This window comes from Methanothermobacter sp., from assembly GCF_049720995.1.
Classification (GTDB): domain Archaea; phylum Methanobacteriota; class Methanobacteria; order Methanobacteriales; family Methanothermobacteraceae; genus Methanothermobacter.
The window spans coordinates 1-54,424 of the sequence record NZ_JBNASF010000002.1 but is presented as its reverse complement, the minus strand read 5'-3'; the positions used below and the strand labels follow the sequence as shown (position 1 = coordinate 54,424).

69 protein-coding genes and 7 tRNA genes (1 of these 76 cut by a window edge) are annotated in these 54,424 nt (G+C 48.3%); 56 read left to right on the top strand and 20 right to left on the bottom strand.

The features are described 5' to 3' along the window. Window positions 1-535, bottom strand: the 5' end (the start) of a protein-coding gene (gene hypF, locus ACPLJI_RS01140; protein ID WP_424730557.1) for a carbamoyltransferase HypF. Its footprint begins 1,766 nt before the window's first position; 535 of the gene's 2,301 nt are visible here — the first part of the coding sequence; the start codon lies at window positions 533-535; the stop codon falls past the left edge of the window. 138 nt (window positions 536-673) lie between these two features. Between hypF and larB the strand changes: the two genes are divergently transcribed. Further along, on the top strand, window positions 674-1,423 hold the full coding sequence (larB, locus tag ACPLJI_RS01135) for a nickel pincer cofactor biosynthesis protein LarB (RefSeq protein WP_424730608.1): 750 nt from the start codon (window positions 674-676) through the stop codon (window positions 1,421-1,423). Here the strand turns inward: larB and ACPLJI_RS01130 are convergent, their stop codons facing one another. After that, complete coding sequence (locus ACPLJI_RS01130; RefSeq protein ID WP_424730558.1) at window positions 1,424-1,744, bottom strand: winged helix-turn-helix transcriptional regulator; 321 nt, start codon at window positions 1,742-1,744, stop codon at window positions 1,424-1,426. A gap of 318 nt (window positions 1,745-2,062) precedes the next feature. Here ACPLJI_RS01130 and ACPLJI_RS01125 point away from each other — a divergent pair, with 318 nt between their 5' ends. Continuing rightward, complete coding sequence (locus tag ACPLJI_RS01125; protein WP_424730559.1) at window positions 2,063-2,632, top strand: GNAT family N-acetyltransferase; 570 nt, start codon at window positions 2,063-2,065, stop codon at window positions 2,630-2,632. 18 nt (window positions 2,633-2,650) lie between these two features. Here ACPLJI_RS01125 and hisE read toward each other — a convergent pair whose 3' ends face one another. The 5 genes from hisE to ACPLJI_RS01100 form a co-directional block, all read right to left on the bottom strand. Further along, window positions 2,651-2,941 carry a phosphoribosyl-ATP diphosphatase gene (hisE, locus tag ACPLJI_RS01120; RefSeq protein WP_424730560.1) on the bottom strand — a complete coding sequence of 97 codons (291 nt, stop codon included), beginning with the start codon at window positions 2,939-2,941 and terminating at the stop codon, window positions 2,651-2,653. After that, complete coding sequence (locus ACPLJI_RS01115; RefSeq protein WP_424730561.1) at window positions 2,931-3,740, bottom strand: CBS domain-containing ParB/RepB/Spo0J family partition protein; 810 nt, start codon at window positions 3,738-3,740, stop codon at window positions 2,931-2,933. Before ACPLJI_RS01115 ends, hisE begins: the two co-directional genes overlap by 11 nt. A gap of 1 nt (window position 3,741) precedes the next feature. Beyond that, complete coding sequence (locus tag ACPLJI_RS01110) at window positions 3,742-3,981, bottom strand: DUF504 domain-containing protein (RefSeq protein ID WP_013296449.1); 240 nt, start codon at window positions 3,979-3,981, stop codon at window positions 3,742-3,744. Between the two features lie 5 nt (window positions 3,982-3,986). Continuing rightward, window positions 3,987-5,336: an Asp-tRNA(Asn)/Glu-tRNA(Gln) amidotransferase subunit GatB gene (gene gatB, locus ACPLJI_RS01105; RefSeq protein ID WP_424730562.1), complete on the bottom strand. Its 1,350-nt coding sequence runs from the start codon at window positions 5,334-5,336 to the stop codon at window positions 3,987-3,989. An 80-nt stretch (window positions 5,337-5,416) separates the two neighbouring features. After that, entirely contained in the window at window positions 5,417-6,418 is a 1,002-nt protein-coding gene (locus tag ACPLJI_RS01100) for a radical SAM protein (protein ID WP_424730563.1), read from the bottom strand. Window positions 6,419-6,496: 78 nt separating this feature from the next. Here ACPLJI_RS01100 and ACPLJI_RS01095 point away from each other — a divergent pair, with 78 nt between their 5' ends. The 11 genes from ACPLJI_RS01095 to ACPLJI_RS01045 all read left to right on the top strand — a co-directional run bounded on the left by ACPLJI_RS01095 (window position 6,497) and on the right by ACPLJI_RS01045 (window position 9,407). Next, on the top strand, window positions 6,497-6,895 hold the full coding sequence (locus ACPLJI_RS01095) for a zinc ribbon domain-containing protein (protein ID WP_424730609.1): 399 nt from the start codon (window positions 6,497-6,499) through the stop codon (window positions 6,893-6,895). 141 nt (window positions 6,896-7,036) lie between these two features. Further along, window positions 7,037-7,109 (top strand) — tRNA-Asn (locus ACPLJI_RS01090). Between the two features lie 4 nt (window positions 7,110-7,113). Beyond that, window positions 7,114-7,187 (top strand) — tRNA-Ile (locus ACPLJI_RS01085). Between the two features lie 18 nt (window positions 7,188-7,205). Continuing rightward, window positions 7,206-7,280, top strand: a tRNA-Glu gene (locus tag ACPLJI_RS01080). Between the two features lie 44 nt (window positions 7,281-7,324). Then, window positions 7,325-7,408, top strand: a tRNA-Leu gene (locus ACPLJI_RS01075). An 18-nt stretch (window positions 7,409-7,426) separates the two neighbouring features. Further along, window positions 7,427-7,502: transfer RNA gene (locus ACPLJI_RS01070), tRNA-His, on the top strand. Between the two features lie 216 nt (window positions 7,503-7,718). Beyond that, on the top strand, window positions 7,719-8,015 hold the full coding sequence (locus ACPLJI_RS01065) for a hypothetical protein (protein WP_424730564.1): 297 nt from the start codon (window positions 7,719-7,721) through the stop codon (window positions 8,013-8,015). A gap of 56 nt (window positions 8,016-8,071) precedes the next feature. Beyond that, the gene (gene hjc, locus ACPLJI_RS01060) at window positions 8,072-8,482 is read left to right on the top strand and encodes a Holliday junction resolvase Hjc (RefSeq protein ID WP_424730565.1); all 411 of its coding nucleotides are present in this window, start codon (window positions 8,072-8,074) and stop codon (window positions 8,480-8,482) included. A 46-nt stretch (window positions 8,483-8,528) separates the two neighbouring features. Continuing rightward, a tRNA-Cys gene (locus tag ACPLJI_RS01055) sits at window positions 8,529-8,600 on the top strand. Between the two features lie 18 nt (window positions 8,601-8,618). Next, window positions 8,619-8,760 (top strand) — tRNA-Trp (locus ACPLJI_RS01050). Window positions 8,761-8,786: 26 nt separating this feature from the next. Next, the gene (locus ACPLJI_RS01045) at window positions 8,787-9,407 is read left to right on the top strand and encodes an MBL fold metallo-hydrolase (RefSeq protein WP_424730566.1); all 621 of its coding nucleotides are present in this window, start codon (window positions 8,787-8,789) and stop codon (window positions 9,405-9,407) included. Window positions 9,408-9,772: 365 nt separating this feature from the next. On the opposite strand, the gene ACPLJI_RS01040 is transcribed toward ACPLJI_RS01045, so the two are convergent. From ACPLJI_RS01040 to ACPLJI_RS01025, 4 genes are all read right to left on the bottom strand, one after another. After that, window positions 9,773-9,904 (bottom strand): hypothetical protein, encoded by a 132-nt coding sequence (locus tag ACPLJI_RS01040; protein ID WP_424730567.1) that lies wholly within the window; start codon window positions 9,902-9,904, stop codon window positions 9,773-9,775. Window positions 9,905-10,014: 110 nt separating this feature from the next. After that, window positions 10,015-10,665: a potassium channel family protein gene (locus ACPLJI_RS01035; protein WP_013296441.1), complete on the bottom strand. Its 651-nt coding sequence runs from the start codon at window positions 10,663-10,665 to the stop codon at window positions 10,015-10,017. 121 nt (window positions 10,666-10,786) lie between these two features. After that, window positions 10,787-12,217, bottom strand: a complete 1,431-nt coding sequence (locus tag ACPLJI_RS01030; protein ID WP_424730568.1) for a TrkH family potassium uptake protein — start codon at window positions 12,215-12,217, stop codon at window positions 10,787-10,789. A gap of 143 nt (window positions 12,218-12,360) precedes the next feature. Next, complete coding sequence (locus tag ACPLJI_RS01025) at window positions 12,361-12,582, bottom strand: TRAM domain-containing protein (RefSeq protein ID WP_010876887.1); 222 nt, start codon at window positions 12,580-12,582, stop codon at window positions 12,361-12,363. A 152-nt stretch (window positions 12,583-12,734) separates the two neighbouring features. Here ACPLJI_RS01025 and ACPLJI_RS01020 point away from each other — a divergent pair, with 152 nt between their 5' ends. The 4 genes from ACPLJI_RS01020 to fhcD all read left to right on the top strand — a co-directional run bounded on the left by ACPLJI_RS01020 (window position 12,735) and on the right by fhcD (window position 16,696). Beyond that, window positions 12,735-13,226 carry a metallophosphoesterase gene (locus ACPLJI_RS01020; protein ID WP_424730569.1) on the top strand — a complete coding sequence of 164 codons (492 nt, stop codon included), beginning with the start codon at window positions 12,735-12,737 and terminating at the stop codon, window positions 13,224-13,226. A gap of 67 nt (window positions 13,227-13,293) precedes the next feature. Next, window positions 13,294-14,310, top strand: a complete 1,017-nt coding sequence (locus ACPLJI_RS01015; RefSeq protein WP_424730570.1) for a UPF0104 family protein — start codon at window positions 13,294-13,296, stop codon at window positions 14,308-14,310. A 148-nt stretch (window positions 14,311-14,458) separates the two neighbouring features. After that, window positions 14,459-15,520, top strand: a complete 1,062-nt coding sequence (locus ACPLJI_RS01010; RefSeq protein WP_424730571.1) for a sensor histidine kinase — start codon at window positions 14,459-14,461, stop codon at window positions 15,518-15,520. 282 nt (window positions 15,521-15,802) lie between these two features. Further along, complete coding sequence (gene fhcD / locus ACPLJI_RS01005; RefSeq protein WP_424730572.1) at window positions 15,803-16,696, top strand: formylmethanofuran--tetrahydromethanopterin N-formyltransferase; 894 nt, start codon at window positions 15,803-15,805, stop codon at window positions 16,694-16,696. 37 nt (window positions 16,697-16,733) lie between these two features. Here the strand turns inward: fhcD and ACPLJI_RS01000 are convergent, their stop codons facing one another. Beyond that, window positions 16,734-18,662, bottom strand: a complete 1,929-nt coding sequence (locus tag ACPLJI_RS01000) for a 3H domain-containing protein (protein ID WP_424730573.1) — start codon at window positions 18,660-18,662, stop codon at window positions 16,734-16,736. A 114-nt stretch (window positions 18,663-18,776) separates the two neighbouring features. On the opposite strand from ACPLJI_RS01000, the gene ACPLJI_RS00995 reads away from it, so the two are divergent. Beyond that, the gene (locus ACPLJI_RS00995) at window positions 18,777-20,279 is read left to right on the top strand and encodes an NAD(P)H-hydrate dehydratase (RefSeq protein WP_424730574.1); all 1,503 of its coding nucleotides are present in this window, start codon (window positions 18,777-18,779) and stop codon (window positions 20,277-20,279) included. Window positions 20,280-20,320: 41 nt separating this feature from the next. Here ACPLJI_RS00995 and ACPLJI_RS00990 read toward each other — a convergent pair whose 3' ends face one another. Then, complete coding sequence (locus ACPLJI_RS00990) at window positions 20,321-20,590, bottom strand: pro-sigmaK processing inhibitor BofA family protein (RefSeq protein WP_424730575.1); 270 nt, start codon at window positions 20,588-20,590, stop codon at window positions 20,321-20,323. Further along, a complete protein-coding gene (locus ACPLJI_RS00985) occupies window positions 20,590-21,774 on the bottom strand; it encodes an argininosuccinate synthase (protein ID WP_424730576.1) in 1,185 nt (394 codons plus the stop codon). Before ACPLJI_RS00985 ends, ACPLJI_RS00990 begins: the two co-directional genes overlap by 1 nt. 212 nt (window positions 21,775-21,986) lie before the next feature. Here ACPLJI_RS00985 and ACPLJI_RS00980 point away from each other — a divergent pair, with 212 nt between their 5' ends. From ACPLJI_RS00980 to ACPLJI_RS00890, 19 genes are all read left to right on the top strand, one after another. Next, a complete protein-coding gene (locus ACPLJI_RS00980; protein ID WP_424730577.1) occupies window positions 21,987-22,718 on the top strand; it encodes a succinylglutamate desuccinylase/aspartoacylase family protein in 732 nt (243 codons plus the stop codon). A gap of 43 nt (window positions 22,719-22,761) precedes the next feature. Then, the gene (locus ACPLJI_RS00975) at window positions 22,762-23,427 is read left to right on the top strand and encodes a metal-dependent hydrolase (RefSeq protein WP_424730578.1); all 666 of its coding nucleotides are present in this window, start codon (window positions 22,762-22,764) and stop codon (window positions 23,425-23,427) included. Between the two features lie 103 nt (window positions 23,428-23,530). After that, window positions 23,531-23,842, top strand: a complete 312-nt coding sequence (locus tag ACPLJI_RS00970; RefSeq protein ID WP_424730579.1) for a monovalent cation/H+ antiporter subunit E — start codon at window positions 23,531-23,533, stop codon at window positions 23,840-23,842. 10 nt (window positions 23,843-23,852) lie between these two features. Continuing rightward, a complete protein-coding gene (locus ACPLJI_RS00965; protein WP_424730580.1) occupies window positions 23,853-24,110 on the top strand; it encodes a monovalent cation/H+ antiporter complex subunit F in 258 nt (85 codons plus the stop codon). Window positions 24,111-24,124: 14 nt separating this feature from the next. Next, complete coding sequence (locus ACPLJI_RS00960) at window positions 24,125-24,379, top strand: DUF2109 family protein (protein WP_321211183.1); 255 nt, start codon at window positions 24,125-24,127, stop codon at window positions 24,377-24,379. Next, window positions 24,380-24,619 (top strand): DUF4040 domain-containing protein, encoded by a 240-nt coding sequence (locus tag ACPLJI_RS00955; protein WP_321211182.1) that lies wholly within the window; start codon window positions 24,380-24,382, stop codon window positions 24,617-24,619. Continuing rightward, complete coding sequence (locus ACPLJI_RS00950) at window positions 24,616-24,975, top strand: cation:proton antiporter subunit C (RefSeq protein ID WP_171770416.1); 360 nt, start codon at window positions 24,616-24,618, stop codon at window positions 24,973-24,975. The genes ACPLJI_RS00955 and ACPLJI_RS00950 overlap by 4 nt, the downstream gene beginning before the upstream one ends. Before the next feature lie 29 nt (window positions 24,976-25,004). Then, entirely contained in the window at window positions 25,005-26,501 is a 1,497-nt protein-coding gene (gene ehbF, locus ACPLJI_RS00945) for an energy conserving hydrogenase EhbF (RefSeq protein ID WP_424730581.1), read from the top strand. A gap of 11 nt (window positions 26,502-26,512) precedes the next feature. After that, the gene (locus ACPLJI_RS00940; protein WP_321211180.1) at window positions 26,513-26,848 is read left to right on the top strand and encodes an energy-converting hydrogenase B subunit G, EhbG; all 336 of its coding nucleotides are present in this window, start codon (window positions 26,513-26,515) and stop codon (window positions 26,846-26,848) included. Then, window positions 26,841-27,137 carry an EhbH gene (locus ACPLJI_RS00935; protein WP_321211179.1) on the top strand — a complete coding sequence of 99 codons (297 nt, stop codon included), beginning with the start codon at window positions 26,841-26,843 and terminating at the stop codon, window positions 27,135-27,137. Before ACPLJI_RS00940 ends, ACPLJI_RS00935 begins: the two co-directional genes overlap by 8 nt. Then, window positions 27,134-27,595 (top strand): MnhB domain-containing protein, encoded by a 462-nt coding sequence (locus ACPLJI_RS00930; protein ID WP_424730582.1) that lies wholly within the window; start codon window positions 27,134-27,136, stop codon window positions 27,593-27,595. The genes ACPLJI_RS00935 and ACPLJI_RS00930 overlap by 4 nt, the downstream gene beginning before the upstream one ends. A 13-nt stretch (window positions 27,596-27,608) precedes the next feature. Then, window positions 27,609-27,836, top strand: coding sequence for an energy-converting hydrogenase B subunit J (locus ACPLJI_RS00925; RefSeq protein ID WP_424730583.1), 228 nt, complete (start codon window positions 27,609-27,611; stop codon window positions 27,834-27,836). 21 nt (window positions 27,837-27,857) lie between these two features. After that, on the top strand, window positions 27,858-29,201 hold the full coding sequence (locus ACPLJI_RS00920) for a 4Fe-4S binding protein (RefSeq protein WP_424730584.1): 1,344 nt from the start codon (window positions 27,858-27,860) through the stop codon (window positions 29,199-29,201). Window positions 29,202-29,216: 15 nt separating this feature from the next. Beyond that, window positions 29,217-29,726 carry a 4Fe-4S dicluster domain-containing protein gene (locus ACPLJI_RS00915; protein WP_424730585.1) on the top strand — a complete coding sequence of 170 codons (510 nt, stop codon included), beginning with the start codon at window positions 29,217-29,219 and terminating at the stop codon, window positions 29,724-29,726. A gap of 10 nt (window positions 29,727-29,736) precedes the next feature. Beyond that, a complete protein-coding gene (locus ACPLJI_RS00910; protein ID WP_424730586.1) occupies window positions 29,737-30,183 on the top strand; it encodes an NADH-quinone oxidoreductase subunit B family protein in 447 nt (148 codons plus the stop codon). A gap of 19 nt (window positions 30,184-30,202) precedes the next feature. Then, on the top strand, window positions 30,203-31,333 hold the full coding sequence (locus ACPLJI_RS00905; RefSeq protein ID WP_321211175.1) for a nickel-dependent hydrogenase large subunit: 1,131 nt from the start codon (window positions 30,203-30,205) through the stop codon (window positions 31,331-31,333). 5 nt (window positions 31,334-31,338) lie between these two features. Beyond that, on the top strand, window positions 31,339-32,328 hold the full coding sequence (locus tag ACPLJI_RS00900; RefSeq protein ID WP_424730587.1) for a respiratory chain complex I subunit 1 family protein: 990 nt from the start codon (window positions 31,339-31,341) through the stop codon (window positions 32,326-32,328). Window positions 32,329-32,338: 10 nt separating this feature from the next. Continuing rightward, window positions 32,339-32,590, top strand: coding sequence for an energy-converting hydrogenase B subunit P (locus ACPLJI_RS00895; protein WP_321211173.1), 252 nt, complete (start codon window positions 32,339-32,341; stop codon window positions 32,588-32,590). A gap of 17 nt (window positions 32,591-32,607) precedes the next feature. Continuing rightward, on the top strand, window positions 32,608-33,264 hold the full coding sequence (locus ACPLJI_RS00890; RefSeq protein ID WP_424730588.1) for a DUF5612 domain-containing protein: 657 nt from the start codon (window positions 32,608-32,610) through the stop codon (window positions 33,262-33,264). 35 nt (window positions 33,265-33,299) lie between these two features. Here the strand turns inward: ACPLJI_RS00890 and ACPLJI_RS00885 are convergent, their stop codons facing one another. The 3 genes from ACPLJI_RS00885 to ACPLJI_RS00875 form a co-directional block, all read right to left on the bottom strand. Beyond that, complete coding sequence (locus ACPLJI_RS00885) at window positions 33,300-33,569, bottom strand: hypothetical protein (protein ID WP_321211171.1); 270 nt, start codon at window positions 33,567-33,569, stop codon at window positions 33,300-33,302. A 152-nt stretch (window positions 33,570-33,721) separates the two neighbouring features. Further along, the gene (locus ACPLJI_RS00880; protein WP_424730589.1) at window positions 33,722-34,492 is read right to left on the bottom strand and encodes a CRISPR-associated protein Cas4; all 771 of its coding nucleotides are present in this window, start codon (window positions 34,490-34,492) and stop codon (window positions 33,722-33,724) included. Between the two features lie 192 nt (window positions 34,493-34,684). Next, a complete protein-coding gene (locus tag ACPLJI_RS00875) occupies window positions 34,685-35,956 on the bottom strand; it encodes a homoserine dehydrogenase (protein ID WP_424730590.1) in 1,272 nt (423 codons plus the stop codon). A 245-nt stretch (window positions 35,957-36,201) separates the two neighbouring features. Between ACPLJI_RS00875 and ACPLJI_RS00870 the strand changes: the two genes are divergently transcribed. Then, window positions 36,202-36,525: an Ig-like domain-containing protein gene (locus tag ACPLJI_RS00870; protein ID WP_424730591.1), complete on the top strand. Its 324-nt coding sequence runs from the start codon at window positions 36,202-36,204 to the stop codon at window positions 36,523-36,525. A 65-nt stretch (window positions 36,526-36,590) separates the two neighbouring features. On the opposite strand, the gene ACPLJI_RS00865 is transcribed toward ACPLJI_RS00870, so the two are convergent. After that, the gene (locus tag ACPLJI_RS00865; protein WP_424730592.1) at window positions 36,591-37,610 is read right to left on the bottom strand and encodes a DNA polymerase subunit beta; all 1,020 of its coding nucleotides are present in this window, start codon (window positions 37,608-37,610) and stop codon (window positions 36,591-36,593) included. Window positions 37,611-37,720: 110 nt separating this feature from the next. On the opposite strand from ACPLJI_RS00865, the gene ACPLJI_RS00860 reads away from it, so the two are divergent. The 15 genes from ACPLJI_RS00860 to coaBC all read left to right on the top strand — a co-directional run bounded on the left by ACPLJI_RS00860 (window position 37,721) and on the right by coaBC (window position 49,407). Continuing rightward, window positions 37,721-38,107, top strand: a complete 387-nt coding sequence (locus tag ACPLJI_RS00860) for a PPC domain-containing DNA-binding protein (protein ID WP_424741088.1) — start codon at window positions 37,721-37,723, stop codon at window positions 38,105-38,107. A gap of 110 nt (window positions 38,108-38,217) precedes the next feature. Further along, complete coding sequence (locus ACPLJI_RS00855; RefSeq protein WP_424730594.1) at window positions 38,218-38,784, top strand: DUF366 family protein; 567 nt, start codon at window positions 38,218-38,220, stop codon at window positions 38,782-38,784. Window positions 38,785-38,823: 39 nt separating this feature from the next. Then, window positions 38,824-39,300: a 6-carboxytetrahydropterin synthase gene (locus ACPLJI_RS00850; protein ID WP_424730595.1), complete on the top strand. Its 477-nt coding sequence runs from the start codon at window positions 38,824-38,826 to the stop codon at window positions 39,298-39,300. A 5-nt stretch (window positions 39,301-39,305) separates the two neighbouring features. Beyond that, a complete protein-coding gene (locus ACPLJI_RS00845) occupies window positions 39,306-40,040 on the top strand; it encodes a 7-carboxy-7-deazaguanine synthase QueE (protein ID WP_424730596.1) in 735 nt (244 codons plus the stop codon). A gap of 11 nt (window positions 40,041-40,051) precedes the next feature. After that, a complete protein-coding gene (locus ACPLJI_RS00840) occupies window positions 40,052-40,615 on the top strand; it encodes a CBS domain-containing protein (RefSeq protein ID WP_424730597.1) in 564 nt (187 codons plus the stop codon). After that, complete coding sequence (locus ACPLJI_RS00835; RefSeq protein WP_321211161.1) at window positions 40,608-41,426, top strand: CBS domain-containing protein; 819 nt, start codon at window positions 40,608-40,610, stop codon at window positions 41,424-41,426. Before ACPLJI_RS00840 ends, ACPLJI_RS00835 begins: the two co-directional genes overlap by 8 nt. A 121-nt stretch (window positions 41,427-41,547) precedes the next feature. Further along, a complete protein-coding gene (locus ACPLJI_RS00830; RefSeq protein WP_424730598.1) occupies window positions 41,548-42,489 on the top strand; it encodes a CBS domain-containing protein in 942 nt (313 codons plus the stop codon). An 8-nt stretch (window positions 42,490-42,497) separates the two neighbouring features. After that, a complete protein-coding gene (locus ACPLJI_RS00825; protein ID WP_321211159.1) occupies window positions 42,498-43,334 on the top strand; it encodes a CBS domain-containing protein in 837 nt (278 codons plus the stop codon). A gap of 9 nt (window positions 43,335-43,343) precedes the next feature. Then, a complete protein-coding gene (locus ACPLJI_RS00820; RefSeq protein ID WP_424730599.1) occupies window positions 43,344-44,162 on the top strand; it encodes a CBS domain-containing protein in 819 nt (272 codons plus the stop codon). Window positions 44,163-44,225: 63 nt separating this feature from the next. Beyond that, complete coding sequence (locus ACPLJI_RS00815; RefSeq protein WP_424730600.1) at window positions 44,226-45,362, top strand: RNA ligase; 1,137 nt, start codon at window positions 44,226-44,228, stop codon at window positions 45,360-45,362. After that, the gene (pheA, locus tag ACPLJI_RS00810) at window positions 45,362-46,183 is read left to right on the top strand and encodes a prephenate dehydratase (protein WP_424730601.1); all 822 of its coding nucleotides are present in this window, start codon (window positions 45,362-45,364) and stop codon (window positions 46,181-46,183) included. The genes ACPLJI_RS00815 and pheA overlap by 1 nt, the downstream gene beginning before the upstream one ends. Before the next feature lie 199 nt (window positions 46,184-46,382). Next, entirely contained in the window at window positions 46,383-46,985 is a 603-nt protein-coding gene (locus ACPLJI_RS00805; RefSeq protein WP_424730602.1) for a hypothetical protein, read from the top strand. Between the two features lie 15 nt (window positions 46,986-47,000). Then, on the top strand, window positions 47,001-47,525 hold the full coding sequence (locus ACPLJI_RS00800) for a PsbP-related protein (protein ID WP_321211154.1): 525 nt from the start codon (window positions 47,001-47,003) through the stop codon (window positions 47,523-47,525). 216 nt (window positions 47,526-47,741) lie between these two features. Continuing rightward, the gene (locus ACPLJI_RS00795) at window positions 47,742-48,239 is read left to right on the top strand and encodes a transcription elongation factor NusA (RefSeq protein ID WP_321212177.1); all 498 of its coding nucleotides are present in this window, start codon (window positions 47,742-47,744) and stop codon (window positions 48,237-48,239) included. Window positions 48,240-48,249: 10 nt separating this feature from the next. Continuing rightward, window positions 48,250-49,407, top strand: a complete 1,158-nt coding sequence (gene coaBC / locus ACPLJI_RS00790) for a bifunctional phosphopantothenoylcysteine decarboxylase/phosphopantothenate--cysteine ligase CoaBC (protein WP_424730603.1) — start codon at window positions 48,250-48,252, stop codon at window positions 49,405-49,407. A 196-nt stretch (window positions 49,408-49,603) separates the two neighbouring features. Here coaBC and ACPLJI_RS00785 read toward each other — a convergent pair whose 3' ends face one another. Then, a complete protein-coding gene (locus ACPLJI_RS00785) occupies window positions 49,604-50,269 on the bottom strand; it encodes a fibrillarin-like rRNA/tRNA 2'-O-methyltransferase (protein ID WP_424730604.1) in 666 nt (221 codons plus the stop codon). Between the two features lie 21 nt (window positions 50,270-50,290). Continuing rightward, window positions 50,291-51,400 carry an NOP5/NOP56 family protein gene (locus tag ACPLJI_RS00780; RefSeq protein WP_424730605.1) on the bottom strand — a complete coding sequence of 370 codons (1,110 nt, stop codon included), beginning with the start codon at window positions 51,398-51,400 and terminating at the stop codon, window positions 50,291-50,293. A 51-nt stretch (window positions 51,401-51,451) separates the two neighbouring features. Here ACPLJI_RS00780 and ACPLJI_RS00775 point away from each other — a divergent pair, with 51 nt between their 5' ends. The 3 genes from ACPLJI_RS00775 to ACPLJI_RS00765 are packed head-to-tail and all read left to right on the top strand — an operon-like array spanning window position 51,452 to window position 54,180. After that, a complete protein-coding gene (locus ACPLJI_RS00775) occupies window positions 51,452-52,360 on the top strand; it encodes a dihydroorotate dehydrogenase (protein ID WP_424730606.1) in 909 nt (302 codons plus the stop codon). A gap of 5 nt (window positions 52,361-52,365) precedes the next feature. Continuing rightward, window positions 52,366-53,160, top strand: a complete 795-nt coding sequence (locus tag ACPLJI_RS00770; protein WP_370004578.1) for a dihydroorotate dehydrogenase electron transfer subunit — start codon at window positions 52,366-52,368, stop codon at window positions 53,158-53,160. A gap of 12 nt (window positions 53,161-53,172) precedes the next feature. Further along, window positions 53,173-54,180, top strand: a complete 1,008-nt coding sequence (locus ACPLJI_RS00765) for an AI-2E family transporter (protein WP_424730607.1) — start codon at window positions 53,173-53,175, stop codon at window positions 54,178-54,180. Window positions 54,181-54,424: the final 244 nt, after the last annotated feature.

The following is a 54,424-nucleotide window of genomic DNA, read 5'->3' as shown; positions in this document are numbered from 1 at the left end:
TTGCCTCTGCGTGGTACCTCCTGTCAAGGGGGTTGAGGTACTCCTCCATGCAGGAGCTGCAGAGGGGAAATTCACGCATACTTGTCCTCTCACGGTCATAGGGGATGGATTCAATCACGGTGAACCTGGGCCCGCAGTCTGTGCATGCGGTGAATGGGTAGAGGTAACGCCTGTTATCCTTATCCATTATCTCCTCAAGGCACCTGCTGCAGGTTGCAACGTCTGCGGGTATCACAGACGTCCCTGATGACTCTGATGAGCTCTCCCTTATAGTGAAATCGCTGAATGAAGGACTGTCAATGGAGGTCATCTCATTCTTTATCCGGTTTATCCTTGAAATGGGAGGTTTTTCTGCCTTGAGCCTCTCGATGAATTTTTTTATTCTATCTTCACCTCCTTCAAGGACAATTTCAACCTGGTTTCCCATGTTCCTGACGTATCCTGTAAGTCCAAGTTCATGTGCAAGCCTGTATACAGCTGGCCTGAAGCCAACACCCTGCACTATTCCCTCAACAGTGAGCTGGGCACGGTACATTCTATCTCCTTTAAGGATTTTCACAGATGATGGTGGTGCATCATGCTAAGATTATATTCATGAAGGATTTTCACAGATGATGGTGGTGCATCATGCTAAGATTATATTCATGAACTTATAAATTAGATAGTGATGTCAGTGAGATCGATTTTAAGGGAACTCCTCAGGGGTGAAATCTCGGTTGAAGAGGCAGAAAGGGCGATTGAATCGGCCCAGATTAAACTGGGTGATAGGGTAAGGTTTGATATACTGCGTGAGAGAAGGACAGGGTTCCCTGAGGCTGTATTTGCACCTGGTAAGAGTGATGAGGATATAATTAACATTATAAGAACTGTCGGGGACGTTATTGTAACAAGGCTCCCACCTGAAAGGGCTGAAAGGGTCATGGATGGACTGGATCTTGGAGATGACTACACAGCTTATTACCATGAATCGGCAGGTGTGCTTGCTGTCAGGTCAGGGGAACCTGAAAGGCTGGGGATGATCGGCGTACTTTCTGCAGGGACATCAGACATACCCGTTGCAGAGGAGGCGAGGGTGGTTGCAGAGGAATCTGGCTGTGAGGTTCTCACTGCATATGATGTTGGGGTTGCCGGCATCCACCGGCTTCTGGAACCACTGCAGGAAATGCTGGAATCAGGTGTTAAGGTGCTCATAGTGGTGGCTGGCATGGAGGGGGCACTTCCCTCTGTGGTTGCGGGACTTGTTGATGTCCCGGTTATAGGTGTTCCAGCATCAGTTGGTTATGGGGTGGGTGAGGGCGGTTTTGCAGCACTCAATTCCATGCTACAGTCGTGTTCCCCGGGGATAGGGGTTGTCAATATAGATAACGGCTTCGGGGCCGCTGTACTTGCGGTTAAAATACTGAGGGCCTTTGAAGGTGATTGATCATTTTTCGTGTGTACCGTACCTTTTACCCCATTCACATAGTTCGTCCAGGATAGGTATGACTGACTTCCCCTTTTCAGTGAGACAGTACTCAACCCTTGGGGGCACCTCCGGGTAGACCACCCTCCTTATGAGGCCGTTTGCCTCAAGTTCACGGAGGGTCTTGGTGAGCATCCTCTGGGTTATCCTGGGTATCTTCCTGTTTATCTCACTGAAGCGGAGCTTACCATCCTTGAGGGAACAGAGGACAAGGGACTTCCATTTACCCCCTATCTCGTTAATGGCGGCCTCAACAGAGCATATGTACTCGTCATCATTCATGGTATCAACCATGTGATCCAGTATACTTTATGTGTGTATATGTATTTTATGTAAGTACATAATTTAAATACTTTAAGTTACTTTATTATAGTAAAGAAGTTTGAGAGGTGAAATCATGCTTGTGAACTTTGATCTTCAGCACTTCTGCTGTGGCCCCAAGGGCTGCCAGATAGAGATTGAATACGGCGAAATGCTCGACGCAGAGCAGTAATTAATTTTTTAACCACCCCCATTTTTTCACAAAAACCATGTTTTTATTATTTCATAAATATGGAGTACCCTGTCGAGGTCAATAAACGATTCAATGAAGATGGCACCATGGATATTGTCAGATTCGAACCCCGCTTCCTGGAGACTGCAGGGAGGCTGATCTATGAGACTGACAGGCAACTCTTTGACCTCTTTTTCAAAAATCCTGAGGTGGCCCTGGAAAAACTTCTAAGGAATGGTGTCTGCTGGGATCCTGAGAGAATAATAGTAGCATCCAGTGAAGGAGAGATCCTCGGTGTGCTGGCCTATGAAATTGATAACAGTAAATCTGGAGTTCTTGATTTAATCAGGAAGCTGGGACCCGGTGATTCCCTGAGGGTCATCATGATGGACCTCATTGACTCCCTGAGCACCCAGAGGGTTGAGGATGGTGACCTCTACATAGCATCCCTTGCAGTTGCACCTGAAGCAAGGGGGCAGGGTGTTGGTTTCAGGCTCCTGCAGGAGGCTCAGATGATTGCAGAGGACAGAGGTCTTGATAGACTTACACTGGATGTTTCACCCACAAATACTCCTGCCCTGAATCTTTACAGCAGGTTTGGATTCAGATTGAAAGGTGAAAAGGAGATAAGAATTTTGAAAAGAAGATTCCAGCAGATGGAACTACCACTTCACTGAGTTACCTGCAGTTATCAGCTATTTTCTTCTTGCAGCGAACTCCTCAAGCAGGCTTTCAAATGGAATCCCCTTGTATACAAGGAGTACAAGTGTGTGGAATATCAGGTCAGCAGACTCCTCCACGAGGCCCTCATTGTTCTTTGAGGCTATGATCACCTCCGCAGCCTCCTCACCGATTTTCTCAAGTATCTTATCCTCTGCCCGTTTCTCATCATCCCTCATGAGTCTGGACGTGTAGGAGTCCACCGGCTTATCGCGCCGCTCCTCAAGTACAGCGTAGATTTCCCTTAAAATTCCCTCATCCACCATTCTTCTTACCTGCCATAGCCTTTCTCATGCTGGTTGTTATCGCAATCAGGGGGTGCTGGGCGTCGTCTATAACCTCAATGTCTTCCAGGGTATAAACACCGTTGAGGTCCGCGGTCTTCTCCATACCCAGCTTCATGTCCTTCTTAATATCGATGACATATGAGTCTATCTCATGGTAGCCCAGCCGGTAGGATGCAAGGGTCCTGTGGTGACCGTCGACCAGTACGTATCTGTCACCCGTCTTTACAACGATGGTGGGCTCCGCAAGGCCCCTTTTAATTTCATAGGTTCTGCCCTGGAGTTCATCAGCGTATACCTTGCTCTGGGTGGGCCGCAGCTTTTCGATGGGTACCTTCATCCGTTTAACCTCAGGTTTAACATCATAGAGCTGTTCAAGGGTCTTCTTGAAGTAGTTAACCTTCATGGGGGTGGAACGTTCGATATGGGATCTCACGATGTCGGTGTTTGTTATTATACCCACAAGTTTACCTTCCTTATCTATGACAGGCAGTCTTGAGATCCCCATCCTGAACATGACCCTTGCAGCGTCATTGAGGGACATATCCTGGTCTGCAACCACCACATCCCTTGACATGATCTCTGATACCTTTTTGACCCATGGCTTTATGAGGAGGTCAAAGGCGGTCACCATCCCGATCACGGTACCGTTATCCTTGACCGGAAAACCATCATGACCTGTTTCCTTCATGAGCTTGATGATCTCAGCGGTTGATGTGTCTGAGGAGACCGTTATAACGTCCCGGGTCATGTAGTCCTTTACAAGTGCCTTGTTGCTCATTCTATCCCTTCTTCTGTTTTTTCCAGATGAAACTGTTATCGCAGACTATTTTAACCACACGGTGGTAGGGTATCGACGCACCGTTACTCAGCACAAGGAAGCCCCTTTCGAGTCTTTCAATATCTGATCCCTGAACTGTTTTGAGGTTCCTCTGGGCCCCCCTGTGGATGTAACTTATCCTGCACCTTTTAATATCCCATTTAGGATGCCACATAAGAAGATCCAGGACGTTCTTGGCCATGCACCTCAGATCCTTTCCTTTATCAGTTCAACTGTGCGTTCAGGCTCTGCCTTTCCGCGGGTAATTTTCATCACCTGCCCCACCAGGAAGTTTATGGCAGCCTCCTTGCCATCATGGTAATCCTGAACTGCCCCGGGGTTTTCCCTTATGGCCTGCTCAACCGCCTCTATAACCCGGGCTTCATCTATGATTCCTATGAGCCCCATTTCGGCGGCTATCTCCCGGGGGCTCCTGGTGTTGAATGGCATCTCCTCTATGATCTTTTTGGCGGCCTTGGTGGTTACCTCCTTCTTCTGTATCATCTCAAGGAGTTCCACAATATTCTGGGGGGTTATACCGCTTTCTGCAAAGCTCACCTTGTTGTAGTAGAGCACCCTCTTGAGTTCGTCCCTCATCCAGAGAGCCGCGAACTCAGGGTCTATTGATGCTGCAACATCCTCAAAGGCATCTGCAAGTTCCAGTTCTGAGGTCAGCACCCTTGCATCCTCCTCCCTTAAACCATATTCCTCCATGAAGCGCTTCACCTTGAGGTGAGGTGCCTCCGGTATTCCGTCCCGGATACCATCCACCAGTCCATCCCCAAAGTGCATTGGGGGGAGATCGGGATCAGGTATGTATCTGTAGTCCTCTGCCTCCTCCTTGAGCCTCATGGAGACGGTTATCATCTGGGATTCAAGAAATGCACGTGTTTCCTGTTTAACCTCAACACCCCTCTTGAGGAGGTTCTTTTGCCTCACCATCTCAAACTTAAGGGCCCTGTAGGCTCCCTTTATTGAGTTTATGTTCTTTATCTCAACCCTACGGCCCCCCTCAAGGGATATGTTGACGTCGGCCCTCATCGTGCCCTCCCCACGGGCACAGCCGCTGTACTCCAGCACCCTTATGAGTTCCCTGAGGAAGTTCCTGGCCTCCTCAGGTGACCTCATGTCTGGCTCTGTAACAATTTCGATTAGGGGGATGCCTGACCTGTTGAAGTCAACCACACCGTGGTCAGGTTTATACTGGCCGGGGTCCTCCTCTATGTGCACCTCCCTTATCCTGACGCCGTTGAGCTCCCCTTCGAGCCCAACGGGTATGGATGTCCTCTGGTAACCTGATGGAAGGTCTGGGTAGTTGTAGTGCTTACGCATGAAATATGTGATCTCAGGGTTTATCCTGCAGTCAAGCATCAGGGCGATCTTCAGAGCCCCCTCAAGGGCGCTTCTGTTTGGTGGATGTGGTTTGGCCCCTGGCTGGTTGAGGCACACCGGGCATATATTTGTGTTTGGGGGGGCGTCCTGGTAGTCTGTAGGGCATCTGCAGAATAGCTTTGATCTGGTGTCAAGCTGAACATGAATTTCAAGACCACATTTCATCTTAATGGTTATTCCTCCTTTTTCATGGTAACATGATTCAACGTGATGGAAGCATATTGGATTATATTATTATCATCAACTTAAAGCAATTTAAGATTTTTCAGACATCCGTTAACATACCTCTCTATGAAGGGATCAATTTCAGGGTAGGACCGGCCCCTTCTTAGCCTATCCACATCTGTGAATGTACCTGCAAGTCTCCTCCCGGCCCACTTAACCTCCTCTTCAACACGCTTTCCGTAGGAGGTTCCGAACATCTTGAAAAGGGGGAATTTGGTTATGCCATTGGCCCCGCTGAGGACAAGGGGACCTATGCTTCCAAGGTTATCCATCCAGGTCCCTGTGATGATCTCCAGGTCAGGGAACTCTATCCTTGTGGCGGCAACTGTTCCCGCATAATAAAGGGTGGCGGGCTGGGGTTGATTCTCAAATACTGTCCCCTCATGGGGGTTGAGGGCATAGAAGGTTACACGGTCTATTTCAAGATCCCCTATAAATTCGAAGAGGTATCTGAGGTCATCGGGTGTCTCACCGAGTCCCAGTATTATGGTGATGCCCGTTCTGAATCCCAGGTCCCTGGCTGCCTCAAGCATCTCAGCTATGTCCTCCCGGGGTTTGCTGGGGCACAGTTTCCTCTGAAGGTCAGGGTTTGCAACCTCAAGGGCCCCTGTTACACCCGCCACCTCATCACCGTATATTTCAAGATCGGTGGTTATCCCTGTGTTCAGCCATACCGGGGATCCCGTTATATCCATTATCCTCTCTGCGATCCCCTTTATCTCCTGGGGCGAGAATGAACCATAGCCACCTGAGAGGAACTCTATGTTCCACCCCAGCCTCCTGCATATTTCGGCCTCTGCCAGTATGGCGTTGATGTTTCTCCTGGCCTTTGATGGTTCCCTTATACGCGGCTTCTGTGTGCTCATATAGCAGAAGGCACAGTCCCCCCTTTCACACCACCACGATAGAAAAACTGCCCTTTCCAGTGTTATGACATCACCATGATGTTTAAGGGTAATTTCGCTGGCCTTGTTCATCAATTTGAGTATATCCATTTCCTTCAGTGATTCTATGACATTCATATCTGACACTCTCTGCTCTGCAGAATACCTTTATAAACTTTCGTTGAGATAAGCTTTGATGTTGATACATTGAGGCTGATGGATATGGTTTACTGCCCAAGCTGTGGTGAAAGAAACAGGGAGGGCTCAAGGTTCTGCAGGAACTGCGGAACCCTCCTTGAGGAAAAACCACTTAAATCCAGGTTCATATCTGGAGATTTCAGGGAAACCCCAGTTAAAAGGGATCTTCAGAGGAAAGAATTCAGTGATGCAAGAGAGGATGGGTTTGAGTGGGATACCGCCCTGCGCGGTGCACTGGTGCTTGTGATCCTCATGGTGATCCTTGGCAGAATATTTGGATTCATGGGTTCTATGGCAGCCCTCATTGTATCTGTAATCTATGTGCTTTCATCCTCCAGGAGAAAGTCCCAGTCACTGATGATTGTGTTGGTGGCCTTTGTGATGGCAGCTGCCACATCAGCACTGTTCAGCATATGATCACCATCCTCGTGGGCTGTCTGCAGAACCACAGCTAAACCGAAAACTTTATATATGATGGGTATAAATCTAATTGTACGCCTTGGGATGTGCACCACAAACCACTGGTTTGTTGCAAGCAAGGACTTGTACTTGGCAGGTGCCGCCGTAGCTCAGTAGGTAGAGCGTTCGGCTGTTAACCGATTGGTCACAGGTTCGAGCCCTGTCGGCGGCGTCAGGGGCCCATAGCTTAGCCAGGTAGAGCGCCCGGCTCATAACCGGGCGGCCATGGGTTCGAATCCCATTGGGCCCACTTAATCGGTAATCAGAGGCTCCGGTAGTGTAGTCCGGCCAATCATTTCGGCCTTTCGAGCCGAAGACTCGGGTTCAAATCCCGGCCGGAGCATCAAAAACCCATTAATTGTTTCATCTTTTTCCTCTTTTAGGATTGCGGGGGTGCCCGAGCTGGCCAAAGGGGACAGGCTTAGGACCTGTTGGCGTAGGCCTACCAGGGTTCGAATCCCTGCCCCCGCACTGTGATAGAATTCAACTGCCGGGGTGGGGTAGGTGGTTATCCTTCGGGACTGTGGATCCCGCGACTCGGGTTCAAATCTCGGCCCCGGCCCCATTCTCATCAATCACCTTTTCATCATCTGAAAATTATCAACTTCTGGAGAAATCTATAAAATTCGGGCACCCGGGGCACGGTTTATTGGACCACCAGCTCAGACCACTGAAAAATCACTGATCCCTTCATGGAAAATTATTTATTGGGTTATGATGAAGATTTTCAGTACCGGCTGAGGATACCGGTAAAGCACCTCAGAAAACCACGGCTGATTGCATGATACGTATTGAAAGGACCTGCACCTCCTTCAGGGCTACTGTGATTCAGGAGGGCGAGGAAATAGGAACCATGGAGGGCATCTACCTGACACAGTGGTTCCTTAAAACAAGGTACCACTTTACCGGGACGTTCATACGGTTCATGCCATCTGATGAGAGGTTCAACAGGTCGGGTTTGACAGTTGACATTTATCTCCATGACCAGAATGTAATTGTAAAGGATGCTCTCATTGACTGGCTCAGTGACAGTGGAAATGGGACCTTCAGGGCAAGGAGAATAGAGAGTGTTATTTAGTATTTTGTTATTCAGTGTCTCTGGAAAGGGAGAATCGAGGGTCTTGGGGTGTCTTCATGGTTAGGGATGGATCGCGGGGAGAGAGGGACCTTGTGAAACTCCTCTGGGAAAAGGATTTTGCGGCCATGAGGGCACCTGCATCTGGTGGGGCCACAAAGAAACCCCTCCCGGATATCATTGCAGGGAACGGAGAGATATACCTTGCAATTGAGGTTAAGATGACATCAGGTGAGCGCATATACATTGATTCCAGGAAGATAAACGGACTTCTGGAGTTTTCGGAGATATTCGGCGCAGAACCATATATCGGGGTGAAATTCAGGTACAGGGACTGGATCTTCCTTTCACCAGACGACCTTGAGATGACACCATCGGAAAATTACAGGCTTGACCTTGATATTGCCCTTGAGAGGGGCAGAGATATACATGAGATAACCGGCCGTGAAAGGCAGACCCGACTCAGGTGAGGGGACCGCAAACTTTAAATACTAATTCTGATATTAGTTACTCTATGCCAAGGTAGCTTAGTGGCGAAGCGGTGGACTGCAGATCCATTACACGTGAGTTCAAATCTCACCCTTGGCTTCAAAATTTCTATCAAATGGGGTCATGGTGTAACCAGGCTATCATCTGGGACTCCAGTTGTCTTTGAAGAAAATGCGCGCTCTGACTACAGTATGATGACCGATTGGAGTACTGAGACAAGAGAAATCCTAGGATCTGGGTTCAAATCCCAGTGACCCCATCACTCCCTTTTTCTGAGGCGCTTTCATGATACAGAAATTCGATAATCTAATAGCGATTGAAGGAACACTCTTTGATTCTAACATATACATCCTTGGAGACACGGTGGTTGATGCAGGGACAGGAATGAACCCCGATAACCTCATGAAGAGGATAAGGGGGGCCGGTGTTGAGCCCAACAGCATAAAACATATAGTGAACACCCACTGCCACTTTGACCATACCGGTGGAAACAGGCTCTTCGATGCAGATATAGCAATTCATAGTCTTGATGCAGAAGCACTCAGGGAGGGGGACGACACTAAAACGGTTGCCTACATGTTCTCGGCATCCATGGAGCCAATGGAAGTGACTGTTGAACTAGGGGATGGGGACTTCATAGGCGACTTTGAGGTTATCCACACACCCGGCCACACACCTGGATGCATATGCCTGTATGATGGCAGATCCCTCATCTCGGGGGACACGGTTTTCGCTGATGGGGGATTCGGTCGGGTTGATGTTGGTGGGGACATCAATGAACTCGAAGGGTCCATTAAAAAACTGATGAAACTCGACATTGAGCAACTGTTCCCTGGCCACGGCCCATGGGTTGATAACGGTTCAATGCATGTGGAACTGGCAGCCACCTTCCTGGGAATAGGGTAAAAATGGTCTGGATCCAGGGATTCAGGCTAAATGTTATTTCCATTTCTGCATGTAAACGGCTTTTTTCCTGGCAAATTTCTGGTTCTGATTCAGTGATTCTATCCATTGCAGGATAGAAATGACTCCCGTAAACTCTCACATGATCCCCTCCTTTTAAGGGGCTTTCCGCACCATATCTAACAAGCAAATAACCGGGCCCTGGAGATACACTGAGTACGGGGTACTGTTCTGTTTCAAATTCATTTCCTGAATATTGCTCCATCAACCCATACTCTTCTCGCCTTTAGAAAGAATAATGGGTTTTCCTCCAAATCTGATAGTTTGGGCTGAGAACAGCTTTTTGCCTGATATAATGGCCGTTCCATTCAACGGCTCAGGGTAATCTTCACCTTCACCACGGGTGTCTGGGTGTCATATGAAATCCAGCTCTCAGGGTACGTACCAATACCTGTGAGCAGTCCAGTTATGAAGCCAGCCATGAAGTAACATTTAACCATTCATTCACCCCTCATATCACACTTCTCTACTGGCTATACTGGATCGGGCTTTAGAGATCTGTGGGAAATGAAATTTCAGTAAGCGATGAAATTAAAAATAGTGAGAGTGGTTATCCTGTGAATTTTTTTGTAACCTCATTCACAGCTTCTGTCTTCACAAGCACAGATATCTTGGCTCCCCTCTCAAGGACCATGTCTGGCTGGGGTATGATCAGGTCCCCGTTGCTGTATATGGCCACAATGATGTACTTTTCAGTTGGAGAAACATCCTTGACCTTCTTCCCAACAATTTTGCTGCTCTTTATCTCCATATCAAGGATCTCGGCATCCCCATGTCCAAGGACGATGAGGTCAGCCACCTTTGGCCTTGTTATCAGCTTCTCAAGGTAACCTGCAGCGGTCCTCTCCGGGCTTATAACGTGATCTATGCCAACCTTCTTGAAGGCATCCTCATGGTCCGGGTTGCTGACCCTTGCTATGATCTTTGGTATATTGTACTCCCTCACAAGTATGCAGCTTAGGAGGTTGGCCTCATCATTTCCAGTGGCCGCAACAAAGACATCTGCGTTGTTTATGTTGGCCTCCTCGAGGGTCTTTATGTCTGTACCGTTACCGCAGATCACAAGGGCGTCCAGTTCAACTGCAGCATTGGCACAGAGCGTTTCATCATTTTCTATGAGAGTTACATCATTTCCATCTGATATAAGGAGGTTTGCAAGTGTTAAACCAACTCTACCCCCGCCCATTATAACAACATACATATCCACACCTTTCAGACTTCAGGCAGAATAAAGTAACCATTACTTCGTGTTTACTTGTGTTAAACGTCATCATTAATAAGGTTTTTCAGTGAAGATGATGATCATGTGCCTATTCCCGGGATCAGCTAACCTTGAAGGCCTCCACAAAACCACGTATAAGTACAAGAACAGGGATTATCTCGAGTCTTCCAAGCCACATGCTAATTATAAGGGCCATTTTTGGTATTAGTGGGAGATTGAAACTGGTTATCCCCATACTGAGCCCCACATTTCCCTGTGCAGAGGCAGCCTCGAAAAGGGAGTTTAGGGGGTCATATCCATAGGTTACAAGAATTGACCATGTGAAAAATAGGAGCACGAAGTAAAGGCTTATGTATGACCCGGCCTCCCTTATCTCAGCGTCACTCACAGACTTGCATGATATCTTTCTCGGTATAACCGAACCCTCAGGTGCCAGTATTCTCATGATGTCCCAGTAAACACCCTTCAGCACAGTTATGACACGGATTATCTTCACAGCCCCCGTGGTTGAACCTGCAGCCATACCTGTGAGCATGCATATTATGAGAACTATCTTGAAGTACCCTGGCCAGGCAACCATCTGAGCGGTTGAACTTATACTTGAACCTGTGCAGCTGAGGGCTGATATCACATGGTAGGCTGATTCAAGGGGAGCCACACCCCCAATGTGGACCGAAAGAACCGTGAAAAGGATTATAAAGGCAAAGGTTGCCTGTAGCTGTATATCACGCATAACATTTGAGAGTCTCCCCTTTATTGCCTGGTAGTGTACAAGGAAGCTTGTTCCCCCAAGTATCATGAGAAACATGGTTACAAGGTACACGGCATCGCTATGGTAGTAGCCTATGTTGAGATTCTTTATGGACATTCCCCCTGTTGAGAGGTTCGTGAGGGTGTTGTTGATGGCATCAAAGAGGGGCATACCTGTCAGCCCATAGAGCACGATCCCGAGGACCGTGTAGGTGAGGTAGATCCACCAGATCGTCCTGACGGTATTTGCTATGCTGGGTTTTATCCTCTCCTCCCGCGCCTCAGACTTGTATAAACGTGCAGCGGCTGTGCCTGGCCTTATGAGAACTCCTATAACAACTATAACAACTCCAAGCCCACCAATCCACTGTTCAAGGCTTCTTAAGAACAGAATTGATTTTGGGAGCGCTTCAACGTTGGAGAAAACAGTGAGTCCACTGCCCGTCCATGCAGACATGTTCTCAAAGAAGGCATTTGCAAAATCGATGTTAAGGGCTGACATCATTATGAGGCTACCTATGAATCCAGCCCAGAGCCAGGCAAGACATGCAACCATCATACCATGTTTCAGGCGTATGGTGCATTCTTCAGGGGAATATCTCTTGAGCACAGCTCCAACGCCGAGTGAGATAATTGAGGGCACAATAAAACTTAAAAAATCGCCTTCACCGTAGATCAGTGCAACAATGAGGGGTAATGCAACAACGAAGCCTATTCCCTCCATTATATTGCCAAGATACTTTCCAACGGTAAAAAGGTCCCTCTTTCCAACGTATCTCATGTTACCATATAAAGAATGGGAATGTTCCAATATAAATTTTTAGAATAAAGGACAGAGGTGGTAATACTTCTAATGTGATAGGCAAAAAATAAAGTTCGTTGAGTAGAATGTATCTACTCCAGTTTATATAAAATTCAATCCATTTATTCTACAACTTCAGCGAAAGCAAACTTGCGCCTGGTTGCACTTATCCTTATTTTAACTTCGTCTCCGACACCTGCACCAGGTACAAAAACAACAAAACCTTCAACACGGGCTATTCCATCGCCATCTCTGCCAAGGTCTTCAATTTTAACTTCATACTCCTCACCAACATTAACGGGTGTGGAGTAGGTTTCCTTCCTGTAGTAGTTATCTCCAAACAATTCATCACATCCTTAAGTAGGGACACACAAAATCATATAATTACTTCTGACCAGAAACAGTAAGAAATAATCAAATGACCTCACCGCATCCCATACATAAACTTAAACATCATAGTATATAAATGTATGTAGGATCACTGTATCTTTTGCGGGTGGTTTGTTTGATAGGACTGGTGGCTGATTCACATGATAACCTTGATTCAGTAAGAAAGGCGGTCAATTTGCTCAACAGGGAATCCGTGGATCTTGTTATACATGCAGGTGATTTAATATCCCCATTCACTGCACAGGAATTCGGAAGGCTTGAGATGAGATTTGAGGCCATATTTGGAAACAATGATGGTGAAAGGGATGGGCTGCGTGCCGCGTACTCTGAAATCACAGAACTATCTGAATTTAAGGAACTGGAATTTGATGACCTGAAAATAGCTGTTATACATGGTCATAACAGGCAGATCCTTGACTGTGTTGCTGGATGTGGTAGATATGACCTTGTGGTAACCGGCCACACCCATGAGAAGAGCATTGTGAGCGCAGAAACCATAACGGTTAATCCGGGTGAACTCTGCGGTTACCTTTCAGGAGAGAGTACACTGGCGCTCTTTGACACAGACAGGCTTTCGTGTGAATTTGTAAGGCTTTGATTTACTCTGACACAGACAGGTTTTGCGGTAAGGCTGTGATACCTTAGAAATGATTTCGATGGTTTAAATGAAACACAAAGGCGTAATTCTTATTGCAATAGGGGTACTGGCCCTTGCGGTTATGATATCTGTCATAGGGCCTGGGGAGATTGAGGAGGCCCTGCGGAAGGCGGATCCACTCTATCTAATCATGGCAGTTGCCCTGGAATTCATAATTCTCGGCCTCTTCACCGTTAGGTGGGCCATCACGACGGGGGCTGTTTCAATAAAAATAAGAAAAAGGCACCTATTTCCAATGTTACTTGTGGGGATGGCCATAAATAACCTCACTCCAAGTGCAAGGGGTGGAGGTGAACCTGTAAGGGCATACATACTTGGAAAATACTCCAGGGCATCAATGGAGGCTGCCTTTGCAACTGTGATAGCAGACAGGGGTCTTGACACGTTTCCATTTATCTTTCTCGCCATACTCACCATAGTTGCAATGGTCCTCTACTTTGAACTTTCGCCATGGATAGTGGCTGCGCTTATAGTTTCGGTTATAATAATAACCGCGGCTTTCTTCATAGCCCTCTACATATCCATTGACAGGGATTCCGGTGAGAGGATACTTGGCTGGATCCTTGGCATTGTAAGGAGATTCTACAGAAAGAACTATGAAAAACTTGAAAAAAGGCTAACGAATGCTCTCAGGGAATTTCAGAGCGCCATGAGGATAATGCTGGCTGATAGGAGAGTGCTGCTCTATGGGATACCACTTTCATTCCTGCTCTGGATCCTTGAGATCATAAGGGTATACCTGGTATTCGAGGCATTTGGCACAAGCATTTCACTTATTGTGATAGCAGAGGTCTTCATACTGGCAACACTCATTGGCATGATACCACTCCTTCCCGGCGGCCTTGGCGCCGTTGATGGGGTTATGATAGTCTTCTATTCAGCAGCAGGAGTATCACCATCTGTAAGTGCAGCTGTAACTGTGGTTGAGAGACTCATATCCTTCTGGATGATCTCAGCGATGGGCGTGGCATCTCTACCATATTTCGGGGCTTCTGTATCTGAGAAACTGATGGGGAAACTTTAGGGAAGTCGGCATGTTGGTTCCTTGACTTATCTGATAAGTATCTGGGAAACTTGGGCTATGTGAAATCTGGCACAACACTGGAAAAAGATTTATGGGGCGATAATCAGATCTATAGATGGACTGCTGCAGCAGGTTAGGGGGATTAATCATGCTTGAAAGGGTTTTCTTAACCGATAAGTTACATGACAAAAAAATGTATGAGGACCTCGTTGAGGAGATACGCTCATCACCGGATTACCTCAACCTCCTTCTTGAATCTTCTGAACCATGGATATTACAGGACATAAATGGTTTCATACTTGACCTGAGCAATTCCTTCGCTGATAAGCTGGGCTATGATCCCGATAATCTGAGGGGAAGGTATCTTACAACGTTGAGGGCGATTCCCCTTATTCAGAAGTCCAGGCTAAGGATAATACTTGAACGTCTGGCTGAGGACCCCCACCCATGTACCACCATCATGGAGTTTATGGGCGCAGATGGCCAGGATGTGCCCCTTGAGTTGAGCTTCAGGCCCCTGGAACTATCAGGCCAGCATTTTGTCCTTGTAACTGCAAGGGATGCTTCAGATAAACTTCATGAGGTGTCTGAGCTCCGGGAAAAGATAGCTGAACTCGAGAAGACAATAAAGGGTCTCTACAGGCAGATCGACAGGAACCTTCAGCTTATCACAAGCATAGTTAACCTTCAATTCCCATATATAAAGGATGAAGATGATTATGAGCTCCTCAGAGATACCCAGAATCGTTTAAGGTCCATAAGAAAAGCTTATGAGAAGTTTATCCATGAGAGGTCCTTTGAGACAATAAACTTTGCAGGTTATGCTAGAAGCATTGTTTCGGGGATTTTAAGCACGTACTCCCCTGAACCGGGAAATGTAAGACTTGAGATGTACTTTGAGGATGCTGAAATGGGCCTTGACCTTGCGGTGCCCCTTGGAATGATACTTTCAGAGCTTCTATCCAACAGCTTCAGGCACGCCTTCGCCGATGGACAGGATGGAAAAATAAGGGCTGTTTTCAGGAATAAGGATGAACATTACATGCTTGAGGTCATGGACAATGGTCGCGGTTTTCCTGAGGACTTGGACTTTGAAAATGCAGATTCACTGGGTCTGCAGCTTGTAAAAAGCCTGCTGAACCAGATAGAGGCAAAGGTGGATTACAGGCTTTCACCTGGAACATGTTTCAGGATAAAGGTACTGAAATGAAGCAGATCCTGGATCAATCCCTCAGGGCAATTCATTACTCCGATCCAGTTCAACTGAATTGGTAAGCCTTCTTATCTTAAAAGTCACTTTAATCTGAAGATCCTGCAGATTCATTTTAAGTGCCTCTTCAGCACTCTTAATTCTGTAAAAGATCCTGCAGATTCATTTTAAGTGCCCCTTGAGCGCTGAGAAGATAACCGATTTTGGAACGGGCTTTAACACTTAAACAAAATTAGAAAAATATATTAGCAGTTCTTCCACTAAATCAACTAGGTGATAATTATGGAGATAAATGGTGTTGAAATAGAGGATACATTTGCGGAGGCCTTTGGTATAAAGGTTTCAAGGGTTCTTGTAACTGCAGCAACCAGAAAACTTGCAAAGATAGCTGCAACCGAGGCAACAGGTTACGGTACATCTGTTATAGGGTGCCCTGCAGAGGCGGGTATAGACTGCTACGTTCCACCGGAGGAGACACCCGATGGAAGGCCTGGGTACATAATAATGATCTGCAACCCATCAAAGAAGAACCTGGACCATGAACTCCTTGAAAGGATAGGGATGGGTATACTCACAGCACCAACAACCGCAGTATTCGATGCTCTCGATGATGAGGACGAGAAACTAAACGTAGGATTCAAACTCAAGTTCTTCGGGGATGGATATGAGAAGGAACTTGAAATCGGTGGAAGAAAGATTCACTCAATCCCGATAATGTCAGGTGACTTCCTCATTGAAAGTGAATTCGGAATAAAGGACGGGGTTGCAGGCGGAAACTTCTTTATAATGGGTGACAGCCAGGCATCAGCCCTACTTGCAGCCCAGGCTGCAGTGGATGCAATAGCCGCAGTTGAAGGCACTGTAACACCATTCCCTGGCGGTGTGGTGGCTTCAGGTTCAAAGGTTGGATCAAACAAGTACAAGTTTCTCAACGCCTCAACCAATGAGAAGATGTGCGTGACACTCAAGGATGAGGTGGAGGGCAGCGAAATACCTGAAAACGTCAATGGCGTGTATGAGATAGTTATAGACGGTGTTAACGAAGAGGCTGTAAGGGAAGCAATGAAGGAAGGTATAAATGCTGCATGTACTGTTCCAGGCATAATTAAGATAAGTGCAGGGAACTACGGCGGCAACCTTGGAGCATACCAGATAAGGCTCCATGACCTCTTCTAAATTATTCTATTTTTTATCTTAATAATCAGGTCATCTTTTATTCTATGCAGAACTTCTCCATCATTTCACTTTCAACTATTTTCCAGATTTCATCTTCAGAGAGGTTAACACCAAGGAGGACACCCCTCTTTTCGAGGTCCCTTTCAATCCTCTTTATAACCTTAACGTCACTTGCAGCGACGGTATGGGAGTGTATATTCTTTGATATGCTGTACAGCGCCTTCAGGGATCGCCTGGCGTCTGGTTTTTCAAGTTCCTCCTGGCACCTTCGGAGGTCATCCATGTTCCTTATGTTGAGGTTCCTTGTGACAACCTGCCTCACCCCTGGAAGGTAATGCTTTGAGTCAAGGATTCGACCGCCCCTCCTTATAATTGTCTCCTTGTCGTCCATGTTACCCAGGTCATGTTTGAGGAGCATCTCAACAACCCTTCCTGATTTCTGTATTATGGATTTGATCTCAGCAAGATCCAGATTAACCCCTATGAGGAAACCCTCCTTCCTGAGTTCCTCCTCCACTCTATCCAGGCTCCTGGATTCCGGACCTGATATCCTGTGCGTATGTATACCCCCACCTGAGAGGGTGTAGAGTCTGTCAAGGGATTCCAGTTTACGTGAGTCACTCTGGAGGGTCCTTATGAAACGGTCCACGTCCTCCATTGAATCAACACCCACCTTTCTTCTGAGGGGCTCTGAGAAACCTGGAAGGTAGTACTCTATGTCCTCGATTGTGCAGCCATTCTTTATTATAATCTCCGCTTCCCTTCTTATGTCATCCACGCCGTGGTTTTCAACAATACTCATCTCAGGCTTAATTATTATCTCAACGAGCCTACCATGCTTCCTTGCAACCTCCTTTATTTCACTGTCATCAAGGTTAACCCCGAGAAGGATACCCTCCTCTCTGAGTTCATCGATGACCTTATCTATACTCTCCCTGCCCGGTCCGGATATCCAGTGGGAGTGTATTCCGCTCACAGACTCATAGATCCTTGTAAGGGAGCTCTTCCTGGCGGGGTCCTCCTCAAGGGCATTTAAAAACCTTTCAAGCTCCTTCCTCTCGGACACACCGATCTTCCTGACCAGGGGCTCCTTGAACTCAGGGAGGTGATACTCTATATCCTCCAGGGTGCAGCCATATTTGAGTATTATCTCCGCCTCCCTTCCAATATCCTCAACGTCATGCTTAACGGTTATCTTCACCATTGTGGGTTCCATGGCTGCAAAGTATATGTCCTCACCCCCGCTGATTTCAGGGGATATTACACGGTTGGCCCCTGCACGGTAGAGCCTCTTTATGTTTTCCCTCTTACTGGACCTTGTCACGATCCATATGTCCGGATTCAGCTCCCGGCAGGTGAGGGTTATGAAGAGATTGTCAACATCATCTCCAGTTGTTATTATAACTCCACGGGCCCTATTTATGCCAGCTGCCCTGAGTGTATCCTCATCTGTGGCGCTTTCAGGTATTGCAAGGACGTTGGGGTCCTCCCAGAGTTCTTTCTCCACTATTTCCCGGTCCTTCTCAATTATTATGGTCTTCTGATTCCTTTTCTGTAATTCATTAAAAACGGCGGATCCAACACGGCCAAACCCACAGAGAATGAAGTGGTTGTTCATTGACTGCATTAACCTCCGTATCCTGGCACCTGATATGGTCTCCTGCAGTGTCATCGTGATCACCGAAACGGTTAAGCTTAGAACATAGGCTATGAGTCCCACCCCACCCAGGGCAAGGGTAACAGAGAATATCTTCTGGTATACAGTTACGGGTGTTATGTCGCCGTAACCCACAGTGGCGATGGTGATCACCGTGAAGTAGATGGCATTGTAGAGGTCAAGGCCCATTATGTACATCGAGCCAGCTATACCATAAATTATGAGAGCCGCCAGAGCTGCCAGGGCATAGTATATGACTGATAGGGGAACGTATGGGATATTCTCCACCAGATTCCTTTTGGGTGGCATGGGAAACCTCGCCTGTTTATATGTTAAATATCTGTCAGTCAATAATATAAATTCAGAGCATCTGGATTGGGGCTCTGGAATTAATCCTTAAATTCCATGGATGGTGAAACAGTTATGAAGCCGCTTGATATGGCAGCAGCTGATATTAATGCGGAGTACCTTGGTGTTCCAAGACTTTCGCTTATGGAGACCGCTGGAAGGGCTGTTGCGGAGGAGATAGGTAATTCTGCAGATGGGGGAAGGGTCGTATTATTTTGTGGATCAGGAGGAAATGGCGGCGATGGCTTTGTTGCTGCACGGCACCTCATTAACATGGGATTCAAGGTTGAGGTTCTCCTACTCGCCCACCCCGAAAGGATAGGGTCAGGGGAGGCACGGCGTAACTGGGATGTTCTCATGGCCATGCAGCCAGAGCCAGGCCTTCTCAGTGTAAGGGCAGTCAGTGATTCATCTGAGCTTTCCTCTGTTGATGCAGATGTGGTTGTTGATGCAGTACTTGGCACGGGTGTCAGGGGGCTTATAAGGGAACCATCAAGGTCAGCCATTGAACTCATAAACCGTGCAGACGCATTTAAGGTTTCTGTGGATATACCTAGCGGACTCAACCCGGAGACAGGGACTGTGGATGATGTGGCTGTATCTGCAGATCTCACGGTGACATTTCACAGGATGAAGGAGGGACTTGAAAAGGCGGACCCTGCCATCACAGGGGAAATCGTGGTGAGGGACATAGGGATACCAAGGTCAGCCGAGGTATTCGTGGGTCCTGGGGATCTTCTCAGAATACCCTCCAGGAGCTCTGGGAGTCATAAGGGGGAAAATGGAAGGGTTCTGGTTGTTGGGGGAAGCCATCACTACTCAGGGGCCCCTGCACTCGCAGCAATCTCCGCCCTGAGGGCAGGTGCAGACGTTGTAACCGTGGCAGCCCCGGGTAGCGCAGCCAGCGCCATCAAATCCATCTCGCCTGATCTCATAGTCAGAAAACTTGAGGGTAAATATATAGGCCCGGGGGCCCTGGGGAAAATCATGGAACTTGCAGAAAACGCCGATTCGGTTCTTGTGGGCTGCGGAGCTGGCAGACACCAATCAACATCAGAAACTTTCAGAAAACTAGTTTCAGATCTCCAGGAAATGGGAAAACCTCTGGTACTCGATGCTGATGCACTCAGGCTGATTGATTACTCTCATGTCACTGACTATCCGAATTTAACTGTAACTCCACATATGGGTGAATTCAGGGAATTCTTTAAACTCAGATCTGAGATATACGCTGATTTCAATGAACAGGTGGCTGCCTTCAGCTCTGTTTCATCCAGGATAAGTGGAACGGTCCTTCTGAAGGGCCATGTGGACATGATATTTCAGGGTGACAGATTCCGCCTCAACAGGACTGGTTGCCCGGGAATGACTGTGGGCGGTACAGGGGATTGTCTTGCCGGTTTAACTGCCGGTCTATACGCAATGGGCCTCTCATCATTTGATTCCGCCTCACTTGCAGCGTTCATAAATGGTAAGGCAGGTGAATTGGCAATGGAAAAATATGGAACAGGATTTTTAGCATCGGATATCCACGATTTTATTCCATGGGCAATGGATATGCGTACCTATGGTTTCTGAGCCACAAAGAAGTAATAATTGAATTGATTGGGGGCGCATACCTAGACAAGCCCCAGGATGTTTCCAATGATAAGTATCCCGACTCCTGTCACCCCACCAAAACCAGCCACAAGGACTGTAAGGGGGTTGATGGGGATGTTTACGAATGGCAGTATATTAACACCAAAAAGAAGAAAAATTCCAAGCACTATGTTCCCTGCAAGTGCAAGGATCTTCCTCCCAACACCAAGGAGTATCCTGATGGATGCAAGACCCCCTGCGATTATGAATGTGGCAACCACAATGAGAACAAGGAATGAGAACCCGTCCATCAGTTCTCCTTCCTGCACACCCTGTTATATATCCCGGCCTGGAGGGCGTAGTTTTTGACCATTCCAGCCATCTCCCTCTGGTCAAGGGTTTTGTCCTCAAAGGATACTATCTCCTCACTGTAGAGGCTGTAGGGTGACTTTCTGCCTATGACTCGCATACTGCCCCTGTGGAGCTTGACCCTCACCACTCCGGTTACACGCCTCTGCATGTGATTTATTGCCATGTCAAGGTCCTCACGGAGGGGGTCATGCCAGAGTCCACTGTAGACGAGTTCAGCGTAGGTGCCGCTGATTGTATCTGCAAATCGAAGTTCGCTCCTTGTAAGTGTCAGCTGCTCAAGGGCGCGGTGGGCCTCCAGTAGGAGGAAGGCTGCGGGTGTTTCATAGACCTCACGGCTTTTCATACCTATGATACGGTCCTCCATGATGTCAACCCTCCCAATCCCGTGTTTACCTGCGATTTCATTTGCAAGGCCTATGAGTTCAAGGGGCTTCAGCTCATCACCATTAAGTGCAACAGGAACACCCTTTCTGAATTCAATCTCAACCACCTCTGGTTCTTCAGGGGTTTTATCGATGGGCCTTGTCCACTGGAATGCGTCCTCGGGTGGTTCCACCATGGGGTCCTCCAGGATGTCGCCCTCTATTGCACGCCCCCAGAGGTTTTCGTCTATACTGTAGAGCTTATCGGAGGGGAGTGGTATGCCACAGGATCTTGCATATTCCATCTCCTCTGTCCTTGTGAGGTTCAGGTCCCTTATGGGTGCGATGACATCAAGGTCAGTCCTTGACCTTATAACAGCCTCAAAACGGAACTGGTCGTTCCCCTTGCCTGTGCATCCATGGGCTATTGCAGACGCACCCTCGGATTCAGCAACCTCAACTATCTTTTCTGCTATCAGGGGCCTTGCAAGGGCCGTGCTGAGGGGGTAGCCCTCGTACACCGCATTTGCCTTTATGGCGGGGAATATGTAATTCTCTGCAAACTCCTCCCTTGCATCAACTGTGTGATGTTTATAGTTTCCGAGTTCCTCTGCAACCCTTGCTGGTCTTTCAACCTCCTCTCGCGGCTGGCCCACATCAACGCAGGCTGTTATGACTTCCATACCGTATTTTTCCTCAAGGAGCTTGATACATACAGATGTGTCAAGACCTCCACTGAAAGCAAGAACCACCTTATCCATAACAATCACCTTATAAGAATCAAATACTCATGTTTTTATTAACAGCATTATAGATATAATGGCTGTGGTGTTATTAAGTTGTCCCCAATGTAGTCAGCCCCCATGTGGATGGGGTGGCCCGGGTGTATCACCATTCCGGTTAACTGAGAGATCTGCATGGGGGACCTGATACCCCATTGGGTTTATCATTCTATGGTGCGGCGGTGACCTTGATGTTTGTGAGGGAGGAGTCGGTTAAAATTTCAACTCTACATGATGGGTCGGGTGGTGATGTTACTCTCAATGATGCTGTACGGCCACATCTGGGCTCACCACTTTCCATTGAACTGGCAGGGTACTCCCGTGGGGGCACGGTGATGCTCACCCTTGGAGGGGGAAGGCCAGTGGTAATGATTGTGGCGGGTGTCCATGGGAATGAGATACCCCCACAGGTAGCGGCTGTAAGACTTTCAGAACAGCTTTTATCCATGGATATCAGGGGAACCGTTCATGTGATACCATTTGCCGCCCCATGGGCAACCATGAAGAACAGCAGGTGGTTCATGGGCTATGATCTGAACCGCTCAGCCAGCATTCAGGGTTCTGTAACGAATTCCATATTCAGAAGGGCATGTGAGCTTGGGGTGGATGCCCTTGCAGATTTCCACTCCACCGCGCCCGGGAGCAAACCCGGTGTTGAGGGTGTTTTCTGTTCAGAGGAACCTGAACGTGAAAGCATGGAGATAGCCCGTTACATAACTTCAAGGACTTCATCTGAACTTCTATGCTATGAGAGGGCGTCTTCACATTACAGGGGGGCTCTTGAGGATGAATGCAATCTTGCCGGCATCCCTTCTGTAACCTGTGAGGTTTTATCTGAGAATGGAGTGATCAGGAAGGGCAGTGACGGCAGATCTCTCCTGCAGATGAGGCTTTTCCTGAAGTACATGGGTATTCTATCATGATGAGGTGTCTGGATGTGTTCCTTCAGTAGAGTGGGGTGGGTTGGTGTCTTCATATAAGAAACATGCTGCCTTTTCAATCATAATGGCGTCCCCAATTTTCCAGGCAGTTTTTCCGGTTGCGCTGGCACTTCTGGGGGCCATGATTCCTGACATGGACCATGAAGTTAAATCGGAGAATGTGTCAACGGTGTTTCTTTTTGGGCTTGTGATATTCCTTGTATTTTATATCCTGGGTCTTCCCTACCTTGCAGGGATTGCCCTTATGGATCTTGCCCTCATATTCTATCTTTCAAGGCACAGGGGATTCACACATTCAATCCTCGGGGCCCTCATAATCTCTGCCTGCCTGACGGTATTTGTTCTATCGGTGTTCTTCCTTCTGAGATCACTGGGCCTTGATGGGAAGGCATCAATCATGGTCATACTCACGGTTCTGGGGTTCATGTTCCTTAACAGGGTGATGATATTACCATTCGTACTTCTGACGCTTCTTGGGGTGTTCCTCACGGATTTTCCCACAATGAATCTCTACACAATAATGGGACCACTCCTCATTGGCTTCATCAGCCATGATGTCCTTGATTCATTCACACCCTCGGGGGTCAGGTTCATGAGGCCCTTTTCAGGAAGAACCTTCAGAAAGGGTTTTGGAGTTCTTATGCTGGTTTTATGGGCCATTGCGGTGCTCTACGTGTTCCTGCCCCTGTAATCAAGGAGTATCATATTTTTATTACGATTTATATAGAAAACTTTATATTATCATAAATAATCATGTTAATTAGAACTGGTACTAAAGAGAAGGGAGCTATAAAATGTTTATCACAAGGATTCTGTATGGTATCGCCTACTTCCTGGTCCTGATATATGAGATACTTAAGGCAACAGCTGACGTGGCAGTGAGAACACTGAATGGAAACATTGAGCCTGTAATAGTGGAAATAGAGACTGCACTCACAAGGCCAGTGTCCCAGACGATACTTGCAAACAGCATAACCCTCACACCCGGAACACTTTCGGTTGACCTTGATTCTGAGAACAGAATCCTGAAGGTCGCCGCAATATGTCCACGCAGCAGGGAGGACATAATACCATTTGAGCCCTACATAAGGGGGATGCTTGAATAGGGGGTTTTTCATGGATCTGCTGATGATATCAGAATACGTTCTAATGGCTTCACTGGCGATATTCTCCGTTGCAGCGGTTAGGATCGCAACAAGGAAGAGCATAGGGATGGGCCTTGTTGGTATATCGGCGCTAAGCATAGCCATCGCAACGATACTCATACTCATAAACAGGATCTATGGGGTTGGTTTCTGCCGTGATATAGCCTATGCCCTTGTTCTTCTGGGGCCAGTTGGCACCATAGCATTTGCGAGGGTTCTGAGGGGTTGATAGAAGTGTACATCATGATTTTAAGGTCTGCTATCCTTATCGTATCAGCCATACTCGTGATACTTGCAGCCATAGGTATACTCAGATTCAGGGATGACATAGAGAGGGTACTCTATGCAAGGATCCACGTCCTTGGCATTGCCGATGTTGCATGCATACTGGCACTACTTGCCCTTGGGGAACCACTACTGGCCGCAACCTACTTCATACTGGCACCATTCGTCTCACATGCAATAGCAAACGCCCACTACCATGGGGAGGGGGATTAGATGATCGAATACGTGATAATGATTATAGCCATACTTGGAGCGGTACTTGCACTGGTCCAGAGGGACCTGCTGAAGGCAGCCATACTCACAGGCGTTCCCGGGGCTGCAATAGCAGCCCTTTACCAGCTGCTACTGGCACCTGATGTGGCACTGACACAGGCGATAGTTGGATCCGCAATTATACCGGTCTTCTTTGCACTTGCTGCTTACAGGACAATGAGAATGGAGGAAGAATCATGATCTCTCTACAGCTGGCATCCCTACTGACAGCAGGAAGCCTCATGGTCATAGGTGCTGTGGCCGTGATATTCATAGACAACCTCATAAAGAAGGTTATAGCCCTTTCATTCATAGCCGACGGCGTTAACCTCTTCCTTGTGACACTGGGCTATAGGCCCGGGGGTATAGTCTACATTTACCTTCCAGGAATGTCAGGGACTTGGTTCGCACAGAACGCATCCTACCCCCTGCCCTTTGCACTTGTACTCACAAGCATAGTTATAGGGGCCAGCACCCTTGCTGTGATGCTCGGCATAATAATAATCCTTTACCATAAACACGGCACCATAAGCGCATCCAAGGTGCTGGAAGAGTAAAAAAATCAGGAGTTTACAGGTGAGAAATTATGAATCCACTTATACCGGTCATGGTGGTTTTACCGATTCTCTGCGCTCTTCTACTCAACCTCCTTCATGGAAGGGACAGAACCGTGAAGGCACTGGCTGTTGCAGTGGCAGTTGTACTTCCAGCCATACCCCTCCTTGCAGGGTACGGTGCACATTACTTTGGTGGCTACGCCCCCCTATCAGAGAATCCTGCCATTGCATCAGGGTTGCCTGAGTCCATAAAGTCATCGTACCTCTACTCGTTTCACCCGGGGATAACATACCTCTTTGGAAGTGCCCAGAGGATATTCCTCATTATACTATCAATCGTGACTTTCCTGGCGGTTTTAACATCCCTCAATGAGGTCAGGAAACCTTCAGGTGTATATGCATTTCTCATGTTCATGGGGACAGCTGCTGTTACAGCCATAGTCCTCACAGATGACATATTCAACCTCTATGTCTTCTTTGAGATAGCTGCACTTGCACAGGTTGGTGTGATACTCTGCTCGGGGGTGGAGCGCAGCTATGAAACCGCACTCAAATACATGATGATAGGTGGGGTGGCAGCCCCAATGCTCCTTCTGGGGGTGGCAATACTCCTTGCACTGACAGGAAACGTTAACATATCAGATATAGTGCTTTCAATGAGAAGTGGTCTTGTCAACCCTGGCAGCCCCCTGTTCCTGCTTGCATCATCACTGATACTCTTCGGGTGGCTTTACGGTACAGGGCTCCCACCATTCCACACCATCAAATCAGCAGTCTACAGCAGGGCCCTGCCCCATGGGGCGGCACTTCTTCAGGCCTTCTCTGTATTCACCTTCACAGCCCTGGCACTGGTCATACTGAGAATGTTCTACCATATGCCGCTTGTGAGGTGGGCGATGGTGTTCTTCTCACTGGCAGGGATGGTTCTGGGTATAAGCATGGCCCTCATGCAGACTGATCTAAGGAGGATGATAGGTTTCCTTGCGGTGGGTGAACTGGGGTACATTGGAATAGGCCTTGGCCTTGGAACCGCAGCCAGCATATCAGCGGGTCTCTTTCAGGCTGTCAACGAGGCCCTCATAACAGCATGCATATTCCTGGGCTTTGGAACAATCTTCTACATGACTGGAAGATCCGACCCTCAAAGGATAGGGGGCCTCATAGCATATAAACCAGGTCTTGCAGGGCTCGTGATGCTTTCAGGATTCATAATGGCGGGTGTACCACCATTCAATGTATTCCAGAGCAAGCTGATGCTCATACAGGCGTCCATACAGGCCGGATTCCCTGAGCTGGGTGTTGTGATGATACTCCTCAGCATAGTCACCTTCATGACCTTCCTAAGGGCATTCTATTCGGTTTACCTCAGACCAGAACCTGAGGGAATGGAACTGGAATCCGAATCGGTCCCCAGGTCAACGGTATTCTCACTTGTGGTGCTGATTCTCATATGCACGGCACTGGGACTGGCGCCCTGGATTGCAACATCCCAGTTCACATCACTGATACAGGGTCTTATAATATGAGAGGGGATGAGATGAGCTTCTATGATACGGTAATAGACAGGATAAGGGAATTGACAGAAAAAGATGGTGAGAAGGGAGTAAGCAACATTTCGGCCTCAGCAGCACTCACAGCAGAGATAACCGTAACTGCAGCTGTCCTGATAGCTGCGGTGATGCTGAGGAAGATAAATTTCATCCTCATGGTTTTCACGGTTCTCCTGCTGGCAGTCTTCCTCCTGACCTCGTTCCCCATCTCTGTGAGACTCAGAAGTGAACAGGGGGACGAGTTCAGCAGGATGATATTCTATGTGCTCATGACACTCGGAATACTGGCTTCAATATTCTACTGGGGTGGTTCAGGTGTCTGAATCCATCAGGGGCCTCATGGCAACGGTGGCACTGGGCCTCTTTGGGGTGACACTCTTTGATGCCATCATTGACCTTAGCCATGTGATAAACCCCGGGATAAGCATTGTCTACAATTACCTGGGAACAAAGATAGCCCCAAACATGGTGACGGTTGTTGTGTTTGACTGGAGGGCATACGATACACTTGGAGAGGCCCTCATACTTGTCACAGCTGTACTTGTAACCCTTCTGGTATTTGGAAGGGGTAAGGTCCAGATAGGGAGAGATGATGGAGGGAAAGAGAGATGAGTACAATACTTAAGATATTCGCATTCCCCGCAGCAATATTCATAATGTGCCTGGGAATCCTGACGGTGCTCGGGGGCCACATAACCCCCGGAGGAGGCTTTCAGGGGGGTGCGATGGTTGCAGCCGGGTTCATATTCTGTGCAGTTGTATACGGAATCGAAAAGAGCCCCTTCCAGTTTTCACACGAATTCATGTCTGCAATGGAAAGCATAGGGGCACTGGGATACGTTGCCATGGGACTCTGCGGTCTATTATTCTCAGGTTTCTTCCTTTACAACCTGGGAGTTGACCTTTATGGCATATCACAGAGTGTCAGTGGCTTCTTCAACTACCCGGATCCGACACATGCAGGTATAATACCCTACCTCAACATAGTCGTGGGCCTCAAGGTCCTCGTGGGGCTCAGCGCAATCGTGATAACATTCATGGAGTTCAGGGGTGAAGAGGTCACTGAATAGAGGGGAATCAGGAATGTTTACAGGTCCAATAATCTTCGGGTTTCTACTTGGATTCATACTTGGAAGCAGAATAAGGGATGATGAGTTTCCCGCATCCACCTACATTGCGCTGCTGCTGGTCCTCATCCTCGTGGCATGGAACATTGGCCCATTCCCGTACTATACGGATATACCAGTCGCCACAGGATTCGCAGCGGCAGCAGGAGGTATAGTGGTGGGCAAACTCCTACTTGGGCGCTGATAATATCATGGGGTTAGTATCATGTTCATATCAACAGGAAAATGTGAGGGACTTGGAGAATGCATCAGGGCATGCCCGACGGAAGCGATAAGGATGATCGATGGAAGGGCCTTCAGCTGCATAACCTGCGGTGCATGCATGGAGGCCTGTCCAAACAAGGCAATACGCAGAAACAGGTACGGGGGATACGTGGTTGACAGGGCAAAATGCAACGCCTGCGGTGTCTGTGAGATGACATGCCCCGTAAATAGCATAAAGATAGAGGACGGTGTAGTTAAGGGCATATGTGCAAGGTGCGGTCTCTGCGTCGATAAATGCCCCCTGGGGGCAAGGGTGGATGCATTTGACCTCATAGAGGACAGACAGATCCGTTTCCTGGAATCACTCAACCTGGCGGTGAAGCCACCTGTGAGGAGGACGCCCCGGAGCCATGAGGCCACCAGGGTCAATGTGATCACTGACCCTGATAAATGCACCCTCTGCAGGAGATGCCAGTATTACTGTCCAACGGGCGCCATAATCGTTGATACAGATGATGGGGTATGCACAGAGTGCCGTGTCTGCGAGGATGTCTGTCCTGTGGGGGCGATAGAGGACCTTAAGATAGACCCTGAGAAGTGCACAATGTGCCTCAAATGTCTCAGAGAATGCCCGAGCAGAGCAATATACGTGGATGACTTCGAGGTGAAGATAAGGAGACTGGAAACAGAGCGTGAGGGCAGCATAGTATCCTGCCTCAACTGCGGGCTCTGTGCAGGGGCCTGTGAAAGGGGTGCCATCAGGATGGTTGACGGCAAGCTGAGATACGACCCATCCCTCTGCAGGGACTGCGATGAAACCCCCTGCATAGATGCATGTCCTGTCGGAACCCTGAGGATGGTTGACGGGGAACTGAGGGGCTACTGTGTATCCTGTGGACGCTGCGTTAAGGCTTGTGATGTGAGCAGGGCCCGTGACTTCAAGACTGTGAGATGGGACGGCTCGGTTTCAGAGGACTGCATATCCTGTGGTGTATGCTCTGAGATATGCCCTGTTGACGCCATAACCCTCAAGAGGGGCTCCATAGAGGCGGACACCGATAAATGCATACTCTGTGAGAAGTGCGGAATCCACTGCCCTGCAGATGCCATACCAAAAACTACCATGAAGAAGAGAAGGATAACAGGTGGGTTCACACTCATAGACCCGCGTCTATGCATTGGATGCGGGCTCTGCCTGGACATATGTCCTGAGGATGCAATATCAAGGGATGAAAGCGGGCTCATGATTGTAGATGAGGATAAATGCATACACTGTGGTGCCTGTTCAAACATATGCCCTGCAAGGGCTGTTCTCTTTGAGAGGGAGTTCGGTTTATCAGATTAATGGATGGTGGCTCATGTGAAGAACATATTAAGGATAATGCTGGAGGGTTCCTACACAAACCTCAAGAGGATACTCTTTGCAGCAGACAGGGTAACGGACATGGAACTGAGAAGAAGGATCCTTGAGGGCACAGTGGAACCGGAACCAAAGGTTGCGGAGGTATCATGCATAGGGTGCGCTGGATGCTCAAATGCATGCCCAACAGGGGCCATCGAGATGAGGGACCTGGATGAACCAGTTGAGATCATAGAGGGTCTCATGAAGAAACAGATACCCGTCCTCAACCGTGAAAGGTGTGTTCACTGCTATTACTGCCATGACTTCTGCCCGCTTTATGCTCTCTTCGGGGAACCAGGAACCATTCACCCCAACGATGTGGGGGAAGTTGAATTTGACGCTGGAGCCGTACTTCAGAAACCCGTAAAGATAAGTGAGGACAAACTGAAGTTCATATCTCAGTTCCTGGCGGATAAAAGCGTTATAAAGAGGACCGATACCCTTGCAGAGGCTGCAAGGAAGATGTAGGTGATGGATTATGGGTCTTAAATCATTTTCAAGGTCGAGAGCTGTACATGCAATGCTCGTATACACAGGGGGATGCAACGGCTGCGACATAGAGATAGTGAACGCAGTTCTCTCACCAAAATATGACGCCGAACAGTACAAGATCTTCCTGACATGGAACCCCAGGGAGGCTGATGTACTCATAGTAACCGGTCCTGTCACAAAACAGAATGAAGGGCCACTTAAGGAGATATACAATGCAATACCAGAACCCAAGGCGGTTATAGCTGCAGGGGCATGCGCTCTCATGGGTGGAGTCTACAAGAATATACACGGGGACATACCATCAGAGGAAATCTGCGGACCAGTGGATCAGGTCATACCTGTGGATGCAAAGGTCCCTGGATGCGCAGTAAGACCTGAAGATGTCCTTGCAGGGGCAGTCGCGGCACTGCCAAAACTTCTGGAGGCAGATTGATAAATTCAGGGTGCTTACAATGGATGGGAAAAGGGAGATAATTGAGACAGAAATAACAATGGGTACCGTGCACTCGGCAGCCATAGAACCCTACCGTGTGAGGCTGTTCGTTGAGGATGAAATAGTCAGAGACGCCGAGATAACCGTCGGGGTCAACCACCGGGGAATTGAAAGGATAATGGAGGGGCTCCCTGTTGAGAAGGCCAACAGCCTGACAGAGAAGGTATGCGGGATCTGCTCAGGCGTTCACCTCTGGAATTCAGTCCTGGTGGCTGAGAAGGGCCTCGGAGTGGAGATACCCGAAAGGGCATCCTACATAAGGATAATAGTGGGGGAACTTGAAAGGCTCCACAGCCACCTCCTCTACCTGGCCCATGGAAATGAGGTCCTGGGCCATGAAACATTCTCCATGAGGCTATTCTATATAAGGGAGACCGTCATGGAACTTCTGAGGCTCATAGGAGGTAACAGGGTACAGTACGGTGTACCCATCATCGGGGGAATAAGGCCCCGGGCAGACCTTGATGAGATGAAAATCCAGGGGATAATGGAGGGAATGGACTTCATAGAGGAGAAGGTTGAGGCCTTTGCAGAGAGGTTCACATCGGATCCAATGGTAATGTCCCGTATAACAGGGGTCTGCCCCATAAGCAGGAAGGATGCCCTCAGATTACATGTAACAGGTCCAACACTCAGGGCAACCGGTGTAGAATTCGACCTGAGGACTGAAATGCCATGCTACGACCCATTCGAATTTGAGGTCATAACCCAGGATGGTGGAGATGTCAGGGCAAACCTCCTCATGAGGGTCCTTGAGATATTTGAATCCATAAAGATAATAAGACAGGCCCTCAGGGACCTCCCAGATGGAAGGGTTGTTGACAGGAACTGGGAGATGCAGGATACGGGAATAGTGAAGAGTTACGTTGAGGCCCCCAGGGGGAGACTCTACCATTCCTATGCAATAGAGGATGGAAGGGTGAGGGGTTCAATAATAAGGACACCCTCAATGTCAAACATAGGGGCGATGCAGTATGCCTGCATAGGCCACCACATCACCGATGCACAGCTCGGGATAGTGCAGTGCGACCCCTGCTTCACATGCACAGACAGGGCAATTGAAATAGTAGACCTCAATGCTGAAGGGTGATCAAAGTGGATGCATCATATTCAATCATATCTGTCACGGGAACAGTCATACTTGGATTGATTGTAAGCCTCTGGCTTCCGGGTATTGAGAGGAAGTTTGTCCATGCAAGGATACAGCAGCGCATAGGTCCCCCTGTTTCAAGCCCGGGACTCATGGCTGCACTCAAGTTCTTCTACAAGAAGACCATTGAACCATGCTCACCACTCCCACGTCTATACAACTCACTCCCCATTATAGGGTTCATATCAGCACTCCTCATACTGCTCTTCCTCATACCCCCCATGTACACCTTCGGGGCCCTTGCAAGTCTCGTCGCAGTTGTAGGATTCCTCAAGATAGAGGAGGTGATCTACGTCTTCATGGGTTCACTCTCAAGGTCGGTCATGTCCCTCAGAATGCCATTCCCTGACCTTGCAAAGGGGGCCAAACACCCCAACGTCCAGAGGTACTTCCTTGAGGATCTAAGTGCAATGAGGGCTTTCAGGCTGATTGCATTCGGGTCATTCCCCCTGTACATCGCACTCTTCGTGCCTGCGGTTATGGCTGGAAGCATATCCATTGGGGATATAGTGGCATACCAGGCAGCCAATGGCCCGGTGCTCTTCACCCTTGCAGGGGTCATAGGTACAGTGGCGTTCTTCATTGGCTACATGATACTCCTCAACGAGTACCCCTTTGCCATCCTCAAGACCAAGGCAGATGTTATAGAGGGTCCGTACATGGAGTACGCTTCCAAGTACAGGGCATTCGTCTACATAACCCGTGGATTTCTGATGTTCACACTTGGGTGTCTCTTCTCCGTGCTTTTCATCGGGGTACCCCCCAACATACTGAGCTGGGGCATACTCGTCAACCTGGCAGCTGCAGTCATATTCCCCATAATCATGGCAGTATTCAGCGCCTTTGCACCGGTATTCACTTTCAAGCAGTTCTATCCGGTAACAGCAGCGGCATCGGTGATAGGGGTTCTGGCACTGGTGGTGGCATTCGTATGAAGGTGATAACATGAAGATTGTTATAAGACCGCATCACATGATAAGCCTCGGTGGATACATAGTGGAACTGGAGTTCCCCTACAGGAACCTCATAGTCGTAAACCCCACCGACGAGCACATCAAGATAGAGGTCCCGGTGTTTGATGAGGACTGGATAGATGAACACAGAGAACTGGGCCTCAGAATAATACCCGTAAGGGATGAGGATAACTACCTGAGCCTCTGGAGGAGAGAGAAGGCCCTCCTTGAGGCTTCAGATTAAATTTTTCCGTGGTTTAAATGAGTTCAGCGGCTCTCAGTATAAAGACAGTTGAGAGGCCAGGAGTTCTCAGTGAAATAACCGGCATGATAGCCTCAAGGAATATAAACATCACCTACGCCCATCTGTATGTTGAAAGGGATGGCCATGGCTCCATATACATGGAACTTGAGGATGTGGAGGACATGGAGTCCCTCCTGGATGAAATCAGGGCCTCGAAAACAGTGGTTGATGTCAGGGTGCACAGGTCACTTGAGGAGATCTATGGTAAGAGGATAATCATAATAGGGGGAGGTGCCCAGGTATCCCAGGTAGCAATGGGTGCCATCAGCGAGGCCGACAGGCACAACATAAGGGGCGAGCGCATAAGCATCGACACCATACCCCTCGTGGGTGAGGCTGAACTTGCAGAGGCTGTAAGCGCGGTTGGAAGGCTCCCGAGGGTGGCAGCCCTTGTACTTGCCGGTTCGCTCATGGGTGGGGAGATCACAAGGGCTGTTGAGAGGGTTAAAAGTGAACATGATATTATCGTCATAAGCCTCAACATGCCAGGGAGCGTCACAGGGGTGGCGGATCTTGTGGTGACAGACCCCATACAGGCGGGGGTTATGAGTGTAATGGCGGTTGCCGACACCGCGGTTTTTAACATTGAAAAGGTAAGGGGTGAAAAATTTTAGCCACCCGGATAAAGGGTAAAAAAGATTTAAAGGTTTCAGCTCATCTCGATAGCCCTTATAAGTTTACTGGCTGCGTTTTTGAGTTCAGGGTCCTTTATCTCACCACTTTCCCTTATTTTGAGGGCGAGTTCAAGGACCTTTGATACATCTGATGGCTTGAGGTTCTCTGCCATTTCAAGGTAGGTCTGGTCCTCTTCGGGTATTTCCTCCTTCTTCTTGGCAGCGAGTTCCAGGAGAACACGGCAACTGCTCATCACATCCGGGCTGTCAATATCTTCACACTTTTTAAGAAGCTCCTCCTTCATATCATCACCTTGAATTATTATGTTTTAACGGTTATTTAATTCTAATCATTTTAGCAGCAGAATGTCGGGGTCTTTTTCACATGATGATGATTATTGTACAGTGGATTTTGTGATCTCTTGGCTTTACTGGTGGTGCAGATGCTATAACACCGTCATTTTAGCGGATACTCCCGTGAGCAGGTCTCTGCAAGAGCGCAGCTTGCACATTTAGAGGGATTCACCTGAACTTCAGGCACCTCACCATCATCCTTTATCCTTCTTATATCATCCAGGATATCGAATAGGTACTCCCTTCTCCCGTAATCTGTCAGCACGGGTCTTCGCTCACCGGGAAGCAGGTATTCGATGAATGAAACCATGCTCTCTGTTTCAAATTCCCTTTCCACCAGAATAGCCTGTGCTGTGAGTTCAAGGGTGTCAGCTGGCCAGACGCCCCTGAAGGGGGGTTTTGAGGTCTTGATCTTCAGGGGGTAGTAGGAGCCATCAACCAGCTCCATGGTTACACGTCCATGGATCTCAAGGGAGGGATCGTTTATGGGGTAATCCCTGATCAATGGGGGAAACAGCACATGGGCCACCATGTCTCCTGAAAACCCAAGGGTGCTCATCGCCCTCATTATCCTGTTTGCAGTGGATTCAACCTCAAAAAGCATTAGATCCACTATTTTATCCCTTTCGGTGTCATCAAGGCCCCTTATTATCCCCTCGAGATCCTCCCTGAGGACCGATTCCAGTTCATCCATCCTGATGTCTTCATCGATCTTCCGGGTCCTGCTCTCAGCGGCTGCCCTGAAATCGAGGTAAGTATCCCTTAACCTTATTGCAAACCTGTTACCCGGCTCACTGGTACCAAGGAGTTCACGGAGGTATACCTTCATGGGACAGAACATGAATTCAGATATCATGGAAACCGCAATGGACATGTGATTCACCACCACTGTATTATTAATTAATCAATAAGTATTAAATGTGATGGTGGGGGTTTCGGTTCTGGAGGAGTTTATGGGGGGGTTTGGTTTCTTTGTTGTGGAATGTGGATGGTGGGGATTTTGGTTCTGGAGGGGTTTATGGTATGGTATCTCTGCCATGAAAAACAAAAAAGGAAATTTAAAAAATCAGAGTATTTTAAGGCGCACAGGATCACCTGTAACCCACTGAATTTCAGATATATCCCTGATGGCCCTCTGAATGTTACCCTCTGCTGCTTCATGGGTCACTATGTATATGGGTACAGATTCGCCCTCAAGGGCACCCTTCTGTGTAACCGATTCAATGCTTATTTCATGCCTGCTGAATGCCCCGGCTATCTCATGGAGAAACCCTGGCCTGTCAACCGCATCAAGCCTGATATAGTACCTTGATCTGGTTTCGCTGAACTCCCTTATGGATTCAACCATCCTGACACCGGGACCCGGCTGCAGCGGACTCTCAGGGTTCAGGGCGATTTCCATACAGTCTGCAACAACTGCACTTGCAGTGGCCCTCCGCCCTGCCCCCTTACCATAGAACATCACCGGCCCGGTGAAGTCACCTGTGATGTATATACCGTTGAACACCCCATTGACAGATGAAAGCAGGTGTTCGTGGGGCACAAGGAAGGGCATAACACCCATTTCCAGCTCACCATCATCCAGAGAGGCCGTTGCAAGAAGTTTAACACTGCATCCAAGCTCCTTATTGGCGTATTCAATATCATCCTGCCTTATACTGCTTATACCCTCCACGTGGAGGTCCTCTTCAGGCACATAAACGCCGAAACCAAGGAGAGCCAGTATTATAAGCTTCTGGGCGGTGTCATGACCCTCAATATCAAATGTTGGATCTCTCTCAGCATAACCGAGCCTCTGGGCCTCCCTGAGGACATCATCAAATTCCATGCCCTCGGAGGCCATCCTTGTGAGGATGTAGTTGGCTGTGCCGTTTATTATACCATAAATGGATTTTATCCTGTTGGCTGCAAGGGATTCATTGAGGGCCCTCAGTACGGGTATGCCCCCGCCCACACTGGCTTCGAAAGCTATCCTCACGCCATTATCCCTTGCAGCGGTCATTATCTCATTCCAGTGCCTTGCTAGAAGTGCCTTGTTGGCTGTTACGACGTGCTTACCGTTTTCCAGTGCCCTCAGTATGAAGCTCCTGGCCGGTTCATAGCCTCCTATGAGCTCTATAACGATATCGATTTCAGGGTCATTGAGGATATCATCGGCATCTGTTGAGAGTATCTCAGGGTCTATCTCAACCCCACGGTCAGTCTCTATGTCAAGGTCCACCACCCTTTTGAGTTTCAGGTCCTTTCCAGTTTTTTCTCTTATGAGGTCATGGTTGGTGTTGAATATCTCCACAACCCCCGCCCCGATTGTTCCAAATCCTATGAGTCCAACATTCACATGAAAACCTCCATATTTAATGAACACTATAACTTCATCTGCTGGGTATCCCTCACCATTAACCTTGATGATTTATCGTATTTCCAGTTTAAAATAGTTCAGCTTCCCAATGAAATCAGGAATTTTCACAGGTTTTTTCTGTTTCTGATGAAATGGCAAGATGTGGCACCATATGAAAATAACCTGATACAATCCCATACAATGATACAATCCAGCTGTGGAGGGTAAAAATATAAGGGACGCCTGTGTACTCAACAACAATCTCACATTTAACAAGCCTGATACCCCCCACCATAAACTACAGCAACCTCACGGTGAGGACCATTGTTATAATCTTCAGTAACACCATAATTGCAGGGCCAGCTTACAGTAAGATAACGGTTAAAACATCCACTGGAAGGCTGATGTCCATCAGTAAGAGGATCATAGGTAACAGGATCTACATAAAACCCGTTAGTAGATGGCGTGCACATACAAGGTACATCATCACCGTTCCAAGGACCGCAGTTAAGACCAGCACAGGTAACATGATGGCAGCGGACTTCAGATCAGGATTCACCACGGTTTAATAAACCCACTTTCTTTTATTTTTAGTTTTTTCTGGCTATATTCCGGTTAGGGTCTTTAATTTATTTTATAATCTGAGTTCCTTTAGCTTTATGAACTCGTTCTCAGCCTCCCTTGTTGTCCCCACAACAACCCGGTATCCGTTTTCCCTTCCACTGAACCTTTCAAGCTTACCCCTTGCGATTATCCTTTCACCCTCCCTCGCCTGCCCCGCGTAGGTATGGGTGAATGACACGACCTCGGTAATTTCAGCTTCGGGTCCCTCAAGTACACTGACATCCTCCACAAGGTACCTTGCCGGGTTGTCAAAGGCCTCGATGGCGTCAGATACTGTGCACTCTACAGTCACCCTTCCACGGTCCTCATAGGTTGTATCAGCCCATGAGCCCTGAATTTCACTCCAGTCCCTTGCAGCGAGGATATCGAACAGGGTTCCATCGATTATTCCCCTGTTGTTCTTTCTCATCTCATACCAGCAGAACTCCCTGAAGGAGAGCGTATCGTCGGTGATCCTTTTTCTGTAGACCTTCATGAGCTGTTCCTCATCCAGTCCATTCAGCGGACTCTCAGGGTCATCCTTCAGTTCACCAAAGGCTTCCATTGCCCTCCGGTGGTTCCTCAAACCGTAAACCACAAAGTCGATATCAGAGTTGAGGGGGTCATATAATCCAGGGAGAACAGAACCTGAAACCCCCATTGAACTGTAGGGGATCCCTGCAGCATCATGCAATGTGTTGGCAATCATCACAACTCTGGCAAGCAGCTTATCGCTGGGGGATTCCATTATATCCATAAGGCGCTCGTCTGGCTTCAGTATACTATCCACCCTTTCATGGGGAACACCCATCATGAGGACGCCGAGTTCCTCGTAGTGATGGAGGTAGGTGGGGTGGTTCTCCTCAAGGAAGGTGTATGCCAGCTCAGAATTCACCTTTGAGTACCTTGCCGAATTCAGGGACCTTTCACCTTCACTGTCTGGTATGTATCTTAAAAAGGACAGTATCCTGTCCTCTGGATGAACGTATGATGTAACAGCAAAGAATAGATCATCAGAGGTGTGTATGAAGTCACGGATTCGGGCTTTCATAGGTAAATTAAATGCATGATGAAACTATAAACCTTTTCATATTCTTCTGAGGTTATCATGGGCGTATCTCTTCCCGGGCATCTGGATTCTCATGGATAATTAGATGAGGGATGATCTGTAAATTTCATGATATGATTCTCCTAAGACTTGAGCCTGATATGGATCTTATGGCTGAGATGGAGGCCATAGATGTTGAAGGCGCCGTTGTATCAGGTATAGGAAGCCTTCATGGTGTCAGGATAAGGACCGCGGATGAGAGCATCCTTAAGCTTGAGGGTCCCCTTGAGATAATATCCCTCCAGGGGACACTCACAGGCGATGGCGTCCATATCCACATTGCAGTGGCCGATTCATCTGGAAGGGTGTTTGGCGGACACCTCAGGGGCTGCTGCAGGGTAAGGACAACCGTCGAACTTGCCGTGATACCCTATCGCGGTAAACTGAGAAGGGTGCTGGATGATAGAACAGGTTACAGTGAGCTGGTGGTTCTTGACTGATTCAATCACAGCAGGGGCTCACTTTCCCGGCGGGATCTCCGTCATGTTCTCTTCAGGGGACTCACATCCTACTTATAGGACCACCTCCAAATAGTATAGATGGTGATTGAATGATATATGAGCACCTCGAGGACCCTATCCTGTATGATGGAAGCCAGATAGAACCTGCATGGGCCCTCAGTGAACTGGGAATAAAGGGTTCGAGCATAATAACATGGATAGGCCCAATGGATGTGAAGAATATCGTTGACTACGAGGATGTTGACCTTGAGATAAAGTCTGAGAACGTCCTCCACTTCATTGTTGAACACTTTGATGAACAGCCATCAGGTCTGCGGTTATCCTATCACAGGCAGAGGATTCTGGTCATGCTGCTCATGGAGGAACTTAGGGACCATGGATTCGAGATCCGGAGGGAGGGTGATGACCTCTACATAGGATCATCCAAGTTAACTGTTTCCATAGCAACCGCCTCGGTATCCAGCATGAAGATACACCTGGGTGTGAACATCCATGAGAAGGGCACACCAGATGATGTGGATACGGTGGGGCTCCTGGATGAGAGGCCTGAACTTGGAATGGAGGGGGTTGTACAGATAGCAGAGAATGTTGCAATGGCATACATACATGAGATTGGCTCCATCGAGGAGGACATATGCAAAACCAGAATCTTCTGAAAGAGGCAGGGACATTTCTGATGGATAGATGTGGTTAACATGAAAATAGTTATAAACGGGATACATGCCAATTTAAGGTTTTCAGCGGCACACATGATACCGGAACACGAATCATGTGGATGCATACATGGACATTCATACATAGTTGACGTGAAGGTGGAGGGGAAGAGGAGTGGAAGGCATGGATTTGTGGCTGACTTCAAGGACGTTAAGGCAGTTGTTAGAGAACTATGCAGAAGGTTTGACCATAAACTCCTCATACCCCTCAGAAGTCCGCTCATAAATTTCTCATCAACGAGTGGAAACATCAAATTTGAGATCGGGGGTAAGGAGTACAGCATACCCGAGGAGGACTGCTGCCTCCTTGACCTGGAATCCAGCTCTGCAGAGGAACTTTCACGTTACTTTGCCTCCGCCCTCTTTAAGGAGCTTGGCAGAAAGTACGACATATCCTCGGTTGAGGTCTGCGTAAACGAAGGAATAGGACAGGGGGCCATCTACACCATATCCCGGTGATCCATATGAGGGCACCCATTATGGAGGTCTTCAGCAGCATCCAGGGTGAGGGCCTCCTTGTAGGGAAGAGGCAGATTTTCATACGTTTCGCTGGCTGCAATCTTAACTGCAGCTACTGCGACACCCCGGAGAGCAGGAACCCATCCTGTGGTGAGGAACTCTCAGCAAACCAGCTTCTGGGGATGGTTGAAAACCTCGTGACACCTGATTTTCATTCACTGAGCATCACAGGTGGTGAACCGCTTCTTTACCCCGAATTTATCACAGAATTCCTTGAAGATTCCCACCACAGAGCTCTTCTTGAAACCAACGGCTCTCTCCCGGCCAGCGCCCGGAGGATATCCCATCTCTTTGATTACGCATCGGTGGATATTAAAACATCTGAACATTTTTCAGGGGATTTCAACCGGAATATTACAGAATCCGATATATCAGGGCCAGATGACCTAATTGATCGGGAGATTCAAGTCATAAACATATTAATATCAAAAGGTGTAAATACATATTGTAAGGTGGTTGTGATGCCCACAACGGGGGCTGAATACATCGGGGCCCTGGCCATGCGGCTCCGTGAAGGCGTTGATGACCCTGAAAAACTTTCAATGGTTATACAGCCCTGCAGTCCCCCTGAAAAGTGGGCTCTGTACACTCCTCGCCTGCTGGAAATGTCTCAGGAAGCCGGAAAGTATATGGATGTTTACGTTATACCCCAGATGCATAGGGCCCTTGGCCTTAGGTAGGAGGTTGTCAGATGGAAATGGAAACAAAGGTTACAGTCCATGATGCCATGACATCGAATGTTATAACAGCAGACCCTGGCATCAGCGTTGCAGAAGCAGCATCTATAATGACAGAAAAGAAGGTCGGAAGCATCATTGTGAAGAGCAACTCCGAACCTGAAGGACTCATCACAGAGAGTGACATCATAAGGAAGGTGGTTTCCAAGGATCTGGTTGCCAGCAAGGTTAAAATTGGCGAGGTAATGAGCCGCAACCTCATAAGCATAGAACCTGAAAGGGAACTCAGTGATGCAGCAAGACTGATGGCAAAGAACAGTATAAGGAGACTCCCGGTGGTTAAGGACGGTGCGCTTGTTGGGATACTGACATCCTCTGATGTCATGATGGTTGCCCCTGAACTCACCGAGATCCTTGTTGAGAATGCAAGGATTGAGGAGAACAGGGCACTGACACCTGAGAATGAGAGGTCTGTCCCCGGTGTGTGCGAGGTCTGCGGTAACTATGAGGAGTACCTTGAGGAGTATGATGGTAGATACATATGTGAGGAGTGTAAAGAGGACCTAGAGGGTGAATGATTTGTTTGTAAGAGACGTAATGACTTTGAATCCCGTCTCAGTCTCACTTGAAACCGCCGCCACAAGAGTAAGATCCATTCTAAGGGATGAGGATTTCAGATGCGTCCCTGTGGTTGAGGGAGAGAAACTGAGGGGTCTTATAACAAGGGGTGATGTGCTCAGCATCACAGCAACCAAGTCAAATCTTGAGGCAAGGGGCATAATGGAAAAACCAAAGGTTATCCTGACCCCTGAGATGGATGCGGTGAGGGCAGCATCTGAGCTACTAAAGGCCGGTGAGATACAGGCACCTGTTGTTGAGTCAACCGACAGCATGAAGCTTGTGGGAATACTGAGCGCCATAGACCTCATATCAGGCTTCCTTGAAAACGGCTATGAGCCGGTCAGAACCCCTGTAAGTGAGATAATGTCCAAAAACCCTGTTACATGTGAACACAGCGACCAGCTTTCAGCTGTATGGGATCTTATGGATGAATCAGGGTTTTCAGGCCTTCCTGTGATGAAGAATGGTAAAGTTATAGGTATCATAACCAGGAAGGACCTCCTGAGGTACGGCCATGCAAGGATACACAGGGAATCAGGTGACGTGAAATCCGTGGCGGTTGAGAAGATAATGAAGACACCCCCTGTTGCCATAACACCGGATACTCCTTCTGAAAAGGCCGCCTCTCTCATGCTGGAGAAGGATATTGGAAGGATCCCAGTGGTTGAAAACCCAGTATTTGTGAAGAGGGACCCCAGCATGGTGAAGGAGGCCGATCTTCTGGGTATAGTGTCCAGGGAGGACATCCTGGAAGCGTATATCAAGTGAAATGGTGGCTTGATGAAACCTGAAAGTCCCATCAACGAGAAATTAATTTTTATTAAAAAAATTGGTTTGGGTAATAACGATACTTACTTCATGTAAGTATATCTCCCAGAGAGGTGTGTAAATGAGAAAAAAAGACACCATAAACCTGGTAAAGTCTAGGGACCGTGGTCCCATTGAATTCGAGAGCAGAAACTTCGACCATGAAGGCGATGTCATGACAATCGCCGGCAAGGAAGTAATTTCCATACCACAGACAGCCACCATCAAGGAAGCAGCGGAGATAATGGTTAAGAACAAATTCAGGAGGCTTCCCATAACAAACCCCGGAACAGGGAAGCTCCAGGGAATAGTAACGGCCATGGACATCCTGGACTTTTTAGGAGGGGGAGATAAATTCAAGATCCTGGATAACAAATACGATGATAACTTCCTCGCAGCAGTCAACGAACCGGTTAAGAGTATAATGACACGTGATGTCATCCACATAACCACCAGGGACTCCATATCAGATGCGGTGACCATGATGCTGGAAAACAGTGTCGGTGCCCTGCCGGTAGTTGATGATGATGGGAGGATAGCAGGTATAGTATCCGAGAGGGACTTCGTGCTCCTCATGGCAGGTGTATTCATCGATGAGGTCACGGAGGATCACATGACAGCCGATGTCATAACTACAACACCCGGAACACCGATAGAGGGCGCATCCAAGATAATGGTAAGAAACAGGCTCAGGAGAATACCTGTTATTGGTGAGGAAAGAAGAACCCCCCATCCCGAGGATGAAAAACTTGTTGGAATTGTTACATCCACCGACATACTTGAGTTCCTTGGAAGGAACCAGGCATTCAACTCAATGAAGAACAACAGTGCAGAGGAGGTTCTCGCCACACCGGTCACCGAAATCATGGAAAGGGAGGTCTGCACCGTCACATCAACAACAACCCTCGGAGATGTATGTGAGATCATGGAAAAATATGGAATTGGTGGTCTGCCTGTGGTGGACTATGGAAACCTCAGGGGAATCATAACAGAGAGCGACCTTCTGAGGGCAATAACAGGTTAGGTGGTCCCATGAATGTTGGAGCTATAATGACAGATGAAGTCTTTGTCATGGAAGACACACAGCAGGTTGCATACGCCCGGAACCTCATGTTAAGGCATGGGATAAGCAGGGTAGTGGTGGTGGACTCCGGGGGGAAACCAGCAGGTATCGTCACAGAGACGGACATAACAAGGAAGCTGAGAATCAACGGACCCGCATGGAAGAGAAGGCCAATAGATAAGATCTCAATAAGAAGGGTGATGAACGAAAACCCCATAACCGTTGATATCGACGCCACTCCAAGGGAAGCCGCTGACCTCATGCTGAAGAAGAAAATAGGCTCACTCCTTGTGATGGATGGAGAGGAACTTGCAGGCATCATAACCAAAAGGGACCTTCTCAGATTCTTCAAGGACAGGTGCGCCGGCAGGTGGAAGGTTGAGGATTTAATGACCAGGGATGTTAAAACGGTGACAGCAAACCATACGCTGGCCCATGTTATAGATGTCATGGAGGAGAACGGTATATCAAGGGTCGTTGTAACCGGAAATGGGGCTGTTGAGGGAATAATAACCTCTGAGAACCTTTCATTTGCAACATTTGAGGACCCTGAAAGGGGCATACCTGTTGAAAGGGTCTACTTCATAAGCCGCGCATCCGAGGAGAAGAGAAGGGCAAGGACAATCGCAATGTTAACTGCAGGCGATATAATGACTGAGGACGTCATAACAGTTGAACCCTCAGTTGATGCATCAGAGGCCGCTTCATTGATGCTTGATAATGGAATAAGCGGACTGCCCGTTGTTGAGGATGAGGAACTGGTGGGAATAATAACCAAAACAGATATAATAAGCGGGATACAGTAGGTGAAGAGTATGATAATTAAAAATATCATGTCAGAGGATCCTGTCTGCATCGATAAGGACCAGAACGTCTGCGACGCCCTTCGATTAATGGGAAAGAAAAACGTATCAAGGCTCCTTGTGATCAACACAAACAACGAACATGAGAGGGAACTTGTGGGGATAGTCACCGAGAAGGATATAGCCATAAAACTGGGATCATCAAGGTACGGGAACATGGCACCATCCCACTTCCATGTCTCAACGGTCATGACATCTGAACTCATAACTGCAGATCCAGACATGGATGCAGGAAACGCAGCAAGTCTCATGCTTGAGAACAACATAGGAAGTCTGCCTGTTATCCTTGATGATGAGATACTGGGAATCGTAACCAAATCAGACCTCCTTGATATCTGCAGGGGAAGGGCCTATGAGAGTTACACAGCGGCCGATGTCATGAGCACAGAGATGATAACAGTATCCCCCCAGGAGAGGGCTGTCCATGCAAGGAGGATGATGATTGATGCAGGCATAGGACGGCTTCTGATCATGGATGGAGGGGAACTTGCCGGTATACTCACCGCAAAGGACATGACACGTGCAGTTATAAACTTCAGGAAGGTCGTACCTGATAAGCACAAATCATCAAGGATAAGAAACCTCCTTGTTGAGGATATAATGAAACAGAACGTCAGGACCGTTGAGGCAGACACGCCGGTAACGGATCTTGCATCCATGATGATGGAGACAGGTTACGGCGGGTTTCCTGTTGTGGACGGCGAACTTGAGGGTATAGTGACAAAGACGGACATCCTTGATCTCATAGTTGAGATAGAGGGTGTCTTCTAATCCTTTATTTTTTTGAATAAGCTGAATACACATGTTTATAATTGAATGATCAGCGTGAATCTGATGAATACAGACATTCCTTTCCATGAGATCACAGAGAAAACAGGGATTCCATCTAAAAGACTGGAGGCGGGGCTGGCCAGGGGCGCCATCAGGGTCACTGAAGAGGGTGGCATGAATGCACTAATTTTCAAAAAATCCCTCATGGACCTTGAGGCAGGCACGGTGATCTACACTGGAGATGAGGTTGAGGTTATCCGGGGATTTCCGAAGATCAGAAGAACACTTCTACTAGCCCCCACCCTGATGGAACACTTCAGGGACAGCGTTGCAGTAGAGGAGAAGATGAACGGTTACAATGTCCGCATAACACGCCTTTCATCCGGTGATACGGTTGCACTCACACGAGGAGGCCATGTATGCCCCTTCACAACCCGGAAGGCACTGGAACTCATGGACCTTGACGGGTTCTTCTCTGACCACGGGGACCTTGTTGTATGCGGTGAGATGGTTGGAAGGGACAATCCCTATGTTTCACAGGACTACCCTGAGGTGGGGTCCCTGGGTTTCAGGGTCTTTGACCTGAGGGAGAAGAACACCAACAGACCCCTCCCAATAAAAGAGAAGAGGGACCTTCTTGAGTCCTATGATCTTCCACCCGTCCGTTTATTCGGGATTTACCCTGTGGAAGATGCTGCAGAGGAGGTTGCAGATATAATAATGGCACTGGGGAAGGAGGGAAGAGAGGGGGTTGTCATGAAGGACCCCTCAATGGATTTACCACCCCTGAAGTACACATCATCCCAGGCACATGCACGGGAACTTGCATATGCCTTCAGCTACCCCTTCGACTTTGGGAGACCCTTCTTCTTCAGCAGGGTTATAAGGGAGGGTTTCCAGGCCTATGAACTGGATGAGTCAGATGAGGAAACCCTTGAGAGGGCTCACCGCCTGGGAGAGGCAATAATATACCCCATGCTTGAGAGGATAAAGGCCATAGCAGACGGTGAGGCCGCCTACGAGGACACGATCATCGATGTGGAGGACAGGGAGACCGCCGAGGAGTTCATAAGGCACCTTGTACATCTCGGTGTCTCAGCGACCCTCGCAGACTACAGGGACGGTAAGGCCACGGTGAGGCGATTCTACCAGGCAACAACAGACAGGATAAACAACTACCTGGAGGGGGGCCTCTACTGATGGTAGAAGAATCCATAGCCTACCTCGGGCCTGAGGGGACATTCACCGAGGAGGCTGCGCTCCATATTGGTGATGAACTTCTGGCATTTGACTCCATACTTGAGGTTCTGGGGGCTGTGGCATCAGGTAAGGCTTCAAAGGGGGTTGTTCCCATTGAGAACTCAATTGAAGGGCCGGTTGGGGTAACACTCGACCTTCTGGCATGGGAATATGATCTTTGCATAGAGAGGGAGATAATACTTAGGGTGAGGCACAACCTCCTTGTCAACAGGGGGGTCTCCCTGGGGGAGGTGAGGGAGGTTTACTCACACCCCCAGTCCCTTGCCCAGTGCCGGAGGTTCCTGGAGGAGCTGGGTGTCACAACACATTCAGCACCCAGCACAGCAGCAGCGGCCAGGACGATAGTGGGGAGACAGGAACTTGCGGCGATAGGGACCCTGAGAGCCGCGGATATCTATGGCCTTGAGGTGATCGCAGAGGACATACAGGACTTTGACCCCAACTTCACAAGGTTCATAGTCCTCTCGGAAAAGGATCATGAGCCAACAGGAAGGGACAAGACCTCCATAGTCTTTTCACTGGCAGAGGACAGACCAGGGGGGCTTTATGAGGTTCTGGGATTCTTTGCAGAGCATGGAGTGAACCTCACAAAGATAGAATCCAGACCCTCAAAGAGGGGGCTTGGCAAGTACATATTCTTCATAGATTTTGAGGGGCACCGGAAGGACGCCGTCATAATGGGTGTGCTTGATTGTATAGCTGATAGAACACCTTTCTTTAAAATTCTGGGATCCTATCCAGAGGAAACTGTTTATGAATAGCCCTTTTGATTTTTCAGGAACTCACCTGAGCACCCGGGTACCTAGGTATAAAGATACTTTGCCTGTTAACGGAGTATCAGGGGTTTAGGTGTTCCATGCTATAAATATGGGGTTTAGGTGTTCCATGCCATATAAATTATATATACCCGGCTGTTCAATATAGATCCAGTTGATATCATCGATTTATCAGGAGATGATTATGATTGGTCAGGATAAGAAAATCATCCTGAGACAGCTCAAGAAACTTGAAGGGGACCTGGAAGAGGGTAATATTTCAAGGAAGGAATACAGTGAACTGAAGGAACAGTACACGAAGGAACTTGAAACAATTGAGGCAGTTGAAAATATAAGGCGCCTTCAGGGGCAGAAAACCCCGGAAAAAACCCTCGACCACTGGGTGGAGGAATCACGGAAAAAGAAGGATGAAGAGGAGAAGGAGGAACTTGTCAGGAAGTACGTCAGGACAGATGAGGTTAAGGGAAAGAGGGGTCCGAATCTGTCGCTCATAGGTGCCATAATAATTGTGGCGGCATTCTTCTTTGGAACGGGTTTTGGACTGTACTTCATGAACGTGAAGGATGAAACCCCCGTTACAGGGACAGTTACCGTGAATGAAACAGCGTTCCCATCCTTCAACAACACCGTTAAGAATGTGACAGTAACCCACACCACAAACAGGAACCCCACCAACACAACACCCACGGCACCCACCACTCCAGAAAAGCCTTCAACACCCACCACTCCAACAGCACCCGATAATCAGGGGACCGGTGGCGGTCAGAATCCACCATCATCACCATGAGAGTGAGGAAATTGCATGAGGAAGCACTGGTTCATCCTTTTCATAATAATGGTCGTTGCGGTGTCAGGATGCACCTCACCTGACAGCAACTCAGAGAACCAGACCAAAAGGTTCTCCGGAAACAACATTTCATTTGAGTACCCATCCAACTGGGTGACAGCCAATTCACTGGCAAACGAAACCATCGCAGCAGTTGGGGACCCGACATCAGTTGATTCATCTGGACTTGCACAGGTATCGGTTGTTATCCAGTCAAGGGAGCTTAAGGGTAACATCTATGATATGTACAGGGACAACTATGATGCACTGTTCACCAACTCCAGTTACAGGAGGGTCTCAGAGACAAACACAACCATAGGTGGTTACCAGGCAATAGAAAATGTCTATATTGTCCTTGATGGGGTCCAGAAGAAGCATAGGGCCATCTGGATACAGAACAACAGAAGGGTCTATGTGATACTCTGCACAGCCCCGGCTGACAGGTTCGATGCTGAAGGAAAGAACTTCGACCTCATCGTGAACAGCTTCAGGTTTATTTAACTCCACCCTCCTTTCTTTAGGGATAGGCCAAAACTATAAATTTATATTTATCAAAATATTATTAAATTATAAGGGTCACTGCAGTGATAACTAAATGGGCTCTTTTTATTTTATCTCCGAGGTTTAAAGACTGTACTGGGTTTTTAAACCGGGATTATAGGTGTGGCCTTGTTTGCGATAACCACGGTAACCACTAAAGAAAAGGAGGAAGAAGGAATGGTATTGCCAATATGCGATGTCTGTCTTAAAAGCGGAATTTTATGTCAGGGCTGTGAAAATAAACTTAAAACAGGGGAGGTAACCGAGACTGAACTGGAGATATCAAAGGTTCTATACAGGATTGGAGAGGGAAAACTAGGATTTAAAAGGGCCATAGACCTTGATGGAATAGTTATAATCATAACGGAGTCTGATGAGGTCGGAAAACTGATAGGTAAGGGCGGTAAAATCGTAAGGGCAATATCAAGGGCCCTGGGCAAAAAGGTGAGGGTGGTTGGTGAGAACTCTGACCTCAAATCGGTTGCAGAGGATGTCCTTGCACCTGCAAGGATTTCAGGGATCAACATAGTATTCGGGAAGGACGGTGAGGAACGCTTCAAGATCAGGGTTATGCGGGAGGATGCAAGGAGAGTGCCAGGCAAACTTGAAACCCTCAACGAGATAATAGAAATGCTGACCGGAGAGAAAACGGTTGTTGTTATAGATGACACATGATGGGGATGGAATGGAGATTGTACTTTGCGTTACAGGAAGCGTTGCTGCCATTGAGGCAGTTAAACTCGCAAGGGAACTGGGAAGGCAGGGTGCCAGCGTCAGATGTTTCATGAGTGAGGACGCCTGCAGAATAATACACCCCCATGCAATGGAGTTTGCCACAGGAAGTAAACCCATCCTTGAACTTACAGGGGAGATCGAGCACGTCAAGTACGCCGACGCAGACCTCATCCTGGTGGCCCCTGCAACGGCCAACATCATAGGTAAGCTTGCCTTTAAGCTGGCCGACAACCCCATATCATCCCTTCTCCTCACGGCATCCGGGATGGGGACACCCATAGTTATGGTTCCATCAATGCATGAGGCCATGTATGCCGCCGCAGAGGGGAACATAAGGAGGCTGAGGGAGGAGGGCGTTGTCTTTGTTGAACCCCGCATGGATGAGGGTAAGGCCAAGTTCCCGGACATCAACACCATAGTACTTGAGGCCATGAGGCAGACCTCAAAGCAGAGGTTGAGGGGTAAAAGGGTTCTCATAAGCCTCGGCGGAACATATGAGCCAATCGATCCAGTGAGGGGCATTACAAATAGAAGTTCAGGTAAGATGGGTCTTGCGGTTGCACGAAGGGCATACATTGAGGGTGCAGATGTTACACTCCTGGCGGGTATCGTCTCAGTGGATATTCCCCAGCAGTTCACTGTTAAAGAGGCTGAGACAGCGGATTCCATGGCAGCCGCAGTCAGGGAACTTATAGGGGAACATGATGTATTCGTATCGGCTGCAGCCGTCGCTGACTTCAAACCCACCTGCACTGAGAGGAAGATATCCTCAGATGGAGAGCTCACACTCACACTGAAACCAAACCCCAAGATCATAAAAATTGCAAGAGAACTTAACCCTGATGCACTTATTGTTGGATTCAAGGCTGAGTACGATGTCCCCAGGGAGGAACTTATCGGATCTGCAGAGAAGCAGATGCGGGAGGCTGGTGTGGATATCGTTGTTGCAAATGATGTTTCAGTTGAGGGTTTCGGCTCAGACAGTAACATGGCCATCATGGTCTCAGATAGGACCCTGGAACTTCCTGTAATGAGCAAGGATGACCTTGCATCCATCATAGTTGATGAAATTGCAGCAAAACTTGAAGAAAAGGAACGAAGTTCTTGATGAAGTTTAATGGAAAATAATGGCTTTTTATTTTTATTTCATCAGGAATCAGAAAAATGGAGTTATTCACTCCAGGTTATTGTGTTGCAACAATAACCCGGAGGTGAAATTATGGCCTTCAGTTGGGATTAAAATTATGTAACTAACCCAATATATACCTTTTTTACTAAAAATCTGTTAAAAAATCATATGAACTTCAATCACTTCTTTTAACAAGGACAGCCATATGGTCCTTCTCGTAGGGATTGAGACCCACCTGATCGATCACCTGGAAATCTGAGTCCCTGAGTTTCCTGACCTCCTCACGGAAGATCTTACGGGGGCTCCTTGTAACATCTATGCTCCTGGCCTTTATCATTATGAGACCGTAGCCATCATCCCTCAGAAAATATTCCATATTCTCGGTGAACAGCCGGGTCTGATCTGGCTGTGCAATGTCACAGTAGACAAGGTCAGCGGCCTCAACCATCCTAAGGTAATCTCTGGGTCTTGAGGCGTCCTCGAGAAGCGGCAACATGTTCATACGGGCACTGCACACCTCCAGAAGCTCCCTCATCATTCTGGGTGAAAATTCAACGCAGTATACCCTGCCGTCTGTCACGATATCCGAGATGTGCGAGGCTGTTGTTCCGGCCGAAGCCCCAAGATACAGCACACGGCAACCGGATTTGAGGCTGAAGCCTCTGAGGCCGTTGTGAATGGCAGCGGCAAGTTTGGATCGCCTGGGATCCCAGACCCGGTACTCCCGGCCACCCCACTCCATGAGCTTCTCCCCGTAGACCCTGACACCGGGGTTGAGGTTTACTGTGAGGAGAGAGTCATTCATCATAAAAACACCATCAAGACCCTTAACACGTTTCACTGGACACACCCTCCACTCCGATTATCTTTTCCTATTGAACCTCTTCTTTTTGACGGGAGGTTTTTTATTTTTCTTTTTAATCAATTCTAATCTCTCATTGAAACTTTCAATGATCTCTGGATCGAATTCACCGCTGAAAACATCCTTTCTCACCGCAATCACTGTTTTGCCAGCAAGAAGCCTTGCAACCTTGCCCCTTATCCACCAGGGCGATGACCGTATGGATGGGTGCTGAAAGATCACACCATGCTTTGGTGGTCTGGCATTTGATTTGAGGTGCCTGAACAGGGCCTTTTCAGCCCCAAGGACCTGTACAGTGGATGAGGGGAGCATGGCAAGTTCTCTCAGGCCACCTGCATGTGCAATAAGCCTTGCCCCAACATTAGCACCTGCAAGTGCCCTGAGGTTGGGGGCGAGTTTCTCCATTTTGAGGTCAATATACCTCTCGGTGTCCTGCCTCAGCCTCTGAAGTCTCCTGATATTCTCTGCAAGGTCCATGAAGATATGAAGGTCCTCGCTGCTGATATCTGAGCCTATACTTTCCTCAACATCCATCCTGAAATTTTCAAGTATCCTCTCCCTGTCACCGTACCTGGCAACCAGCTCAACATACTGCTCATGGCTCCTCACACCATCCAGTTCCGGGAAGTGAAGGGAATACCACTCCCTCAGCCTTTCTATCAGTTTCCCGATCTCCTCGTCCAGTTCATCAAGGGCATTTATGGCCTGTATGAGGAACCTGTCGGATTCTCTGAGGGACTCCCTCAGTTTTTCCCGGGCTGCCGAGATGAGGGCGTCGTGTATTAATCTGGAGGGGGGTATATCAGTGATGGATTCCAGTATCTCATCGAGGTTTTCCCTCAGATGGACTCCGGCGGCTGATGGCATTTTGAACCTGATTTTACCGAATTCAGAGTATGCAGGGGAGGGTTCGGCCTCAACAATAACTTCATCGTATTCAGCAATTAGCCTTTCAAGTATACTCCTCTCCTCAGGTGTGATTCCTCCCATCTGTGATTCTTTGAGCCTGCCGGCCACCTCATCCAGCGGGAAAGTTTCATAATCTATGACTTTCAGATCTTCACTGAAGGCAACAAAACCAGCAACGCAGCCTGTAAGATAACACTTCATAGGGGTACATCTATAGGTGGTGACTATAAATATATTTAGAAGGTGTTTTTCATGCTGAGGACCAGGATATGTAATATTGAGCTCAGGAATCCGACCATGCTTGCCGCGGGAGTTATGGGGAGCATGGCATCATCCCTCAACAGGGTCTACCGTGCGGGTGCAGGGGCCGTTGTAACCAAATCATTTTCACTGGAACCCAATGAGGGCTATAAAAATCCCACCACAGTCGAGGTTACCGGCGGGATCATAAATGCCATAGGCCTATCAAATCCAGGGGTTGAGGCATTTAAAGAGGAGCTCAGGGGGGTGGATGATGATGTGCCCCTCATAGCATCCATCTATGGGTCTTCACCGGAGGAATTTGCCAGGGCCGCTGCTTCTGTGGAGGAATATGTTGACATGATTGAACTCAATGTGTCCTGTCCCCATGCCATGGCGGGCTGCGGGGCTTCCATAGGGCAGGATGCCGGGCTGACATTCAGGGTGGTGTCAGCTGTAAAGGACGCCGTTGGGGTGCCGGTATCCACCAAGCTCACACCAAACGTTACAGATATTGTTGAGATAGCAAAAAGCGCGGAGGAAGCGGGTTCAGATGCACTGACCCTCATAAACTCCCTTGGCCCCGGGATGAAGATTGATATAAAAACAGCAAAGCCTGTACTCTCCAATGCCTTTGGGGGAATGTCCGGTCCCGCCATAAAACCAGTGGCTGTAAGGTGCGTCTATGATGTTTACCGCAGTGTTGAGATCCCCCTAATTGGTGCTGGTGGTGTCAGGGACTTCAGGGATGCGGTTGAATTCCTGTTTGCAGGTGCAGGGGCCGTTCAGGTTGGTACAGCCATAATGTATGATGGTCCCGGGATCTTCATGAGGATATGCAGGGGCCTTGAGAGGTTCATGATTGAGGAGGGCTTCTCATCGGTTGATGAGATGGTTGGACTGGCCCATGAGGGGGTGTGAGTTCCATGGGAAATGTTCCGGAGATTCTTGAAATTAAGGGGATAGTTGAGGAATCTGAGACCGTGAAGACCTTCATATTTGACTGGGACTTCACGAGCGAAATATTGCCCGGACAGTTCGTCATGGTCTGGAATTTCAGCGACGAGAAACCCATGTCAGTCTCGCTCATTGACCATAAAAGGTCTGAGATCGGCATATCCATAAGGAGGGTTGGTGAATTCACGTCAGCGGTCCATGAACTGGGCGAGGGAGATCTCCTGGGAGTCAGGGGACCCTACGGAAGGGGTTTTGAACTCATAGGAAGAAATCTGATCCTTGTGGGTGGAGGGATAGGCATGGCCCCCCTCACAGCCCTTGCAGAGGAGGCTGTGGCACGGGGCATGAATGTGGATGCGGTTGTGGCTGCAAGGACATCAGATGAGCTTCTCTTCACCGAGAGACTTGAGGGCGCAGGTGTTAATATCCACACATGTACAGATGATGGAACCTGCGGGTTTCAGGGATTTGCACATGAACGCCTTTCTGAGGTGGATGGAGAATATGACATGGCTGCTGTGTGCGGTCCGGAACCCATGATGTTCCATGTGAAGGAGGTGCTTGATGAGAGGGGAATACCGGCCCAGTTTTCCCTTGAGAGGTACATGAAGTGTGCCGTGGGTATCTGCGGCCAGTGCTGCGTTGATGGGACAGGGTGGAGGGTCTGTGCCGAGGGCCCTGTTTTCTGGGACCATGAATTAAGGTGTGTGGGTGAATTTGGCAGGTACAGAAGGGACGCTGCCGGCCGGAGAATCAGCTGGTAATGTGGTGGTTTCATGATAGAGAGGCTCAGAGGCACCATCACATCCACTTCATTCCTTGTACTTTCACTGATACTTCTATCGGCCATTGTAATATATCCCCTCTGGACCATGCTCTTCCTGGGGGCGGTATTCGCCTACATTGTAAGGCCAGTGGCTTTAAGGATAAATGAGAGGATACCATACCTCTCGGTCTCCATAATCATCGCAATGGTCTTTGTTATAATGCCCCTTGTTGGTATAGTGGTTTTCACCGTGGATTCCCTCATAAACTCCACCCCTTCACTCATAAACCTTGCAAGGGGCTTTGATATCCCCCACCTTCCGGGACAGCTCCAGAATTCCGGGAGCACCCTGGGGACCTTTAGGGGTATTCTAACCGACATACTTAGCGGATCCCTGAACTATGTGATCGATGTGATACAGTCAGTCCCCATGATAGCCTTGCAGCTCTTTATATTCTTCTCATCAACATTCTACTTTGCAAGGGATGGTGAAAGGCTCATTTCATATATAAGGAGTCTCATACCCTCTGAAGCCAGGCCCTTCATGAGGAGGATGGCCTCTGAGACAGAACGTGTGCTCATGAGCATATTCTATGGCCACTTCCTCACAGCGCTCCTCATAGGCATCATGGCGGGCGCCGGCTTTCACCTCCTGGGCTACCACTACGCGATACTACTCGGTATAATAACAGGGATATTTCAGCTCATACCGGTTATAGGTCCATGGGCGGCCTACACCCCCCTTGCCATCTATGACTTCGTGACCGGGAATATCCTCAGGGGGGCTCTGGTCCTGATCTTCGGGATATTCCTCAGCACAATCGACATATACATTCGGCCAAAGCTTTCAGGTAAGTATGCTGATATACACCCCATGATATTCCTTGTGGGTTTCCTTGGGGGCCCGGTTGTATGGGGTGTGGCGGGGTTCATAGTGGGGCCGCTGGTCCTGGGGCTTGCCTACGCAGCCCTTGAGGCCTACCGGACGGGAGAACCAGATACTGAGGAGAACCAGTGAACCTGCAGTGTCATATGGTTATTTCATAATACTAAAGTACGTGGATGATAGACAATCCAAAAACAGCAAAAAACTAATAAAACTGGAAGAAGGGCATCGTAACAAACAAACTAATAGGCCCTAAAATTGCACTATAAAGGTTCTTAGTCCAATGTTAAATTTTTGATAAAATGAATGAAACTATAAAACCTAGAACTGTTATAAGCCCCGCGAGCTCATGAGTCTCTGAGAAAGCTTCTGGTAT

Bases quoted from the DNA above. Each gene is read 5' to 3' on its own strand.
- ACPLJI_RS01130 (WP_424730558.1), bottom strand. From the start codon at position 1,744: ATGAATGATGACGAGTACATATGCTCTGTTGAGGCCGCCATTAACGAG.
- ACPLJI_RS01125 (WP_424730559.1), top strand. From the start codon at position 2,063: ATGGATATTGTCAGATTCGAACCCCGCTTCCTGGAGACTGCAGGGAGG.
- hisE (WP_424730560.1), bottom strand. From the start codon at position 2,941: ATGGTGGATGAGGGAATTTTAAGGGAAATCTACGCTGTACTTGAGGAG.
- ACPLJI_RS01115 (WP_424730561.1), bottom strand. From the start codon at position 3,740: ATGAGCAACAAGGCACTTGTAAAGGACTACATGACCCGGGACGTTATA.
- ACPLJI_RS01110 (WP_013296449.1), bottom strand. From the start codon at position 3,981: ATGGCCAAGAACGTCCTGGATCTTCTTATGTGGCATCCTAAATGGGAT.
- gatB (WP_424730562.1), bottom strand. From the start codon at position 5,336: ATGAAATGTGGTCTTGAAATTCATGTTCAGCTTGACACCAGATCAAAG.
- ACPLJI_RS01100 (WP_424730563.1), bottom strand. From the start codon at position 6,418: ATGAATGTCATAGAATCACTGAAGGAAATGGATATACTCAAATTGATG.
- ACPLJI_RS01095 (WP_424730609.1), top strand. From the start codon at position 6,497: ATGGATATGGTTTACTGCCCAAGCTGTGGTGAAAGAAACAGGGAGGGC.
- ACPLJI_RS01065 (WP_424730564.1), top strand. From the start codon at position 7,719: ATGATACGTATTGAAAGGACCTGCACCTCCTTCAGGGCTACTGTGATT.
- hjc (WP_424730565.1), top strand. From the start codon at position 8,072: ATGGTTAGGGATGGATCGCGGGGAGAGAGGGACCTTGTGAAACTCCTC.
- ACPLJI_RS01045 (WP_424730566.1), top strand. From the start codon at position 8,787: ATGATACAGAAATTCGATAATCTAATAGCGATTGAAGGAACACTCTTT.
- ACPLJI_RS01040 (WP_424730567.1), bottom strand. From the start codon at position 9,904: ATGGTTAAATGTTACTTCATGGCTGGCTTCATAACTGGACTGCTCACA.
- ACPLJI_RS01035 (WP_013296441.1), bottom strand. From the start codon at position 10,665: ATGTATGTTGTTATAATGGGCGGGGGTAGAGTTGGTTTAACACTTGCA.
- ACPLJI_RS01030 (WP_424730568.1), bottom strand. From the start codon at position 12,217: ATGAGATACGTTGGAAAGAGGGACCTTTTTACCGTTGGAAAGTATCTT.
- ACPLJI_RS01015 (WP_424730570.1), top strand. From the start codon at position 13,294: ATGAAACACAAAGGCGTAATTCTTATTGCAATAGGGGTACTGGCCCTT.
- ACPLJI_RS01010 (WP_424730571.1), top strand. From the start codon at position 14,459: ATGCTTGAAAGGGTTTTCTTAACCGATAAGTTACATGACAAAAAAATG.
- fhcD (WP_424730572.1), top strand. From the start codon at position 15,803: ATGGAGATAAATGGTGTTGAAATAGAGGATACATTTGCGGAGGCCTTT.
- ACPLJI_RS01000 (WP_424730573.1), bottom strand. From the start codon at position 18,662: ATGCCACCCAAAAGGAATCTGGTGGAGAATATCCCATACGTTCCCCTA.
- ACPLJI_RS00995 (WP_424730574.1), top strand. From the start codon at position 18,777: ATGAAGCCGCTTGATATGGCAGCAGCTGATATTAATGCGGAGTACCTT.
- ACPLJI_RS00990 (WP_424730575.1), bottom strand. From the start codon at position 20,590: ATGGACGGGTTCTCATTCCTTGTTCTCATTGTGGTTGCCACATTCATA.
- ACPLJI_RS00985 (WP_424730576.1), bottom strand. From the start codon at position 21,774: ATGGATAAGGTGGTTCTTGCTTTCAGTGGAGGTCTTGACACATCTGTA.
- ACPLJI_RS00980 (WP_424730577.1), top strand. From the start codon at position 21,987: ATGTTTGTGAGGGAGGAGTCGGTTAAAATTTCAACTCTACATGATGGG.
- ACPLJI_RS00970 (WP_424730579.1), top strand. From the start codon at position 23,531: ATGTTTATCACAAGGATTCTGTATGGTATCGCCTACTTCCTGGTCCTG.
- ACPLJI_RS00965 (WP_424730580.1), top strand. From the start codon at position 23,853: ATGGATCTGCTGATGATATCAGAATACGTTCTAATGGCTTCACTGGCG.
- ACPLJI_RS00960 (WP_321211183.1), top strand. From the start codon at position 24,125: ATGATTTTAAGGTCTGCTATCCTTATCGTATCAGCCATACTCGTGATA.
- ACPLJI_RS00955 (WP_321211182.1), top strand. From the start codon at position 24,380: ATGATCGAATACGTGATAATGATTATAGCCATACTTGGAGCGGTACTT.
- ACPLJI_RS00950 (WP_171770416.1), top strand. From the start codon at position 24,616: ATGATCTCTCTACAGCTGGCATCCCTACTGACAGCAGGAAGCCTCATG.
- ehbF (WP_424730581.1), top strand. From the start codon at position 25,005: ATGAATCCACTTATACCGGTCATGGTGGTTTTACCGATTCTCTGCGCT.
- ACPLJI_RS00940 (WP_321211180.1), top strand. From the start codon at position 26,513: ATGAGCTTCTATGATACGGTAATAGACAGGATAAGGGAATTGACAGAA.
- ACPLJI_RS00930 (WP_424730582.1), top strand. From the start codon at position 27,134: ATGAGTACAATACTTAAGATATTCGCATTCCCCGCAGCAATATTCATA.
- ACPLJI_RS00925 (WP_424730583.1), top strand. From the start codon at position 27,609: ATGTTTACAGGTCCAATAATCTTCGGGTTTCTACTTGGATTCATACTT.
- ACPLJI_RS00920 (WP_424730584.1), top strand. From the start codon at position 27,858: ATGTTCATATCAACAGGAAAATGTGAGGGACTTGGAGAATGCATCAGG.
- ACPLJI_RS00910 (WP_424730586.1), top strand. From the start codon at position 29,737: ATGGGTCTTAAATCATTTTCAAGGTCGAGAGCTGTACATGCAATGCTC.
- ACPLJI_RS00905 (WP_321211175.1), top strand. From the start codon at position 30,203: ATGGATGGGAAAAGGGAGATAATTGAGACAGAAATAACAATGGGTACC.
- ACPLJI_RS00895 (WP_321211173.1), top strand. From the start codon at position 32,339: ATGAAGATTGTTATAAGACCGCATCACATGATAAGCCTCGGTGGATAC.
- ACPLJI_RS00890 (WP_424730588.1), top strand. From the start codon at position 32,608: ATGAGTTCAGCGGCTCTCAGTATAAAGACAGTTGAGAGGCCAGGAGTT.
- ACPLJI_RS00885 (WP_321211171.1), bottom strand. From the start codon at position 33,569: ATGAAGGAGGAGCTTCTTAAAAAGTGTGAAGATATTGACAGCCCGGAT.
- ACPLJI_RS00880 (WP_424730589.1), bottom strand. From the start codon at position 34,492: ATGTCCATTGCGGTTTCCATGATATCTGAATTCATGTTCTGTCCCATG.
- ACPLJI_RS00865 (WP_424730592.1), bottom strand. From the start codon at position 37,610: ATGAAAGCCCGAATCCGTGACTTCATACACACCTCTGATGATCTATTC.
- ACPLJI_RS00860 (WP_424741088.1), top strand. From the start codon at position 37,721: ATGATCTGTAAATTTCATGATATGATTCTCCTAAGACTTGAGCCTGAT.
- ACPLJI_RS00855 (WP_424730594.1), top strand. From the start codon at position 38,218: ATGATATATGAGCACCTCGAGGACCCTATCCTGTATGATGGAAGCCAG.
- ACPLJI_RS00850 (WP_424730595.1), top strand. From the start codon at position 38,824: ATGAAAATAGTTATAAACGGGATACATGCCAATTTAAGGTTTTCAGCG.
- ACPLJI_RS00845 (WP_424730596.1), top strand. From the start codon at position 39,306: ATGAGGGCACCCATTATGGAGGTCTTCAGCAGCATCCAGGGTGAGGGC.
- ACPLJI_RS00840 (WP_424730597.1), top strand. From the start codon at position 40,052: ATGGAAATGGAAACAAAGGTTACAGTCCATGATGCCATGACATCGAAT.
- ACPLJI_RS00830 (WP_424730598.1), top strand. From the start codon at position 41,548: ATGAGAAAAAAAGACACCATAAACCTGGTAAAGTCTAGGGACCGTGGT.
- ACPLJI_RS00825 (WP_321211159.1), top strand. From the start codon at position 42,498: ATGAATGTTGGAGCTATAATGACAGATGAAGTCTTTGTCATGGAAGAC.
- ACPLJI_RS00820 (WP_424730599.1), top strand. From the start codon at position 43,344: ATGATAATTAAAAATATCATGTCAGAGGATCCTGTCTGCATCGATAAG.
- ACPLJI_RS00815 (WP_424730600.1), top strand. From the start codon at position 44,226: ATGAATACAGACATTCCTTTCCATGAGATCACAGAGAAAACAGGGATT.
- pheA (WP_424730601.1), top strand. From the start codon at position 45,362: ATGGTAGAAGAATCCATAGCCTACCTCGGGCCTGAGGGGACATTCACC.
- ACPLJI_RS00805 (WP_424730602.1), top strand. From the start codon at position 46,383: ATGATTGGTCAGGATAAGAAAATCATCCTGAGACAGCTCAAGAAACTT.
- ACPLJI_RS00800 (WP_321211154.1), top strand. From the start codon at position 47,001: ATGAGGAAGCACTGGTTCATCCTTTTCATAATAATGGTCGTTGCGGTG.
- ACPLJI_RS00795 (WP_321212177.1), top strand. From the start codon at position 47,742: ATGGTATTGCCAATATGCGATGTCTGTCTTAAAAGCGGAATTTTATGT.
- coaBC (WP_424730603.1), top strand. From the start codon at position 48,250: ATGGAGATTGTACTTTGCGTTACAGGAAGCGTTGCTGCCATTGAGGCA.
- ACPLJI_RS00780 (WP_424730605.1), bottom strand. From the start codon at position 51,400: ATGAAGTGTTATCTTACAGGCTGCGTTGCTGGTTTTGTTGCCTTCAGT.
- ACPLJI_RS00775 (WP_424730606.1), top strand. From the start codon at position 51,452: ATGCTGAGGACCAGGATATGTAATATTGAGCTCAGGAATCCGACCATG.
- ACPLJI_RS00770 (WP_370004578.1), top strand. From the start codon at position 52,366: ATGGGAAATGTTCCGGAGATTCTTGAAATTAAGGGGATAGTTGAGGAA.
- ACPLJI_RS00765 (WP_424730607.1), top strand. From the start codon at position 53,173: ATGATAGAGAGGCTCAGAGGCACCATCACATCCACTTCATTCCTTGTA.